General features: G+C 59.9%; 35 protein-coding genes. 16 read left to right on the forward strand and 19 right to left on the reverse strand.

Annotated features, from left to right (window positions below; genetic code table 11):
• A partial coding sequence (locus TSACC_RS00005; protein WP_169809482.1) for a POTRA domain-containing protein occupies positions 1–694 on the reverse strand: 694 nt, incomplete at its 3' end.
• 436 nt (positions 695–1,130) lie between these two features.
• Here TSACC_RS00005 and TSACC_RS00010 point away from each other — a divergent pair.
• From TSACC_RS00010 to TSACC_RS21550, 3 genes are all read left to right on the forward strand, one after another.
• Complete coding sequence (locus TSACC_RS00010; RefSeq protein WP_075077355.1) at positions 1,131–1,904, forward strand: PEP-CTERM sorting domain-containing protein; 774 nt, start codon at positions 1,131–1,133, stop codon at positions 1,902–1,904.
• A 13-nt stretch (positions 1,905–1,917) separates the two neighbouring features.
• Entirely contained in the window at positions 1,918–3,273 is a 1,356-nt protein-coding gene (locus tag TSACC_RS21545) for a hypothetical protein (protein ID WP_153811173.1), read from the forward strand.
• Between the two features lie 68 nt (positions 3,274–3,341).
• Positions 3,342–4,073 carry a hypothetical protein gene (locus TSACC_RS21550; RefSeq protein WP_153811174.1) on the forward strand — a complete coding sequence of 244 codons (732 nt, stop codon included), beginning with the start codon at positions 3,342–3,344 and terminating at the stop codon, positions 4,071–4,073.
• A 187-nt stretch (positions 4,074–4,260) separates the two neighbouring features.
• On the opposite strand, the gene TSACC_RS00020 is transcribed toward TSACC_RS21550, so the two are convergent.
• From TSACC_RS00020 to TSACC_RS00055, 8 genes are all read right to left on the reverse strand, one after another.
• On the reverse strand, positions 4,261–15,390 hold the full coding sequence (locus TSACC_RS00020) for a filamentous hemagglutinin family protein (RefSeq protein WP_075077357.1): 11,130 nt from the start codon (positions 15,388–15,390) through the stop codon (positions 4,261–4,263).
• Between the two features lie 18 nt (positions 15,391–15,408).
• Entirely contained in the window at positions 15,409–15,609 is a 201-nt protein-coding gene (locus TSACC_RS00025) for a YezD family protein (protein ID WP_075077358.1), read from the reverse strand.
• 302 nt (positions 15,610–15,911) lie between these two features.
• Complete coding sequence (locus TSACC_RS00030; RefSeq protein ID WP_075077359.1) at positions 15,912–16,112, reverse strand: YezD family protein; 201 nt, start codon at positions 16,110–16,112, stop codon at positions 15,912–15,914.
• A gap of 65 nt (positions 16,113–16,177) precedes the next feature.
• Complete coding sequence (locus TSACC_RS00035) at positions 16,178–17,182, reverse strand: HEAT repeat domain-containing protein (RefSeq protein ID WP_237763868.1); 1,005 nt, start codon at positions 17,180–17,182, stop codon at positions 16,178–16,180.
• 132 nt (positions 17,183–17,314) lie between these two features.
• Entirely contained in the window at positions 17,315–18,307 is a 993-nt protein-coding gene (locus TSACC_RS00040; RefSeq protein WP_188334913.1) for a cysteine synthase A, read from the reverse strand.
• A gap of 2 nt (positions 18,308–18,309) precedes the next feature.
• Positions 18,310–18,834: a rhodanese-like domain-containing protein gene (locus TSACC_RS00045; RefSeq protein ID WP_075077361.1), complete on the reverse strand. Its 525-nt coding sequence runs from the start codon at positions 18,832–18,834 to the stop codon at positions 18,310–18,312.
• Positions 18,835–18,841: 7 nt separating this feature from the next.
• Positions 18,842–20,638 (reverse strand): cysteine desulfurase, encoded by a 1,797-nt coding sequence (locus TSACC_RS00050; RefSeq protein ID WP_075077362.1) that lies wholly within the window; start codon positions 20,636–20,638, stop codon positions 18,842–18,844.
• The gene (locus TSACC_RS00055) at positions 20,619–21,551 is read right to left on the reverse strand and encodes a family 2A encapsulin nanocompartment shell protein (protein WP_075077363.1); all 933 of its coding nucleotides are present in this window, start codon (positions 21,549–21,551) and stop codon (positions 20,619–20,621) included. The genes TSACC_RS00050 and TSACC_RS00055 overlap by 20 nt, the downstream gene beginning before the upstream one ends.
• A gap of 289 nt (positions 21,552–21,840) precedes the next feature.
• On the opposite strand from TSACC_RS00055, the gene TSACC_RS00060 reads away from it, so the two are divergent.
• Together TSACC_RS00060 and epsC are read left to right on the forward strand one after the other, a co-directional pair.
• Complete coding sequence (locus tag TSACC_RS00060) at positions 21,841–22,380, forward strand: rhodanese-like domain-containing protein (RefSeq protein ID WP_075077364.1); 540 nt, start codon at positions 21,841–21,843, stop codon at positions 22,378–22,380.
• Positions 22,356–23,324, forward strand: a complete 969-nt coding sequence (gene epsC, locus TSACC_RS00065; RefSeq protein ID WP_084400067.1) for a serine O-acetyltransferase EpsC — start codon at positions 22,356–22,358, stop codon at positions 23,322–23,324. The genes TSACC_RS00060 and epsC overlap by 25 nt, the downstream gene beginning before the upstream one ends.
• A 407-nt stretch (positions 23,325–23,731) precedes the next feature.
• On the opposite strand, the gene TSACC_RS00070 is transcribed toward epsC, so the two are convergent.
• From TSACC_RS00070 to TSACC_RS00105, 8 genes are all read right to left on the reverse strand, one after another.
• Complete coding sequence (locus TSACC_RS00070; RefSeq protein ID WP_169809483.1) at positions 23,732–24,196, reverse strand: sigma factor-like helix-turn-helix DNA-binding protein; 465 nt, start codon at positions 24,194–24,196, stop codon at positions 23,732–23,734.
• Positions 24,197–24,605: 409 nt separating this feature from the next.
• Positions 24,606–26,009: a sugar MFS transporter gene (locus tag TSACC_RS00075; RefSeq protein WP_075077366.1), complete on the reverse strand. Its 1,404-nt coding sequence runs from the start codon at positions 26,007–26,009 to the stop codon at positions 24,606–24,608.
• Positions 26,010–26,154: 145 nt separating this feature from the next.
• Positions 26,155–27,732, reverse strand: a complete 1,578-nt coding sequence (locus TSACC_RS00080; protein WP_101927803.1) for a putative Ig domain-containing protein — start codon at positions 27,730–27,732, stop codon at positions 26,155–26,157.
• A gap of 134 nt (positions 27,733–27,866) precedes the next feature.
• The gene (locus tag TSACC_RS00085) at positions 27,867–30,002 is read right to left on the reverse strand and encodes a GH92 family glycosyl hydrolase (RefSeq protein ID WP_075077367.1); all 2,136 of its coding nucleotides are present in this window, start codon (positions 30,000–30,002) and stop codon (positions 27,867–27,869) included.
• A gap of 417 nt (positions 30,003–30,419) precedes the next feature.
• Positions 30,420–32,306 carry a beta strand repeat-containing protein gene (locus TSACC_RS00090; protein ID WP_075077368.1) on the reverse strand — a complete coding sequence of 629 codons (1,887 nt, stop codon included), beginning with the start codon at positions 32,304–32,306 and terminating at the stop codon, positions 30,420–30,422.
• 350 nt (positions 32,307–32,656) lie between these two features.
• Positions 32,657–34,048, reverse strand: coding sequence for an MFS transporter (locus TSACC_RS00095; RefSeq protein ID WP_075077369.1), 1,392 nt, complete (start codon positions 34,046–34,048; stop codon positions 32,657–32,659).
• A gap of 29 nt (positions 34,049–34,077) precedes the next feature.
• A complete protein-coding gene (locus tag TSACC_RS00100) occupies positions 34,078–36,039 on the reverse strand; it encodes a glycoside hydrolase family 5 protein (RefSeq protein WP_075077370.1) in 1,962 nt (653 codons plus the stop codon).
• 121 nt (positions 36,040–36,160) lie between these two features.
• Complete coding sequence (locus TSACC_RS00105; RefSeq protein WP_075077371.1) at positions 36,161–36,811, reverse strand: hypothetical protein; 651 nt, start codon at positions 36,809–36,811, stop codon at positions 36,161–36,163.
• Positions 36,812–36,986: 175 nt separating this feature from the next.
• Between TSACC_RS00105 and TSACC_RS00110 the strand changes: the two genes are divergently transcribed.
• From TSACC_RS00110 to TSACC_RS00140, 7 genes are all read left to right on the forward strand, one after another.
• Positions 36,987–38,195: a glycoside hydrolase family 130 protein gene (locus TSACC_RS00110; protein WP_075077372.1), complete on the forward strand. Its 1,209-nt coding sequence runs from the start codon at positions 36,987–36,989 to the stop codon at positions 38,193–38,195.
• A gap of 12 nt (positions 38,196–38,207) precedes the next feature.
• A complete protein-coding gene (locus TSACC_RS00115; protein ID WP_075077373.1) occupies positions 38,208–41,378 on the forward strand; it encodes an alpha-mannosidase in 3,171 nt (1,056 codons plus the stop codon).
• A gap of 183 nt (positions 41,379–41,561) precedes the next feature.
• A complete protein-coding gene (locus TSACC_RS00120) occupies positions 41,562–45,134 on the forward strand; it encodes a glycoside hydrolase family 2 (protein ID WP_075077374.1) in 3,573 nt (1,190 codons plus the stop codon).
• Between the two features lie 17 nt (positions 45,135–45,151).
• Positions 45,152–46,015 carry an alpha/beta hydrolase gene (locus tag TSACC_RS00125; RefSeq protein WP_075077375.1) on the forward strand — a complete coding sequence of 288 codons (864 nt, stop codon included), beginning with the start codon at positions 45,152–45,154 and terminating at the stop codon, positions 46,013–46,015.
• Positions 46,012–47,115 carry a glycoside hydrolase family 5 protein gene (locus TSACC_RS00130; protein WP_075077376.1) on the forward strand — a complete coding sequence of 368 codons (1,104 nt, stop codon included), beginning with the start codon at positions 46,012–46,014 and terminating at the stop codon, positions 47,113–47,115. Before TSACC_RS00125 ends, TSACC_RS00130 begins: the two co-directional genes overlap by 4 nt.
• Before the next feature lie 19 nt (positions 47,116–47,134).
• Entirely contained in the window at positions 47,135–48,415 is a 1,281-nt protein-coding gene (locus TSACC_RS00135) for an SGNH/GDSL hydrolase family protein (RefSeq protein WP_075077377.1), read from the forward strand.
• Between the two features lie 6 nt (positions 48,416–48,421).
• The gene (locus TSACC_RS00140) at positions 48,422–50,440 is read left to right on the forward strand and encodes a beta-L-arabinofuranosidase domain-containing protein (protein ID WP_075077378.1); all 2,019 of its coding nucleotides are present in this window, start codon (positions 48,422–48,424) and stop codon (positions 50,438–50,440) included.
• A gap of 8 nt (positions 50,441–50,448) precedes the next feature.
• Here TSACC_RS00140 and TSACC_RS00145 read toward each other — a convergent pair whose 3' ends face one another.
• Positions 50,449–51,507 (reverse strand): LacI family DNA-binding transcriptional regulator, encoded by a 1,059-nt coding sequence (locus TSACC_RS00145; protein ID WP_084400070.1) that lies wholly within the window; start codon positions 51,505–51,507, stop codon positions 50,449–50,451.
• Between the two features lie 117 nt (positions 51,508–51,624).
• On the opposite strand from TSACC_RS00145, the gene vccB reads away from it, so the two are divergent.
• Genes vccB through vccA form a run of 4 tightly spaced genes read left to right on the forward strand, consistent with a single transcriptional unit; the run spans position 51,625 to position 57,214 of the window.
• Complete coding sequence (gene vccB / locus TSACC_RS00150; RefSeq protein ID WP_075077380.1) at positions 51,625–52,098, forward strand: Verru_Chthon cassette protein B; 474 nt, start codon at positions 51,625–51,627, stop codon at positions 52,096–52,098.
• 15 nt (positions 52,099–52,113) lie between these two features.
• The gene (locus tag TSACC_RS00155; protein WP_075077381.1) at positions 52,114–53,091 is read left to right on the forward strand and encodes a hypothetical protein; all 978 of its coding nucleotides are present in this window, start codon (positions 52,114–52,116) and stop codon (positions 53,089–53,091) included.
• Complete coding sequence (gene vccD / locus TSACC_RS00160; protein ID WP_169809485.1) at positions 53,088–53,693, forward strand: Verru_Chthon cassette protein D; 606 nt, start codon at positions 53,088–53,090, stop codon at positions 53,691–53,693. The genes TSACC_RS00155 and vccD overlap by 4 nt, the downstream gene beginning before the upstream one ends.
• 38 nt (positions 53,694–53,731) lie before the next feature.
• Positions 53,732–57,214 carry a Verru_Chthon cassette protein A gene (gene vccA / locus TSACC_RS00165; protein ID WP_075077383.1) on the forward strand — a complete coding sequence of 1,161 codons (3,483 nt, stop codon included), beginning with the start codon at positions 53,732–53,734 and terminating at the stop codon, positions 57,212–57,214.
• A 105-nt stretch (positions 57,215–57,319) separates the two neighbouring features.
• On the opposite strand, the gene TSACC_RS21555 is transcribed toward vccA, so the two are convergent.
• Positions 57,320–57,496 (reverse strand): hypothetical protein, encoded by a 177-nt coding sequence (locus TSACC_RS21555; RefSeq protein WP_153811175.1) that lies wholly within the window; start codon positions 57,494–57,496, stop codon positions 57,320–57,322.
• Positions 57,497–57,671: the final 175 nt, after the last annotated feature.

The raw sequence follows: 57,671 nt of genomic DNA on the forward strand, positions 1-57,671 counted from the left end.
TCCGCTGCGGTGCGATCTGAAATCCAAACCCGATCGTGTGTCCCAGCTGCCACAGGTTGTCATACCGCAGGCTCAAATCCAGCCGCAGCGGCGTCGTGTTCGCGCTGTAGCGGTTGTTCAACTCCACGCTCCCGTGCAGCGGAAACTGATCCTTAACCGTGAGCTGAACATCATATGTTCCCGGGAGCACTCCGGGACTCAGGGAAGGTGTTACCTGCAACCCCGCGCGCCGGTTCAATGCGACAATCTCCCGCTCAACGTCAGCAAAGTTCGGAACACTTCCCTCGGCCAGAGACGGCACCCTCGCCTTGATCTTGTTGATATCGTAATAGCGCGAGCCATTAACACGGAGACGCCCGATGGGAACCTCCGCCACTTGCAAAAAGATCACCCCACGACTGGCCTTCTGCAGAGGAATCGAAACGGAGACCGTTTGAAAGCCCTCGTCCTTATACGCCTTTTCCAGAGCCGCTCTCGCCTGCTCCACATCTCCCGCCGTACGGCCGGGGCCGAGATAGGGATAGACAGTGTTTTCCACCGTTTCGCGCGGCAACTTCTTCGCGCCGACCACGCGATACTCCTGGATGTACATGGTCGGCTCATTCTCGGGCGCGGCGTCGTTTTCCTGCGTCGCCTGATCAGGCGCGGCATTCTGAGCCCGCACAGCAAAGGAGGACACGAGTGCGCAGCCCATCGTCAAAATAACGAAAGGCGAACGCCTCCATGAGGACAGTGTAGTTGGTAGTTTTGTAACCAATTGAGTGGAAATCGAGGCGCGCGTGCTTTTTCCGAAGCGTCCCTTTGAGAAACAAAACCCGGCACCAATAACGACTGTATTAATCGTGATTAAATCGCGTGGCAAGCCCTTCCTGAAAATGGAAACACATTTCACGCAACCATCTCTTTTTCAGATTTTTATAAATCGCAAAAATCCCCAAGCGAGGAGTTCGACACTTTTCCTGGCAACGAAATGACGCTACGCGGGTGTTAAAACATTCCCGATTTTTTCCTTGCGAAAATAACAGAAACCAAGCTACCAACAAATAACGACTCTTTAAGTCGTCTTACAACACCAACACTACCCTTCGCTTGAGCATACGAATCGCAGAGCGGGGTCACAGAAAATCCACATGAAATTAAGAATCCATGCGGCCGCTGTGATCGCCCTGGCGATTACCGCAGCCAGTAGCCTCACCGCCAAAGCGGCGACGGTTACAGACTATCAAAACGGAGATATCTTCCTCGGTATCCGCGCCCTCTCATCAGACACAGGACAGGGAAACTCCACCGTTTATCTTCTAAATCTTGGCAACTTCAGCGAGTTCACCAATGCAACGGCGGGAGCGAGTATTCAAGTCGCTAACCTTCTATCTGACTTAAGTGCCATTTATGGCGCTGATTGGTACCGTTCGTCCCTCCAATGGGGAATCTTTGGTGGCTTAACAGACACCGGTACAGATAGTTGGGCTTCCCTTTATGCGTCGCGCACAGTCAGTACCTCAACACCTTGGAGTGCTCTATCAGGAAATCCAGCCGAGACCACTCTGTCCAATGTCAACAAGGTAAGAAACTCCTTCAATGGCTCGTTGGCCTACGGAAGCAATCTTGATGCAACAACCCAGACCACGACTGGAGAGTACTACAAGCAGGTAACTGCTGTGGGCAACGACTTTGGTTCTGGAAGCAAGTGGACAAGCATCGAGACATCTCTCACGAACCAACTGAATCTCTTCGCCATAAATAATGGAGACTCGACGGTAGATAAAGTTGGAACGTTTGGTGTTTCCAACCAAGGCGTCCTGACCTTCACCGCAGTACCAGAACCATCGACCTATCTACTCATCGGTTTGGCAGGAACTGCCGCACTCATCTTTCGCCGCCGTCTGACCAAACAAAACGCCTAGACCTTCCCTAAAAATGAAATCATCTCTCAAAAAGTTCGCAGTAGGAGTCCTCAGCCTCACGGTTGCCACCCTGACTCAAGCCACCGAAATTATTCACATAGTCGGCTCCAACGGTGACCGACAGGCAACCCAATCAGCTATCGGTCACCTTTTGGGTGCAGAAGGAACATGGACCTTCCAGGGTGTCAACGGTTATGCAACTGGAACCGGCGGTTCAGCAACAGTCAGCGCTACTGCAACAGGCTCCAACTATGGAGTTTGGAACGGAACCTACAATAGCACACCTGTTATCATCAAGGTATCCTTTATCGGTGCGGCTGGTGCCGTTGCGGCGGTCGCCGGCAGTCTGGATGCACCGTTTGTGCAGCCTGAGGCCCCGGCAAACACCGGCAACCTTCCAGACCCAACCACTGGAGCACACGACACGGCAGTTCCTGACTTTGGATTTTCAACCAATTTCCAAGCCACAACTCCGTTCAATGGAGATTATCTGGGTCATACCTATGTCTCTCTCGACGAGACTCCTGTTGGCATATCGGCACTTCAATATGTCGCAAGTCCAGGATTCCCTGCTGGCGCTAATTTGACGACTCAGGTTGCCCAACAGCTCTACCTGGCCGGTGCCGTCCCCTTGTCCCTGATCACGGGAAACTCGGCTGACGAGAATAAAATCGTCTACGCACTGGGACGAAACTCAGATGCAGGGCAACGACTGGCTTCCTACGCTGAGTTTGGCCTCGGTGCGAATGCTACGGTGCAAGTTTGGTTCCCTACGACCAACCCGGCTCCGAATCCGATAACCGCGAATACCCCCACAGCAACACCCACTGGTCAGGTTGCCGCTGCGGGTAGCGTGCCGAAGTATGGGGGAACCGTCGAAAACATAGCTCTTTGGCCCATTCAAACCGTTAGTGGTGTCAATAGTGGCTCACTTGGAAATGGCGGATTCACAACGGGTGCCGATCTCGCTCCCTACTTGACTACGGTACTTGCTCCTGCCGCCTACAAAAAGCGCAGTTCATCTGCAGTGGGTGGATACTTCATCGGGTACGTGACACCCGGAGACTATCTCTCCCGCATCGTAAAGGATGGGATTCCCGAAGCTAACCGTGGCGTTCCCCTCAAGTGGAACGGCGTCGACTATTCAGAATCCAACCTGAAAAATGGCACCTATACTGCTTGGCTCTATAATCGTATCATCAAGCGTACTGGAGAACTTGAAGATGGATCTCTCAAGGCTCAGTTTTTCGCTTCCCTCCGAGACCAAATTTTGCAAACCGATGCAACTCAGGGCGGCGGACTCAAGATCGACGAGAATGTCCGGGTTGAGCGATATACCGATGGTGGGAACGTTTTTCCCCTTTACTAAAAACCGCTCCTAAAGCCTAAACAAAGCGCCAGTGCAGGCTTCATGCCTGCACTGGTTTTTTCGTGAATATGAAAAAGATTCCAATCCTCCTTATCGGGTCTCTCATCCTGAATGCCTCGTTGTTCCTGATCATCGGCGCGGGTGGCAAGAAACCGACGGGAACGCGCACCCATGCTGCCGGAGAATCGACTGAATCCGCACCAAGACCTCAGGAAAAGAATACCGAACTCTCCGAGACGGTCTCACCGCCTCTGGAACCTCGGGCCTCTAGTTCACCCCAGACACCCCGGCTTTCTGCCAATGAAGCAAGCGCATACACCGCCGCAAACTCCCCTGTCTCCCCTCCGGCGTCACCGTACAAAACCCGCACTGCCTCGACCGCATCAGCTCTATCGCCTGCGATATCATCTGTCCCGTCCTCCAGCACATCGTCGGGCTATGTCGCTCCCCTGCCCGATGCAGGATCATCTGCGCCCATCCAGTCATACCCTGTCGCCATCAGCATCCCCGCAGGTCCGGGCAATTCCATTACCTACCGTGGACAGCAGGCTGCGATTACCGCAGCGCGGGCGGCAACCGACTCTGAACCTGCATCCCTCGATGCGTCTGTGACTTCAGTGGCCGGGTCAGCACCGAACTCCAGCACCGCACAGACAGGAAACTCCACGGAAGCGCCCCAAAGTAGCTCAATGTCCTTTGACGATCAACTTTTCCGTACCAAATGGGGCTGGGAGGCCTACGATCAGGCTCGCAAGGCTGCTTCTCTCGCTGCGTCAGCTGCCGCCACACCTGGAAATTGACCGCTGCCGGACATCCGTCCGGGAGCTATTCGAAAGGCGCGACCAAGGGTAGCGTACTCTGGTCGGCAGCAGTCATCGAATCACGCCTGCGACTATCCTTGAAGTGTCGTTACCGTGGGCTGTGTCATTACTCGCCACCTGCGCGCAGCCAACTCCGGTTGCGCTCTCCATAAAATGCCGAGTCCTATCACAAGGCCGATGAGTTCTCTCCACTCGGCGTATTGTCTTCATCCTCCCCATCGCCGCCGCCATATCCCAGCACATCGACGCTGATGATGGACGGCGCCTCGGTAGTTTCCTGGCTTTGCTGGCGGGCCTGATCAGCAACATCTGTCGCTGCGGCATTATTGGCTGCGGTTGGATTAGAAGGAGGGGGAGCGGGCGCAGCGACGGCCGCCGGAGGTCCAGACGTAGGAACACCGGTTGTCTGCGGAGCAGCGATGTTATCGGCATTGCGCACCTCCACGGCCGCAATAGAAATCGCACCAGTGGCTCGAATGCCCGCGTCGCCGGCATCGACGGCCCCATTCGGGGCAATAAGGTCCACCTCACCAGGCTGCACCCCGGCAACGGTCGCGAGAACACCGATACCGCCGCCCGTGGCAAGGCCCGCCAGGTCAGTCTGCACATCGGCGCTTTGAGGATCGAGAATGACCCGTGTCGGCGGCGCAAAGGTCACAGTCTTCGCGGCCGATCCCGCCGCAATATCTCCCTCGGATGACCAGATGATCTGATTGCCGCCTCGCAAAGTGAATATCCGCCCGATGCCCAGCGAAACATCCCCACGGGTGAAGATTCCGATATCGCCGCCGCTTTCCGTCACGATACCCGGGGGGATGAGCGTATTCAGTGCGGTATTTGCCAGGGAGAGCTTGCCGGATGGCGAGAAGATGCTGATGTCGCCCCCCTGCTTGGTCCTAATGTCCCTCGACCGTAGCGTGATATCGCCTCGCTCTGCTGAGATTTCGCCAAACAACGACTCGATCGCAGCAAAACCGCTTTGATAAGCCGCTACGCCTTGGGTCTGGAAGTTTCGTCCGGCATCGCGCAACGCGAGATAAAGGATCTTCAAGGCAATGCGCGCCTTGGCTTCATCGGAGAGTGAGGAGATCGATGCGCCATCAAGTTCCTCTGCAATGACACTGGCATAAGCCCTGCCATTTCCCTCAGCGTACTTCGCAAGGAAATCATCGACATTCAAGGAATCCGCCAGCCCGCCAGCAGAGCCTAGTCCCGCACCGATGATCAACTGCGCGCCAGTGTAAGAAAGATAGGGATTCTTTGCATTGCCGACCGAGGTAATACCCACTCCGGTGCCATTGCTGTTATTCGCGCCAGACCCCAGGTCCAGATCACGCCCGGCAAGAACCTCCAACACGCCGGGACCAGCGATCTGAATATCCCCGGCGAGCGAAAGAGCGTTAAGATTCAGGATGTTTCCCGTGCGGCTCGCCGCGAGACGCAATGCCGTACTGGCATTGTAGAGAATAATATCCCGTCCGCTCGACACCACGCTGACATCGTCCGAGTTCACATTCTGTAAATAGAACGCCACATCGGTAATATCCCGGCCCGCCAGGATCTGAGACGCCTTGGCAGAATAATATTCCAGGCCGGAAATGTCGCCCGCCAGCGCATAGATCCGGGCAGGCTCGGAATCTCCATCGTGCAGCAGATCGGAATCGTGCAGCGCCTGCTTCGTCTGGAGCGCGCCAGTAGTGGAACCAGATTCGCGGAACAGGTTGTCGACGAACGTGAGGAACCCGCTGCCAGTCGAGCGGGCGCGGGCCTGCACGATGCCAACATCGGCGACAGCCTGGTAGGCAAAGGGTGAGGTGATGCCGGGGATGGAGGATGGGTCAGCGTCGGAGAGATTAATGCTGGCAGTACCCCAGGTGGTGGTCTTTACGCCGCCGATAAGGGTGCTTCCGTTCGCCTGAAGACCATTGATGGCCTTGGAGGCGAGCAGCGAGAGATTTCCAGATGGCGACGGCGACAGGTTGATCGAACCGACCAGATTGATATTCCCGCTGAATGAAGTGATGTCGAGGGTACCCGGCATAACGGTCGTCAAGGAACGGAATGGCGTCACGCTGGATTCATCCAATCTGAGCCACGGCTGATAGAATGATGTAGACGCCGGAGAACTCGTCAGGAGGTGAACCTTTTGGAGATAACTAAACAGTATCGGAACGGACGAGCCTGCGGTGTTGCCAGACAGGGTGATCGCCTCCCGCATCGTCACTGAGCCGCCGAGGGAAGCGATCTTCACGTAACTGTCCGCGTCATAGGTCGAGAAGTAGGTTTTGTACCAGTAGGTATTATTATACCCTCCAGGCATCAGGAAGGTATTCACCGCAGGACCCAGAAGGGCGTTGCCCCGTGCGTTGATATCGAAGCCGCCGCGACCGACAAAGAGCGTTGTGGGCAGCCAGGTCAGGGAGTCGGACACCGCGTTGCTTTGTGAGGACAGGTAGACCAGCGACGGAGAGCGGGTGGAGTTTGTGGTGATTTCGCCCCCGACATCGAGCGTCCCCGCTCCGCGCTCCACATAGTAGACGCCAGCATCGAGATTGCGGCCAGTCTTGACCACCAGGTCACCGCCCCCGAGTTCGACGAGATTGTTCGCATCGGGCGCGATGGCATTGCCAGCCGAGTCCTTGCCTGCCATGCGCGCATTCGTCGGTATCACCGCATCGACGTTGCTGATATCCCTTCCCGCCGTCATGGAGATATTGCCTCCTCCGAGAGCCCCGATTCCCTGGAAGAAATTACTGAAATCCACCCACCAAGCTGTCGAAGCGATCTCTCCAAGAGCGCTCGTTCCGAATGCTCCAGTCGCCGGGTCGACGTATCCACGACGGTAGAGCCAGTTGTTGGGAAGCTCCTTCTGCGAATCCGCCACGAGCTGGCCGCTGATCTTGGTCAGGTGCTCGATATTCTCCTGGGCATAGAGCGAGATGTTTCCTCCCGCCATGGTGAACTGCGCAGGGTAAGTCGGATTTTGCTGCACGGCTCCGAGCACGGGAGCGCCGCCATTTTCGTCCAGGATGGGAAGATCAAAGGTCCCTCCCAACGTCGGGTCGCTTACCTGGGTGCCTGCCGTGTAGATGGAGGCGAACTGGTTGAGCAGTCGGATGCTGCGTCCGGCGGATATGTCAATATCCCCCGAGCCGGTGCGAATGACCTGAAAACGCGTGGCCACGGCCGTCGACGTCAGGGCGCTCGTGCCATTGCTAAAGGTATTGGCACCATAGTCCTTGCCCAGTTGCAGGAATCCGGAACTGGCGCCCAGAGAGCCGACAGGTTGTACGCGATGGAAATCTGCCGCACTCAAGTCGGAACCGGCGGTGAAGCGATAAGACCACGACTGGGTATTGACCGGGAGCAGCGAGCTCCGCGCCAACAGCGCGGAGTTGTAAGCCGATGTGGTGAAGCCATCGCTAATCGCGTTGTAGAGCGTGATGTTCCCCGCGGCCCGAAGGGTAAGGACACCCGGTGCACGCTTGGCCCCGTACCGGAAGGTCGCGAGGTTCCAATCACTGGTCGCAGTGCTCGAGGTCGTGCCGAGTACCAGATCACCCGTGCGGTTGATGATTTCGGCTCCCGGCGCAAGAACGACGACAGGTGCGAGTGCTGAGTTGTTCGCCAAAAGGCGGTCCATCATCGCGGTGTAGTTCGCAGAGGTCGTGCCCGCCGCACCCAGGAAAGTCTGCGCGTCCGAGTTGATCGTATTCTGCACCGACGAGGTGATCGTGCCGGTTCCGGTCAGATCGTACAGCCGGTATCCCTCGACCAGGATGCTCGACGCGTCGACGATCGTGCCATTGATCGCCGCAACGGACAGGTCGGAGCGCGTGCTATTCTGCGGAGCGCGCAGATGGAGTTTGCCGCTGAATTTTCCGTAGGATGCGCTCGACGCCGTCTTGCTCGCGACGGACAGGTCGATAGTCGCTCCGGAGCGAATATCCACCGTTCCGGTGCCAACCACGCCGTTGCGCTGCGAACCGGCTTCGATGGTGACCTGCCCGCCCTTGCCCGCATTGTCAAAATCCTGCGCTGCCACGGTGAGGAGCGATCCTGATGCCAGAGTCACGCTGCCATTTGCCTCCAGCGAGATTTCACCGCCGGTTACACCCGAGGCATCGACCGTTCCTGTCACAGTGATCGACCCCTGATCGGCTGAGAGCGCAAAGTCGTGAGCGATGGCCAGACCGTCCACCAGAACATTGCCGCTGCGAACACGGAAGCTGCGGCTTTCGGTGAAACCAGCGTTATTGAGACGCGCATTGATCGTTCCCAGTGACGCGAGCGAGCCAACGTCCAGACGAAACTCGCCTGCACTCCCGCCTGCCCCGGCATAGCCACGGAGTCCCCCGCCCAAGGTGAATGAGCCCTGGGGAGTCGATATCTCCAGGCTTCCCGCATCTCCACCCCCGGCGGCTGCCGATACATCGACCGAGCTGCCCGCAAGGAGGTTGACCGAGCCTGCATCAGCCTTGAGGACGATATCGCCTGCATCCGTGTACCGGAAAACGTCGAAGAACCGTTGCTCCGTGCCGGAGACATCAAGAAGCCCGCCGACCGTGAGATCACCCGAGGTGGCGCGCAAAGTCAGCAGACCGCTGGGGAGCACAATGTCGGAGTACGCCGCTACGCTCTGCCCTTGCAGAGTGAGGGAAGCGCCCAGGCCCGACGTGAGCATGCTTCCTGTGGAGGAGGCGAAGAGCAAGAGGTTTCCACCGGCCACCAGAGACTGCGTCGACTGGCTCGCCGCAGTGATGCGCGGAGCCGTGACGATGACGTTCCCTTGCGCTGTCAGCCCTCCCGTTCCACTGAATGAAAGCCCGCCAGTGGTCGTGAGCCGCAGGTCGGAGTACTGATCTACCGCGAGTTGGTTTGACCCGATCTGAATCGTGTCGGCAATAAACTCCAGTTTGCCAGACGCCGGAGCGAGAACAGCCAAAGAAGATCTCCCGGGGCTGTTATCGAGTAATACGCTGGAAGCCGAAAACGCGACCGCTCCGCCGCCCGCGTTGAAGCCACGTATCTGGGCGGCGTGCAACTCCAGAGCGCCAGATGTCGCAAAAGAACCGGTCCCATAGATATCGATCGATGAGTAGCTCAGGAGCGAAAGCAGCTTTGCCGAGCTCAGGTCCTGAAATGCTCCCCCCGCAAGTACCAGACCCGTCGTCGATTGCAGCGTGCCCGGGTTATCAAAGAGCAGGCTGATCTGGCCGCTGTTGAGGCTGACATAGCTGGCATGGAGATCCGCATCGGGGCTCAGGCTGGTACGGCTGGTGGAGTCGAGAATGAGGCTCAACCCGCTCACCGAGGCACCTGCGGCCAGCGTCATGAGCGGCGTCGTGGAGTTTGACACACCCGAGCGCACGAGCCCTCCGCCGATGCCATTGCTTACGCGTACCAGGGTTCCGTCCCCGCTCCCTGCCACGGAACTGCTGCCAAGCAGCAACGTATCAATGGCGCCTATCGTGCCAGTCGCCAGCAAGGAGGAGCCTGCCGTGAGTTCGATCGATCCCTTTGAGACGAGAATCAGATCCGGCGCGCTCAACGACGCTCCGGCATTGTCCACCCGGATGCTGCTGGTCTTGACGCTCACCGTCGTGCCTGAGGAGCCGATTTGCCGCACACCGCCGATGAGCAGGCTCTCCGCTCCAAAGCTGCTCAGCATGGAGGAATCCAGATTCAGCGCTCCGGCAACCGCCGTTCCATTCGGTGCGATGATGTTGATCGGAGACGAGCTGGCGATATCGATCAGCCCACCCCTTCCTGTGCCCCAGCCCTGCGCCTGGACCGTTCCCGCGAATGCCATGCTCTGGGTAGCCTGAAGAATCAGCTGGCCCGCGTCATCAGGCAGGCGGGCCGTCGAACCTTCCGGCGCCAGGGCGCGCAGGAAGGATGTTGCGAAATAGGTCTCATACTCCGCTCTTTGCGCGATTACCGTCTGGGACAGCACCTCAAAGCGAGTGGACAGCGTCGACACTTTCCTCGACGTATTCAGGCCATTGTAGAGGTACCCGGATACGATGGAGGAACCGTCAGGCAAAGTCACGTTTCCAGTCGGCGTTCCGCCCTGCGGGGTAACGAGAAAAGCTCCCGGCAAAAGAGCATACCGGGCAGGCAGCAGGGTATATGATCCCGCGGCGAGGCCCGGGCTGGCGCTCAGGTACACCCGATCCCCCACGGAGAGCCTTTCATTGACGTAGCCGGGATCGTTTCCGAGCGCATCAGTCGCACCGAGCCTGTCATTAAACGCCCCGGTCGGTGAGACCGAGTCAAAGCCGGGGATGATGGCGAATGAGCCGGTCTGGCCGAGGATGTCAACCGTGCCGCCATTTCCACTCACCCATCGATAAGCGAGCAGGTCGCCACCGCCGCGAATATCGAGGGTGGCCCCCGAGGCGACACTGAGCGCCTGGCCCGCGATCGTGATGGATTTGGACGGAGCACCAATCGCCGAAATGTCGGTACCAGCGGGATCGATCCAGGAGTTTCCATCAACAGTCAGTCCGTAAGGGATCAAGACCCCCTGCCCCGAGATCGGATCGATGGCGGAGACCGAGGTTACGCTGCCTGCTCCCAGGGAAAGCGTGCGAGTGGTTGGTAGTGTGATCGAGCTGCCCGCGATGAGATTGACGGGCGCGGTATCCGTTCCATCCCAGCCGAGATTAATCGTGCCAAAGGGCGCACGCAGTACGCCATCCTGCTGAATGGTCGAGGCGTAAATGCTCAACCGCCCGCCCGCCGACAGCGGGAGCGGACGCACACCCGCTGCCTGGATGGTGACGGAACCCGGCTTGCCTCCATGATCATAGGCGGTGATCGTGAATGGAGACGCTGTCACCGGATAGATCTGTCCGGCACGCAGGAGAAGGTCCCCCGCCATGTTAAGCGTGCCGCTTCCGCGGATATCCCCATTCTCCGCGATGAGAGACGCCTTGCCGATATTCTGCAGGGACAACGTGCCGACGTCGATCAAGCCCGCCTCCACGATCAGGCTTCCCGGTCCAAACGTCGGAGCAAACTGAAAAGCCGCTCCCACGCCAAAGGGGCTGGTCATATCCTCAAGTTTCTGCGGCGTCGGGAATGCCATGCCGAGCGCCACGTAGGGAGCAGTCAATCTCACTTCCGAGTCGGCATACAATACGCCGCCATCGGCGACCGAAAGCGACTCCGCTGCATGGATAGCCACTGCCCCCTTGAACTGGACAGAACCGTTCAGTTTCAAAGAATCAAAGCCACCCTGCTGAAACTCATCGACGCTAAAATATCCCTGCCCCACGAGAGGATTTCCCGACAGATTCCGCACTGCCTGTCCCACGCGGGCATCGGCAAACCCGGCATTGTCGTTCTGGGTGACGACGAGAGTTGTGTCATAGGGAGCGGGCGTCCCGCCCGACGAGTAAAACTTTCCGGAAGAAACAATCAGTGTCCCTCCGGATGCGCTCGCCCCCCCAGCCCGACCGAGCAATGTGGCATCGGTGAAAAGCATCTGGCCGCCTGCGAGCGTGATCGTTCCGCCGTCGCTGTCGACCCTGGTACGGACAGTTGCCAGTTCGTAGAGCGATGCCGTCACCCCGCTTCGCGCGGTTAATTTGTACGCAGACTCCGGCGCGGCCTCCAGCGGATGCACATCCAGCCAGTCACTGGCTCCGGAAACGTCCAGCAAAGCACCCCGCGCCGCCACGATATTACCCGATACGGAAATCGACCCGCCCGGCAGCACCGATCCGGTCCGGCGGCCATAGGGATCAGGCGTCTGCACCATCGTCCCTGCGGCAGACAGCACGCTCTGTGGCCCGAGATAGACAGTGGTAAGGGCCATGGATTGCTCAAGAAAGAGAGGTAGCGAACTGGATGCTCCCTTGACTGTGATCGACCCGCCCGGGGCATAGACTCCTCCCAACACTGTAACCGTATCGCCGGCCAGGGATACGCTTGCTTCCGGCACAGTATGTATTTCCGCCCGCTCGCCGAGCAGGAGATCGCCGCGAATGGTCACCGTCGTCGAGCTAAATGCGTCCCGCGCTCCCACTGCGGCGAAGCTCAGGCTCACCGGTAACAAATCGTTCGCAGGCCGACCGGTCGGGATGAGGGCGAGGTGTCCTTTTCCGTCGGAGGACACCGCCACGGCTCCCTGCCGTACCGGAGCGATATAGGTATCCGGGGCTATGACCAGTCCGGGAGCGAATTTCCCATCCGGCAAAGCCTCGCCGATACCATTTAGCGTGATATGCGAGAATCCTCCCTGGCTGAAGAATGCAGGATCAATCAAAAGCGTTCGCCTGCTGTCCGTGCTTCCTCCCACCTGAATCAACGGAGCTTGAATCGTCAGCGATCCCCCCTCGCCTCCGGCATACCCTCTGAGTTCCGCACCCAAGGCAAGCTTTCCGCCCACGACCGAGAGCAGATTCGGGTCCTGCCCTCCCTTGATGGAGATAGCGCCTGCGTCCCCATCGTATTTCTTCCCGGTGGCGGAAATGCCTGCCCCGCCGGAGACATCGATCACCGCCCCCTTGGAAAGACTTACCGTGTAGCCAGAAATGTCGATGCTGCCACCATCAACCACGATGGGTACAGCCATCGCCGTCTCGGAGCCCGGCCTGTCATCAACCAGCAACCCCGCAGTGCTGATGTGCGCCGTAGCGCCGATATTGACGTTTCCGCGTCCCGCGTTGGCCAGAGGCACCACCTGAGGATCGATCGAGGCGGCTACCGCTGACGCATAGGGCGAAATATTGAGCGCCTTGAACACCAATGCCCCGCCCGGAGCCTGCACACTTCCATCGACATTGATATTGGCGGCAGTCAGAGAAATCGATCCTCCGGCTGGCGCCTGCAAAGTAACACCCTCCGGCACCGCGATCGAGCCGTCGCTATTGTCAATCGTCAGCACGCCAAATCCCTTGCTGGTCAGCAACTCAGGCGACAGCTCCACCAGCTTCAGACGGCTCGCAGACAACGCCGCTGGGTTGCCGCTGGCATCCACGGAAAACGCCCCCGCTTCGGGAAGGCTGGTTCCCTCGCGGAAGACAATCGCCGGAGGCGTCGGGTAGGTAATGAAATAGTTGGGATCGACATTCTGCTGCCCCTTGAAGGCCAGAGTGAGGCTGCTCGGGTCGGCGGCCTCGCTCGTGGATGCCGTGGGGCGGATCTGGCGCGCGCCGGCGATCGTATTGCCTAACAACTCGCCGTCCAGCGCCATCGCGGGAGCGGTGATCGTGAGCTGGCCGCCATTGGCGCCCTGGAAATAACTATCCTCCCAACGGCGTCCGCTAAGCGCGAGCGGATTGGCAAAGACTTTCCCCGGTCTCCATCTGGAATCCGCCTGGCTCGACACTCCCGTGTAGATGCCATCATAGACCCGGTCCGGGGTGGCGGCGGAGATATCAACGAGGCGTCCATTGTAAAGTACGCGCGTGGTTTGAACGAAGCCGCTCTCATAGCGCACCCAGCCGCCCGAGACATCGACGATGGAGCCCTTTTGCAGGACGATGGAGTCGCCCGCCTGAAGGTCCACCGAACCTCCCGCCGAGGTCAGTTGCCCGACGGAGCGCTCGACCAGACCAGCGAAACCCGTGGCGTCTCCGAGCGGAGTGCCCACCCAGTTGCGTCCGCCATAGGTTCCGGTCTTGCGGATGTCGATCGTAAGCAGAGTCGCCCGGAGAAGCTGATCGCGCTGGAGGGGGGAATTCGCCAGTTCCGCTCCACGCAACTGCACCGTGAGAATATTCTGGCTCAGCGGGGCAAGCACGCCAGTGGTACCCGAGACATCGATAAAGGAATCGGAATCGAGATAGATCTGCCCGCCGGAATAGACGAAACGCGATGTCGGCGGCGCATAGGCCCAGTCGCCAGCCTGCGCCGTCACCTTGGCATTCGGGGCGAGGAGCGACGAGCCTCCCTCGAAATAGATCGTCTTGCCCTGGAGGTTGACCTGCGAGCGGAGAGCGAGTTCGGTGCCGACCGCCTTTTCCGTGCTCGCAAGCTCGGGCAGGATGCGCATCGTGCTGCCCGCGCCGAGCTGGATGCTGCCGGTCTTGCGGTTGAAATACGGCAGACCCTTGCTGGCATTGGCTGCGTCGTACGCCGCATTGGCGACAGCATCGTAACTCGCGATGAGGTCGATGCGACCATTCAGCGAAACGGAGGTGCTGCTATCGATGGCGCCTAGCTGGCGGATGTCCGCCCCGACCAGAGAGGCGCTGGCCCGGGGAATCGAAATCTCGCCCGTGTTAATGACCGTTCCTCCATAGCTGCCCACACTGCCGACATAGACATCGAGGCCCCTCAGGCTCGGGTCGGAACTCGGGTGCGCCGTCAGCCCTACCTGCAACCCGGCGGCAAGTATCGTCTGGCCATCTGGAGTCGAGATGGTTCCGTCATTCCGTACGTTCGCTCCGACGAGGGCGATGCGCCCGCCAACCTTCGCGTCGGTGGTGGGAGCAGTCAGCTGCGCGCCGGCCTCGACGATCACGTCACCGTTGCGCCCATCGGCGGTCAGAGGTGCGGGTGGCGTAAACGCTGCCGTCCCCTTGGAACCAGCGGCAATCGGGAGTGCGCTGAAAAGATATTGCAGATCGGCGTTATTGAGCAATCCGCTCTGGATCAGGTTGTCATTGATCGGCAGCGACGCAGCCACGAGAGACCGCACATTGACCTGGCTGTTCCGGCCAAAGATGATGCCGTTCTGGTTCAGAACATAGACCTGTCCCTCCGCCTTGATCGATCCGAGAATCTGGGACGGCTTGGGAGATTGGGACTGCTGGCCAGATGAGTCAAAGACCTTGTTAAAAGCGATCCATTTGCTCGCCTCGCTCTTCCCCTGGCTCTGGTCAAAGCGAACCTCGGTATTCCGGCCGACATTGAATGTCTCCCAATGCAATATTGCCTGCTCCTGGTTCTGGCGGATGACGACCTGACTGCCGTTCTGCGTCGGCAGATCAGCGCCATCCCACCGCGCATTCGCTCCGGTGAGGACCTTTAGACCTCCATCGGTGAGTCCGTCGGGCACCACGACAGTGGGAGCTGTGGCACGCGCCTTTACCTGCATGGCGCGTACTGCGGCCAATGCCTGGGTGGTGCGAGCCAGTCGATCCTGCGCTTTGTCCTGAGCCGCTGCCGCAGCTTCCGCGCCGGCAGTGGAACGGGCATTCGCGCCTTGCCGGGAGCTCCCCGAGACCCCGCCGCCACGCAGGATATCTCCCGCGCGCAAGGCCAGAGGAGCAGCAAGCAGCGCAGTCCCCAGCATGAGGACGCACCACACCGATCGCTGCTTGAGCTCTGGACGCTTCACACCCAAAATCGGTCTTCCCTAGCCGTCGCTGCGACCCGACTTGTCGAGGCGTACCTTTACGCTTCGCTCGATCTGCACGACCTTGCCCTCATGCACGGTGATCTGAAGCGAACCAAATCTCAAAGCGCCTACCTGCCGCTCGACCACATCCTGCCAGGATGAGTCGACTCTCACGGCGGTGTTGGCACTTCTGGAATCCGGCAAATGTCCTCCACTCATAAATCCCTCAAAATTTGATATTTCCGTTGAATTCAACCGGATGCGGACCGGGACAAATCTGTTCCCGATTCTCGCCTGTCGAAATTTCCACCAATCTAATAACGACTTTTATTATCGTGCTTTAACGCAATGACAAGCTCTATCCCATGGTTTGCTGCCGCTAAACCGGACGCGATCGCCCAGTCTTAAATCGTACCCCTCCCGCTCAAAAGCTGCGGGCTAGAAACAAATACGGCGCTTCAGAGTAAAGTCCCTCCGGAGCGCCAGAAGCCGCGACGCAGCCCCGCGTAATGACGACAGTCTCAGCTTTTGTCGAATCGCACGCAGATATTCGCCTCGACCTTGGTCACTCTTCCCTCATGCACCGTGATGGTCACGGATCCGAAACGCATTGATTTCACCTGCTCCTCCACGACGGACAGCCAGTCGGAGGCCTGTCCCGCCGACAGGCTGTCTCGAGTGTTTGGAGATTTCGTTCGGATAAAACTGTCTGTTCCGCTCATCGTTTAACGTTTCTTTGAGAATCTGCCTTAGGGACAAGAGACTAAGCCCGTGAATGCTTCTGTCTTCATGCGGCAAGAGAAAGGAATGCCTCCTGGGCGGATCTGCGAACCTCGATATCGCCGTCTTTGAGCAAAGGCTCCAGATGGACGCGAGCTTCCGGCCCGCCCACCCTGGCTACCACAAAAGCAGCTGCCAGCCGCACTTGCGCCACAGGGTGTCTCAATCGGTTAATAATGCGGTAGTCCGCTCGCACGCTTTGCATCGCGAGGCTCAGAATTGCTTCGCGTACCACCTGCCAGGCTTCATCATCCAAAGATTCGAGCAGCGCGGCGCGGGCAGCATCGCTGCGAAACCTCCGCAAACCGCGAGCCGCCTCCAGGCGCACCTGCCAATCCTCATCGTCCAAAGCCAGGATGAGGTCTTCAAAGACAAACGCGCTGTCGTAGTCCGGGATCGACTGGACCGCCGCACGCCGGACCAGCGCCTCATCATCGCGAAGTGCCGACCGCAAAGCCGTCACCAATTCCGGTCGCCGATAAGCCGCCAGAGTCAACACGGCTTCGCGGCGCACCGCGGGCTCGCGATCACCAAGCGCACGAATCAGGTCGGGCAGCACGGATGGAGAACGATACCTGCGCAAGGCGATCACCGCCACCAGCCTCGCCTCGTCGGCGGGATGGTTCAGCCCTTCGGCGAGAAGCACTGTAGCAGCTGGGTCCTGGTAAGACCGCAAGAGCTCATGCGCGGCGGAGCTGATTTCATAGTCAGGATCTGCCGACACGTCGAACAGGGCCGGGATCACACTCACATCGCTGCTTCTCTCCAGCAATTTCAGAGTGAGACGCCGGATGTTCGGCAGTGGATGCGCAAGGTAGCTGGCGAGTTCGCCAGCGGGCAGGTTTTCACGATTCTCAAGAGCTGCTTTCAGCGATGCGCGCAGCTCTTGATCAGTATTTTCAAAATTTACAGATGCAGACATTTTTATGACGAGTTGAGTTAATGAAAGCTCAATCCGCCTCCTTCCTGCGAAGCGAGGCGGACTGGCGAATTGGCGGACGCAACTAGACATCGCCCGATTTCGCCAGCCCATTGCTCCCTTATGACATTCCTTCCTCGCATAAAAGCGACCATATTAGTCGTTATTAAATCCACAAGGTTTTTCTGAAGAAACTTTGGAACTTCCCGGCGCGGTATTCCCGATCTAGCTCACAAGGCGGAGATCAGGATCAAGCCCCTCCTGCTCCAGCCACTTCCGATCATAAATCTTGGAGAGATATTTCGCTCCGGAATCGCAGAGGATCGTGACGATCGTCTTTCCCGGACCATGCTCGCGGGCATAACGAACCGCGCCTGCGATATTGATCCCGGAGGAAAGGCCAAGAAAGAGCCCTTCCTCGCGCAAAAGCTGATGAATCGCGGAAATGGCCTCCTGGTCGGGGATGCGATACGCCTCGTCGACAGTCAGGCCCTCCAGATTGCGCGTCAACCGCGACTGGCCGATACCTTCCGCGTGGGAATCACCGTCGTTTACAGACGGATTTCCCAGCGTGAACCACGACCACATGGCCGCCCCGTACGGGTCTGCGCAAACCGCTGCGACCAGTGGGTTCTTTTCCTTCAGCGCGAGAGCTGTCCCTGCCAGGGTCCCTCCGGTGCCAACTGCCGCCACGAAGGCATCGATGGTGCCATTGGTCTGTTCCCAGATCTCAGGGCCTGTTGTGAGAAAATGCGCCTGCCGGTTGGCGAGATTGTCGAACTGATTGGCCCAATACCATCTATTTTCCTCAGCAAGACGCCGCGCGATGTGATTGTAGTTCCCGGGATCGCTGTACGGTTTCTCCGCGACGGTAAGCACCTCGGCGCCCAAAGTCCGCAAGAGCGAGATTTTCTCCGGCGATTGCGTTTCGGGGATGACAATGACGGAGCGATAGCCCCGCGCATGCCCAATAACGGTGAGACCGATGCCCGTGTTTCCTGCCGTTCCCTCCACGATCGTAGCGCCGGGAGCCAGGGCTCCGCTCTTCTCGGCATCGAGAATTATCCCCAGCGCGGCCCGATCTTTCACCGAACCACCGGGATTCATGAACTCCGCCTTGCCGAGGATCTCGCACCCCGTCGCCTCGGAAAAATGGCGGAGCCGGACCAGGGGAGTCCGGCCCACATGGCCATCGACGCCGAGGTAGCTCGAGCTCACGGTCAGGACCGCGGGGCCGCATTCCACGGCGCACGGGCGAGCAACAGCCCCATGCCGCAGAAGTCGGTGATCCCTGCAAAGATCAGCCCCGCTCCGACGAATCCAGAGAGGCCGAAGAACCAGCGATTCACAAAGAAACCCAGCAGGACGCCGATGAGCACCAGCGAGCCAGCCGCAATGCGCACCTGGCGTTCGAGGCTGATCGCCCCGGCCTTGCCCCGCTTCACGGGAAGACCGGCATCCACCCAGGCTTGCGTGCCTCCCTCCACCACCACAGGCTGATGAAAGCCCTCGGCAGCGAGTTGCTGCGCCGCCTTGGTAGCGCGTCCCCCGGCGTGACAAAGGATATACACCGGGTCTTGAGCAGGCACGTTCAAGTCAGCTCCCTTGAATTGTCCAAGAGGAAAATTCCGGGCCTGCGGCACATGGACCTCCGAGAATTCCGATCCCGTGCGCACGTCGATGAGCGGCAGGTTCGGGTTCGCGGAAAGCAGATGCTGGAGTTCCCTGGGCGTGATCGTAGGCATGGCGTTTCTATTTTCTCGGTAAACGATGCAGCACGCTTACCAGCGTGTCCACATCCTCGCGGGTATTGTAAAAGGCCAGCGAGGGTCGGACGGAGCTCTCCAGGCCGAAGTGCCGGATGGCAGGCAGCGCGCAGTGATGTCCCGCGCGAACCGCGATGCCATGGCGGTCGAGGTGTTTCGCGATGTTTTCATTCGGGATTCCCGGAATCACAAATGACAGCACACTGGCTTTGTTGGTCGCCGTACCAATGGGCTGGAGGCCAGGTATGGTGGACAATGCCGACGTCGCGTACTCCAGGAGCGAATGCTCATAGGCCGCGATCGAGGGGATGCCGACCTTGAACAGGTAATCAATGGCTGAGCCGAGCCCGACCACCCCCGCAATATCCGGCGTTCCCGCTTCGAATTTCTCCGGCGGATGCTGGAACACGGTCTTCTCAAAACGCACGTCTCGAATCATGTGTCCCCCACCCTGATACGGCGGGAGCGTTTCCAGCCACTGGGTCTTGCCATAGACCGCGCCGATGCCGGTGGGCCCGAAAACCTTGTGACCGGAGAAGACGTAGAAATCAGCATCCAGGGCCTGCACGTTCACCGGCAGATGCGGTGTCGACTGAGCGCCATCCACCAACACGGGAACGCCGCGCCCGTGAGCGATCTGGATGATCGTTTCGACAGGATTGACTGTTCCCAGCGAATTCGAAACGTGAGCCACTGAGACGATCTTGGTCTTTGGTCCCAGCAGCCGGACGAACTCATCGAGGATCAGCTCACCACGATCATTGATCGGGATAACCTTGATCACCGCCCCGGTCTGCTCGGCGAGGAGCTGCCAGGGGACGATGTTTGCATGGTGCTCAAGTTCAGTCAGGATGATCTCGTCGCCCTGCCCGATGTGCTTGCGCCCATAGGTCTGGGCTACGAGGTTGATACCCTCCGTCGTGCCGCGCACAAAGATGATCTCGTGCTTGTCCGCCGCGCCGAGGAATTCTCGAACCTTCTCCCGCCCGCTCTCAAAGGCTGCTGTGGCTCGCTCCGCCAGCGCGTAGGCCGCACGGTGGATGTTCGAGTTGTCCTTCGCGTAGAAGTGCGAGGTGGCGTCGATGACGGCCTGCGGCTTTTGCGTCGTTGCGGCATTATCGAGAAAAATCAACGGATGGCCGTTGACCTCCTGATGCAGAGCAGGAAAATCCGCCCGTACCGAAGAGACATCAAAGGCCGACAGCGGTGTCGGTGATTTCGGAGCGCCTGCCGCCGGGTGACTGCCGAGAATGTCGGACTGGTTGACGAAGTAATACGAGGGCGTCGCGTCCTCAAAGCCGGAGGGACAACCTGTGCCGGACTTACGCGCGCCATCCGGCAGGAGGCACTTGCCGCTCGGCGCACCGAAGGCAAAGTCGTCCTGTGCAAACTGCGAGGGGGTTTCCGCCACGCTTGGCTCGCTAACAGTCGGCTCATGCACGGGCGGCACCACGAAGGGCGTCGCCGGAGCATCAGCGACTTTGGGCGTCACCTCCCCTCCCGGCAAAGTGATCGCCGATGGCGACGGCGGAACCACGGCTGCCGGGCTCGCCACACTCAACGGCTCGGCCGCAGGCAACGAGGGAGCCGCCGAAGGTTCCGGAAACCTCGTGGTCACCGGCTCCTCATGTACGGACGGAAACCCCGAGGGCGAACCCGTCGGCGGCGTACGCCCCGCGAAAAACTCCGCCGCGAGTTTCTTGATGATCGCCGTTTCCGGACTTTCGCTCTCCGGCTTGGAAAAACCGGAGGCGCTCTCCGAATCAAGCCGTGGGATAGACATACTCGTGGTAGTTGTTTACGGCGACATTATCGAGACGAGCGATGGCGTCTTCCGTAAGTACAGCCACGGAGAAGTAGCGGGTCACAAGGTGCGAAGCGATCGAGTTGTCGCTCGTGCCGCTGTAGCGCACGGAAAGTCCGGGCTCCACCTCGCCAGTGACGCCGACCTTTTGCAGGCCCACGACGCCTTGCTCGGCCTCACCCACGCGGAGAAGGAGGATGCTGGTCTTGTTGTCCTTCACTTCAAGTTTGTTCGACGGAATCAGCGGCACTCCGCGCCAGGTGATAAACGGCGAACCGAAAAGATGCACCACCACGGGGGGCACGCCCCGGCGCGTCGCTTCACGCCCAAAGGCAGCGATGGCGAGCGGATGAGCGAGAAAGAAGGCCGGCTTTTTCCAGACGCGGGTGAGGAGTTCGTCGAGATCGTCCGGTGTCGGGGCACCCTTGCGCGTTTCGATCGTCTGGCTCGGGGAGACTTCCTTCAGCAGCCCAAACTGCGGGTTGTTGATGATTTCCGATTCCTCTTTCTCACGCACGGCCTCAACCGTGAGACGCACCTGCTCGCGGAGCTGGTCGATCTGGTTGCTGTAAAGATCCGTAATGCGCGTGTGCGTGTGCAGCACCGTCTGGATGGCGCTCAGGTGATATTCCCGCGGGTCCACCTCATAATCGATGAACGTGGTCGGGAGCTTCGGCTCGCCGAGGTCAACGGTGAGCAACTCGGGCTGAAATTTACCCTCTTTCTGGGCTACGCGGTTTACACGATAGACGCCGCCGTCCACATTGACGAAAGGCAGGAGTTTGTGCAGCCACCTCGGGGTGATGTGATCCCATTGGGGGACTGTTACGGTTGCGGTGGCGAGATTACGCGCCGCGGCGGCGCTAAGGCTGTGATTAGCTGGCTGAGTCATGATTTGCGGAGCAATTCGGTGGATGGATGTGCTCGCGTGGCTGCCGATCCTGACTCGCCTTTTCAGGTAGATTTCAGGTCCGCCATGCGACTATGCAGGCTTCCCATCCCGGTGCTTCCGCTGCGGCAGTCAGCCTTCCGGTGGTGTCTTGCGACGATTGCGTATCCTGCAAAATGGCACGGTCATGTCAAGGGCATTAAACCCCGCTGTCCTCCCGCCGGAAACCACGACAAGCCTGATGGAACTTAATGCTGGAATAAACACGACCACTTTGATAGTTATTCATCAAATGAGCACAGTTCTACCGACCGCCGTGCTTTCACCGAGGGAGGTCCACGACCAGATCCAGACCGAAAACCCGCTCGTAGTGGACGTGCGGGAACCTGCCGAATATGCCGCAGGTCGCATCCCATCGGCCCAGATCATTCCACTCAGCGAACTTCGCCAGGTTTCCCAGCAGTGGAAGCGCGAGACGCCGATCATCCTTTATTGCCAAAACGGAGCCCGTAGCGAGCAGGCTCGCATCTTTATGGCCCTTCGCGGCTTCACCAACCACCGAAGCATGAAAGGCGGCTATCTCGCCTGGAAAAACGCTGGCTACCCGGTGGAGGCATCCGAGCGCGCTCCATGGTCATTTGATCGGCAAGCCAAGGTCGCCATCGGCCTCGCACTCGCGGGGTTCACCGCCGCTGGCCTGGCGATCAGCCCGGCGTTTCTTGCTGTAGATTTCGCCATCGCCGCCGCCCTGATTACGTTTGCATTGACCGCTCCTCGCTGGCCAGCCCAGCTCCTTTCCCGACTTCCATGGAACCGAGTACACCATTCCTGAGACAGGAGGCCGATCTCGGCTCCGCTCCCACCCTGCCCTTTCACCCCGTGGTACCAGCGTTGCTGGCGTCTTATGAAAACGTAGGCGGTCTGAATAACCGCGACGCGCACAACATGCCGTCAAAGCGCGCGGTCGCGCTCGTCTGCGAGGACCTGCTGCAACTCCTCTTCCCCGGCTTTCACGACGAGGATGCCGTGCACAACAGCTCCCTCCTCGATCTCACCAATGAGCGCGTGCATCGTGTGGTGCACCGCCTGGAGGATCAGGTACGCAAGGGCGTTCGCGTCGGCAACCCCAAGAAGCCCACGGGCCGCACACCGGCCATCATCGAAGGTTTCTTCAAGGCCATCCCCGAGGTGAGAGAACTCTTGCGGACAGACATCGAGTCCGCTTACGAAGGCGATCCCTCCGCCCTCAGCCGGGAAGAAATCCTCCTCTCCTTCCCCGGCATCGAGGCCATCGCGATCCAGCGCCTGGCCCATCTGCTTTTCAAGGCTCGCGTACCACTCGTCCCCCGGCTGATGACGGAATGGGCCCATGGCCGCACCGGCATCGACATCCACCCTGGCGCCTCGATCGGCTCTCACTTTTTCATCGACCACGGAACCGGCGTGGTCATTGGCGAGACCTGCACCATTGGCAATCACGTCAAGCTCTACCACGGAGTAACCCTCGGCGCGCGGAGCTTCGCCAAGGACGGCGAAGGACACATCATAAAGGGCGGCAAACGCCACCCCGACGTTCACGACAACGTCACGATCTACCCCAACTCCACCATCCTCGGAGGCGAAACCGTCATTGGAGCCAACTCCACCATCGGAGCCAACGTCTTCCTGCTGCAAAGCGTCCCCGCCAACTCCCTCGTCATCTACGAGGAAAAGCAGCTAAGCATCCTCGATAAACTCGCCCGCCGCATTCCGCATGCGCTTGAGTGGTCAATCTGAGGGAGCCTTCCGCAGGCTCCTTGACTACGAGAATCCTCATCTTCAGCGAGTTCGTGTCCCTCAAGATGAACGACGTCATTAACGCCAAGGAAAGACATCGATCATCGCGGAACCCGTGCCAGCACTGCATAACTAATACCGCGCATTCTTGTTCCAGCGTTGAAGGCATCATAGATGACTAGGAGGTCGAAGCTGCGCTTAGAGATCTGATTTTTTCCTTTAAGAAAGCGATACACCCTCAACAAGAAAACCCGTCATTAAAAATCGCTCAACTTCAGTTCTAAATTATTTCGCGTTTGGGATCAGGCCAGAATGCCGGTCTCCATATGGCGTAGCAATCCCCTTATTCCGCCTCTTCCGGAACAAACGAAGTAATTACTGATCCATCACGGCTGGCCCAGGGTCACTCACCGGACAACCACTTCCACGGCATCTTTTAGGATGCTTAGCCGAGCAGAAACTCGGGAGAGCTGCTGAGATACAGCGCCTGGGGAAATGCCAAGCTTCTCTGCAATTTTCCGGTGAGTCAGCCCCTCCTTCAGAACGAGTGTCGCGATTATTTCGCTTTTCGCCGTGATCAGCCGCTTTCGCACCCCGAGATCAAGTGCAGCCAACGCGATGGCGCAGCTCTCTTCAAAAGAAAATTGGTTCGCACGCGACCAGAAATGCTCGGTTGATCCGATATCGCTAGCATCAACATCCGGGCAAAGTATCGCAACTTCTCTGCATCTCTCCCGAGCGAGTCGGCGAGTGGCATAGCCAATGCAGATTCTCGCCGAGACCCTGAGATGCCCTGCGATCGCCTCGATATTGCCTTCTGCGGTGGCGGCTTTCAAACGTTTGTTTCTCATGAGAAACTTGCCGAGCAACATCAGGCAAGCCTCCGGAGCTACATCTCTTTCCATCCCCGCAAGCAGCCCATGTATCGGCGGAAGCGAGGCCTCGCATACTTCAAAAAGCAATGCAGCGAACGACTCCGAGTTCCCCCATTCCCCCATTCCCCCGTTCTTGAAGCTGCAAGCCAGGCTTCAGCCAGATTTTGGTATGATGATATAGTTTTCACACCAGACCCGATTCTTTCCCGCAGGCGAAACGCGCGGCGAAAGCCGCCGATTTGTCCGAGAATCCGTCCGGAGAAAAATTCAGCAGTCTCAGCGAAGAAACTCACCTACCCGGATGCACCGGGTAAGTTTCTTTTAGCCATCGGGCCTGCGAGTCACACTCTGATACGAGACCGCATTCAGGCCCAGACCGCCGAGCGAGCCGCACGGAATTATCTTACTATGCCACCTGATTGCGTCCAATCCTGCACCCGTAGAAGCCATAAAAGGCGACGTATGCAAAGGCCAGCGCTGGCACGATGAAGGAATATTGAATCCCCACATGATCCGCCATGGCCCCCTGCAGGGGAGGCAGTATCGCTCCTCCCGATATTCCCATGATCAGGAGCGACGAAGCCTGGCTTTTCAGGGCGCCAAGGCCCTCGATCGCGAGAGAGAAGATGTTTGACCACATGATGGAACAAAACAGGCCGACCGAAAGGACGCACCATTTTGCCAACTCTCCCGATCCCAGCATCGCGACGACCAACAGCCCGATAATCACGATGGCGAAAAGGGCCAGCATCCGCCGGGCGTTCCTGGCGGAGATCAAAAATGCGCAAAGGAGCCCGAGGAGAAAAATGCAAAAATGCAGGGCAACTGCGATCCCCGCGGCCAGGGCAACCACGCTCAACGCCAGGAGCGGGACGCTAACCATGAGGATCTGCCTCGTCCGGCTGCTGAGCTCGCTCAGAGCGGCCGCCCCCATGAACCGCCCGATCATCAGCCCGCCCCAGTAGAATGCGAGAAAGCGGGTCGCCGCCTCGCTGGAGATGCCGCCCAGCCCGGGTGTGCCGAGGAAGTTGACGATCGCGCTGCCCACCGCCACCTCGCCACCGACGTACATGAAGATCGCCAGCATCCCGAGCACGGTGTGGGGCACCTTCAGCGCTCCGAGGCCGCGCGAGATCGTGTCCGTGCTTTTGAACTCCGGCAATCTGGCGCACTTGAAGAAAATCGCCAGCAGCACAAAGACTGCCGAAAAGCAGAGATACGGGATCCTGGTGGATTCCGCGCCATGCTGATTCGGATGAGTGAATACATTAAATATCAACCATCCGCCGATGATCGGACCAATGGTCGTTCCGAAGGAATTCACGCCCTGCGACAGATTCAGCCTGCTGGAAGCCGTTCTTTCCGGACCGAGGATGGCCACATAGGGATTTGCCGCGATCTGCAGAAGCGCGAAGCCCAGCCCGACGATAAAGAGGGCGAAAAGGAAGAACGGGTAGGATCGCAGCGACGCCGCCGGGTAGAAAAGAGCGCTCCCCAGCGCCGCGAGTAAAAGGCCCACGATCACGCCGCATTTGTATCCTATGCGGTTGATCGGATCTCCAAACGCTACAGAAATGACATAATAGGCCAGCGACCCGACGGTGTACGCCCCGAAAAAGGCAAACTGCACCAGCATCGCCTGAAAATAGGAAAGCTCAAAGGCCTCCTTAAAGCGGGGGATAAGAAGATCATTCCATACGGTCATGAACCCCCACATGAAAAACAGTGTCGTCATGACCGCAAACGGGCCGACGAGGAAGGGACGCTCTGCCGCCTTATCCGAGGAGGGATTTACGAGAGGAATTGCCATACATTTATCTTGGAAACGCCGCCGCCCCGCCGCTGGCCCGGGGAATCTCGCCGGGGGAAACGTCCCGGTTGAATTCCAGGAGGCGGAGCCTCGCCGACAAGCGGACAGTCGCGAAAAGAGGGTATGAATATCGCGGGGCGGGAAATTATTTCTGCGGGATGAGTCTTAACAGGACGACCCCATGCGAGGCGACGGAGGTTTCGAATTTCCCTTCAAAGACACCGAGGTCCTTTTGACGCCAGAGATCGCGGACAAGCAGCTTTCCCTGGGGCAGCGGAATATCCACAAACTGCACGGCTACGGGCTGCTCCTCTTTGCCGAGATTAAAGAGGCCCACCGCCACGGAGCCATCCTCGAGCGGCTTTGCGTAAACCACCCGGTCACCTTCGTTGCGAATCTGCACGGCTTGACGCCCGAGGGGGTCCTGATTGATGTCGAGGACCTCATCGTTCGTAAGCAGACCGAGGGTAAAATCGTCCGCCTGCGCGAGATCGCATCCGATCAAGAGGGGCGCGGAAAGCAGGCACCAGAGCGAGACCTCGGTGTACTGTTCGTCGGGAGTGAGCTTGGTCAGATGCAGCTTTGGCCCCCAGCCTACGTGACCCACCACCAGCATGTCCGGGTCATTCCAGTGCCCGGGGCCGGCGTACCCCGCCCAGCGGTCCTGCGAAAAGCCGATCTTCACGAGGCTCTCCCAGTTGTCCTGGATATCGACCGTCGTGCGCCAGGCTTTGGCGTAATGCGCTAGTTCCGGCGCACTCCCATAGGGTGCGTTATTGGAAAGACTGTAAAAGATGTCGCGCCCGCTCCGGCGCAACGCATCCGACATCTCCTTCACATGCGGGATATCGTTGGGCACCCAGTCGTATTTCAGATAGTCGATCCCCCACTCCGCCCATTGAGCCACGTCTTTATCCACGAAGGAATATGCGCCGTGCTTTCGAATGGCTTTCCGCCTTCCGTCGTACTGCGCCGGGTCTCTGGAAATGCGGTAAAACTCATTGTGATCGCCTTCCTTCACCCAATCGTAAGTGCCATCCGGGTTATCCGAATACCCGCCGATGTGGCCTTCATAGCTAATGATCCAGGGTGTGGAGTAGATGCCAAACTTGAGCCCCATCTTGTGAATTTCATCCCCGAGCGCCTTCATGTCGGGAAATTTCGAGTTGGGCTGGATGGCGTTATGAGGCCCTCCGCGTACACCCTGCCAGCCGTCGTCGATATTGATGTAGGTCCAGCCGTGATCACGCAGCCCCTTGGCGACCATGGCCCGTGCGGAACTCAGCACCTTTTCCTGGCTCACCTCACCGCCCCAGCAGTTCCAGCTATTCCATCCCATCGGCGGGGTCAGCGCAATCCTGTCACCCACGACGATGCGAAATGGTTTCTCGACCGAGCCGAGATCGTTGCTGGCGCGCAGAACGACCTTCACTTCGCCGGGCTGCGTCAGCTTTCCGGAGATCAATCCCGTCGCCGGGTCCAGCTTCACCCCATCCGGCAGCCCATCAGCGGAGAAGGTGATCGGTCGCTTTCCGGTGGCGGGAATGGCGTAGAGAAACGGCGAGCCGGGACGCACTCCGAAGATCTTCGGCCCGTTGATCCTCGGCTTATCCGAAACGGGAGGGGTTAAGATGAGCGCCTTCGATGAAGCGGGGGTTTGTCCATGGAGGAGGCCATAGCTTAAGGAAACCAGGGCAATCGTGACAAGGATGCGGAATTTCACGGGAAAGTAATACGAGAGGGGGTTGGGAAAAAACTGAACGACCTTCAGGTTTGGGCCAATCTCAAATCAATGCACCGCGTTGCGTACTGACTCGTCCAGTCGTGGCGTCATTGACGATGAGGACGATGAACTGCTCACTCCTGCCCCCATTTGCCGGGGGAATCTCCCATGACAAAATCCAGGCGTCCTCCCTTCGCGATATCACTGTGTCTGATCCGGGCGGACCGCAGAGGGGTTCCGTTCAGAGACGCACTTTGAATGTAGATATTCCTGGGCCCGACGTTTTCCGCCGAGATCACGAGCTTCTTTCCATCGGGTAGCCGCCAGGTGGTCTTTGGCACGCTCGGGCCATGTAAATAATAGATATCCTGCCCGGCTATGGGAAAGAATCCGGAAACCAGAAAGAGATACATCGAGCTCATCGCCCCCTGGTCATCGTCGCCCGGGAGTTCATCGGCCTTGTACCGCTTCTTGAATACATCGGCCCAGTACGACGAAAGATCCGGGCGTCCCGCCGCGGCGAAGAGCCAGGGCGTCATGAAGGAGGGCTCATTGCTGAAGTCGATCAGGCCCGACCTGAAGGCAAACTCCAGGCGCTCGACGAATTTTTCCCTGCCGCCCATCGTAGAGATCAACTCATCCATGGCAAACGTCGGCGCGTAGGCCATCTCCCAGCTCGTGGCTTCGTAGAAATCCACGTTGTAGTTTTTCCTCAACCCTGCGGCGGTAAACTCGCTATCGCTCTTGCGGCTGCGTGGGAACCCCGTATAGCCGGTGTCCCCGGCCTTCTGGTCCCAGACGTTCTTCCAATTCTCCGCCCGCTTCCGATACCGCTCGGCGTCGGCCGTTTCACCCAGACCCGCCGCCACCTCGGAAACGCTGAAGTCGTTGATGGCGAACCCCAGGGTGCCGGAACCCGATTTCATCCGGTGGCAGTACGGCGCCGTCTCACCCTCGGGGACATAGCCCAGACGGCGATAGGACTCCATGCGACCGCTCACATCGGCATGGTGTTTCAGCAGGGCATACGCGGCCTGCCAGTCGACACCCGGCACCTTTTTGACAAAAGCATCCGCGATGACGTTATCCACCTCGTCGCCGCCCTGCCCGGTGCGATACTCCACCCCGGCCACGAAGGCCGGAGCGACATAGCCATCCGTATTATGTTTATGACGCGCTATGAAGGAATTAACGACCCCGCGGGATGTCTGAGGGTCAATGATATTGAGCAGGGGGAAGAGCGTCTTCCAGCTATCCCACAGCGTGTAGTGATCGTCCCAATACGGCTCGCTGGTGTCCCAATGATCGCCGGTACGATCGCGGGGCTGCACAAAGGAATGCCACAATGCGGTGTAGAATTTCCGCTGCTCCGCGCTCGATGCCCCCTGCACCTCGATCGCGCCGAGCTTCTCCACCCATGCTGCCCGGGCCTGATCATCCAGCGGCTTCATCTCCCAGGAGGGAATCTCCTCCTCCAGCCACTTCCGCGCCTGATCCACCGACTTGAAGGAGACCGCGATCCGGACGGATATTGACTCGTCCTTCGTTGTCTGGAATCCGAAATAGCCTCCCAATGGCTTGCCATCGCTGGAGGCCTGAGACACGCCTGCCTTGATCGCGTCGCCCACGGTCACCCCGCTGCGAGCGGGCTTCCGGCTGAACTGGGCATGGAAGTAAATCTTGTGCAACCCCGGCACCCAGTTTCCGTCAAAGTCCCCTCCTCCGCTCATCGTGGCCTTTTCCGGATCGATGACGATGGAGCCATTGCGCAGGGCCGTGCCGCCGCCGACTTTGCGAGCGACATCGAGGAGGATATTTGCGTCCTCCGACGCCGGGAAGGTGAACTTGTACAGGGCGCTGTGATAGGACGGGACGACCGCACAGTCGATGCCGTACCTGGAGAGCCGGACATCATAGCGATAGGCTTTTGCCACCTCCCCTTCCTTGGCGGAAGCATGATCGGCCTCCCTGACCTGCAAACCGATCTGCGGCGAAAGGAGGAATTGTCCATACGAGGCGATGCCGCCGGTGCCCTGGGTATGCAATTGGGAAAACCCGACGATGTGCTCCTTTCTGTTATAGCCGCTCGGCTTCGGCGCCAGAGTATCCGGACTCGGATAGATCGAGGCGTGCGGCAGACAGGGGCCGGGCATGCAGGAACCAACTCCCGTGCCGATCGTGGGATCGACCAGGTCGACCGGAGCGACGTCAGCTCCCCCTCCGTCCCCGAGAGGTGCAGCCAATGCGGCCTGTGAGGCAAACGCGTACATACAAGCCCCGAAAATCCGGCGGCAATATCGTGTGGGAGGCATTTTCTCGATCATATCACAATCCCTGTCTCTGAAATATCATTTATAAGCACATCCGATGCTCCAGCCCGGAGAGGCCGCTCGTGGTTGCGAATCGGTGATCCCATCCTGGTCACGGGAGAGATGCTGGCAGGCACCGCGCGGACAGCGATTGAGCACTTTTCATTTCCAGAATGAGGCTCACTTAGCTCTCTGGGGTGCCGCACATCATAGTCACCCCGTCGCGGGAGAAAACCGATTCATCATGCACCTCGTTGCTCGCAGGTAGCGTTTATGCCGCTGACTTTGCGGGATTCCATGGCGGGCCTATCAAAAAAAGAACGGCCCCGGGGCTGAATGCCACCGGGGCCGTAAGGTCTGCCAGTCTGATGCCTTAGCCTAGCTGCGGCGGCGCAGGAAGATCGTGCAGCAGAGGCCAGCCGCCACGAGTGTCCAGGTGGCCGGTTCCGGGACGGCGGTGAAGGTCAGCGACGAACCCGTCAGGTTGAACGTGCCTTCCTGACCGGTGGTCGAGAAGTCGCTTGCGCTGAAGCCCGAGCTGGAGCCGAACGTGATCAGCGTATAAGTCTGGCCATAGGAAAAGCCCCCCGAGAAGTCGAAGGTGTACGCACCGCTGCCCACCTTGGTCAGTGCGCCGGTCAGCGCCAGAAGGTCGGAGGTGTTATCCGTCGCGCTCAGGTTGAACACCATGCTCGCGCCGCCATTCCATGCCAGGGACGCTGCCGACAGCGTGCCGATGCCGCCATTGCCGGGGCTGATCGAGCCCGCCGTGAGGGTGATGTTCGAGGCCAGGCCGGAACCTGCCAGCCTGGCGCTCGCACCGTTTACCTTGACGCTGCTGCTGCTCGCGATGTTCCCTCCCGAAGCCAGCAACAAGGTACCGGATGAAATGGTGGTCGCGCCCGTATAGGTGCTATGGCCGCCGAGCGTGAGAGTGCCGGTGCCGATCTTGGTCAGCGATCCCGATCCAGTCAGCGCGCCATCATAGGTCGTGTCGCTATTGTTATTGCCCACACTCAGAGCGACTGCCGCGGAACTGGTGGCGATATTCTGAAGGCTCAGATCGCGAGTACCGGAGAGGCCGCCCACGGTGGCCGAGGTGATCGTGGTGGCGCTGGTTACGCCGAATCCCACGGTGCCCGTATCGCCGGAGGCGAGATTCAGCGTGCTATTCTGGAGAGCGAGCGAGTTCGTTCCCGAGGCAGCACCGAGCAGCAGGGAGCCTTTGTAGACGCGAGTCTGTCCGGTGAACGTATTGTTGCCGGTGAGTTTCACGATACCGGCGGTATCGGTGCTCACTCCGGAATATTTTACGTTTCCATTAATCTGAAGATTTCCCGAGCCGGAGACAACCCCGCCGAGAACAACCCCAGCGGTGTCCGCCGTCGTCATCTGGCTAACAACCGTGAGATCCTGATTCAATGTAATCGCTCCCCCGAAATTCTGGGTACCTGTCGTCAGAGTCGAGCCAAGAACCGTCGTTCCGCCTGTGCCGGAAGCAACCGTGATAGCCTGTCCCACGCTCGCCACGGTCCGTGATGTCACAAACGAGACACTTCCACCACCTGTGCTTCCCAGCGTAATCCCACTCGCACTGCCGAAGGCAGTCGTCGAGGTCCAAGTCAGGGCTCCGGAGGCCAGAGTAATGGCACCCGTATAGCTTCCCTTGCCGGTGGTGCCACCTTGAAAGGCAACCATTCCGTAGTTGAGATCATTAAGAGCGTTATTCACCGTTATGCTCTTCGTACCAACGAGCCTTTGGTTGATCTGAATGGCATAGCTATCACCAGAAGCACTAGCTGTGCTATTGGCATTGGATTGCTTGATCACGAGATCGTCATCCAAAAACATGGCACCTCCAGCATTTTGAAGTACGATTCGGCTTCCAGCCGCAGTCGATGCGTTTTCGATCGTGGCCACTCCTGCGCCGGAACCATCCTGATCGAAGCGCCAATCGTATGGGACGGGAGGGGTGCCGCTAAGTTGTGACAATGACACAGTCAGTACCGTACTTGTCGAACCCGTGAGGGAAAGCGTTCCCAGGGTCACAGAGGACAAATCCTGTGTGATCGTAACTGAGGCTCCTCCATTTCGAGAAGCGACCGCGCCGACGCCATTAGGAGCAGTCCCGGTGTTCCAGTTCGTTCCGAGGCTCCAGTTCCCGCTTCCAGCCGTGTAGAGATCTGCATACAGCGGTACAGTAGCGGGCAAGAGCAGCGTGGAAACCGCGGCTAATAGTTTGTAGGGAAAGACGGTGGTTTTCATGGGAGTACTTTGAATCGGTGATGAGATTTCCTATCTCGTCCCCCTGATCTCAAACCCTTTTGAGCGCACCCCGTTGCACCACGCGCAAAATTGCCGAAAACCCTCAAAATCGGGGCTCATTGACACCGGAGCCACCGAGGGACCGAGCCCGCGATTCCTGGCCGAAACCGGGGCTTGAACCCTCCGTTGCCAAGGTGACGATGATGCCGCCTTCTTCCCGGACGAGGAATATTAACCGCCGGAACAGCGCCTTTAAACAACACCCGGGATTCTGATTTTCAGCGCCTCAGAGTTGGCAAACAAGAGTTGCAAAAATCCGGGATGCAGCGGTTTTTCAGAATCCGGCGCGCCTAGGCAGGCATGGGAGGCACATAGCCATCCTTGCCGCCATGGCGGTGCCATTCGCGCAGGACGATGAGCATGGGAGGGATGGCGCAAAGCGCAATCAACACGGTCCAGAGAAACGCGACGCGGTAATTGCTGTGGAGAAAATCCATGAGCAGGCCCATGAGGAGATTTCCCACGATCAGCGCGCCGCAGCCGAAGACATTCAGACCGCTGGAAAACTGCCCGAACTTCTCCGAAGGAAAGAGTTTCATCGCACTCGCTCTCTGGCAGAGGCCCCAGGCGACCATCGGCATCGCCGAGGTCACAGAGAAGATGAAAAAGCTCATCCAGCCGCCAACGAAGAAAAAAGCTGAGAGATTTGCGACCACGATAAGCGCCATCGCAGACACCGCCACATGCATGGGCGAAAAGCGGTCGCAGAGCCAGCCGATAGGATAGAAAAAGACCAAGGATATGCCGGAGGTCCAGGCAAACAAGTGGCCGAGCTGTCCCATATCGAACCCGAGGCTCTCCCGGGCAAACAGTGTGATGAAGTTGTTCGCACAGGCCGTGGCAGCGATCATCAAAAGGCAGGCGATGAAGAAGCAGCGATAGATCCGGAGCTGGAGACACTCGCGGAAGTAGAGGACAAAGGTCCGCCCGAGTCCCGGCGCATCCTCCTGCCGGACCGGCGGCGGGTACTCTCCCTCCCGGACCTTGCGACACATCAGAAAGAAAGCGATGAGGTAAAAGATGCCGACGGTCAGAAAAATCGTCTGTCGATTCTCCAGCAGGTGCGGAAAGACAAACCAGAGAAATAGGGTTCCGCTGATTGCGGTCACCATACTGAACCACGCCAGAAAACGCGACATCACACTCAACGGCACGACGTCGCGGATCAGCCAGTTATAGCCATTCACGAGCACCATGTTGAAGAAGTGAAATCCCACCACCAGCACGCACAGGAGGCCCAGCGTCAGGTTTTCCGGCGTGAGGGTGGAGGGCAGCATATGGTGCAGACTCGAGTGGAGCAGCCGCCCGAGATCGGGCGCAAAACCGACGCCGATCAACGCCGCGACGGTGAGAGGGGCAAACACATAAAGGAGCGGGATACGACGGCCGACCGGCGTGCGCAGGTTGTCACACCAGCGGCTGATGACCGGGAGGAAAAGGACATTGACCAATCCCGCAAAGCTGCCGGTCATGATGCCGATCAGGGTATTTGAGGCATTGAGCTCCTTGAGGAAGATCGGCATGAACCGCGCAAAGATCGCCTCAAAGAACTGGAAGGCAAAATCCCCCCAGAGCAGCCAGAGCGACAGAACGAGCAGCCCGTTCTTTGAGTAGACCAAAGTCCCGGCTCGATACAGGCCGTCAGCGGGTGCGGGCGGAACGGTGGACGGAGGAGCTTGCATCGGTATCGACTCGTACCCGCCGCGATCCTTCAGTTCCCCGCCGCCTCGGGAAAGGCGCTGCCCATGATCCGGGCGGTGGGAGCCCAGAGCTCGACATAGGGAATGTAGTAGCCGGGATTTTCCATTTTGGCGTCCCACGTCTTGCCATCGGGATTTTTCACCGCGAGGGTCGGGAATCCCGAGGCCCGCGTGCGGTCGTAATAGATGGCCCAGGTCATCCAGCCGATGCGATCGAAGGCAAACAGGGCGAGCATGCCGGCCTGCGTCTCCCGGTGAACCCGCTCGGGCTTGCCGCCGCCGCCAAACTCCGTACACATGACGGGCACATTGTATTTGGCCTGAAAGTCCCGCAGGTGCTGCTGCACCTTCCAGGGGGCGTCATCCTGAGGGTAATCGTGAAAGGAAAAGACGGCGTTGTTGTACGGCTCGTCGATCTTGTTGGCGACATCGCGCCAGGTCGCCTCCAGCGCCCTCGCATGACTCCAGTGGTGCGAACCCACCATGACGATGTGCTTCTGGTCGACCTTGCGAATGGCCTCGATGCACTTGCGATACCATTTCTGCGCGGTCTCCGGGCTGCACACGGGTTCGTTGCATAGCTCGTAGGCGAGGATGTAGGGTTCGTCTTTGTAGTGCTCCGCCACCTCGACCCAGCGCTGCACCCATCTCTGAAACTTCTCCTCGGTCCATCCGTCGGATTTCTGCTCGCCTCGGGCGGTTTCCTCATTGATCTCGTTTTTGAAGTAATTGTGATCATCGAGGATGACATAGAGCTGATGGCGTTTGGCCGCAGTGAGCACGGGATCAATGAATGCCGTGATGTCCTCAAAGGTCAGCGGCTTGTCAGGCGCTCCATTGAAGTTCAAGGTGTAGAAGGCCAGACGCAAGGTATTCAGGCCCATGGATTGCGCATAGGCCGCCACCTCCTCGTCGTATCCTCTCAGGAGGACATTTTTCCCATATCCTGCACCGACGGGGTAAAAGGGCCGCACACCTCCTTTGCTAAGTGGCGACGTGACGATATCCCGCCCCTTGACGGACAGCCAGACATGGCTGGTGTCCTTGAGAAAACCAAAGACCTCCCGGGGAATGGACTGGTCCTGGATCGATCCGCCTCCATTAACCAGGGCTTGCAGAGTGCTCGACTTACCCGGCGCCACAGGAGGATTTTCCCACACATAGCTGTACGCACCATTTACCGCATGGACCTGCCGAGTCTCCGCCTTACCGGAAGCGTCGGTGATCTTCAGATCGACCACCGCATCAGGTGCTGCGGTCTTTCCCTGAATCTCGAGTTTGATCGTGTTGTCAGATTCTGCGTTGCGAATTTCCACCGAGACGTTCCGCATGCGCACCAGGGAGACTTTTCCTAATTCGAACGCTCCTTTGGAGGTGCCGAAAATCTGGAAGCGCTCCAGAAGATCCTCGGAGGTAATATCCGGCGTCCCATCCTCGCTCCTGATGCGCTTCGTCCACTCCGCAGTCGGAGAGTCCTTGGCATTCAGCACGGTCATTTTATGGAACGGGAGGCGAATACGCTTCCAGCCATCTTCGAGACTTTCCGCTGCCGAAGCGGGAACGGTCTGCGACCTCACGGTTTTCTGGGTTTCCGGCTTCACGTACATGCTCAGGGTCTGAAGCACGACATAGAAGCCGTCGGGCGCCGACTGCCCGGCGACAGGCCGGAAGACGATATCCACAAACAGAGCGGGATCGCTGAGATAGGGAAGCGGGTCGAGCCGCAGGGGACCGAGCATGCACCGGGCCGACATCCCGCCATCCGGCTGGGTGAAAGTCACACTGATGGCCCGCGTGGCCGGGTCTGTCCTGACCTCGCCGCCCTTCATCTTCGAGTTCATCGTGAAGCGCCCCTTCTCGAAAAGAACTCTCTCATCGGACGCCACCCCGGGAGCGGCGGTCTGCCCGACAGCCTGGAGCGATGATAAACAAACCGCGGCAAAAACAAGTTGGGTGAGGCGGGGAAACTTCATGAAGTCAAATATTGGAAGAGTTTAGTCTTTGAGAGAACCGTATCGCCCAGGCACGAGAGACCCATCGGCATTGCTCAAAGCATTGCCGACACATGTCTCAAAACTGCCTGACGCGTCTGCGCTACCTGGCCTCGGAAATACGAAGCCCGTTCAGGAAAGGTGCGCTATCCTTGTTAGTCACCTTGATGAGTACTTTTCCCTTCGCATCAGCCTGCACACCGAGCGTCGCCTGATACTGATCCAGAGGAGTCGAGTTCGTAATTTCCACCTCGCCATTCCACTCCGCCTCCGCCATGTCCGCAGGCTCACCGGTGGTGATATCCGTGAACTGCTCGTGTCCCGAGGCGGTCTTGCTGAAAGCGAAGAAATCGACATTATATTTCTTCCCCGACCTCAGGCCCGTGATCGTTATGAAGAGGGGTTTTTTGTCTACACTAATAATGTTATCCCCATAAAGAGCGACCGCACCTCCATCGGTCGCTTCGGAAGCTTCTTTCGAGGCCCGGGCGGTCATGCGTCCGGTGTCCTCCTCCGACTTGCCCGTCGTGATGGTCACGGTGACCGGGCCGGAGTAAAACGAATCATTGACCGGATACGAGACAGCGATCGGCCCCATGACCTCGGCGACCGTGACATCGAAAGGCTGAAAACCCGCCGCGGTCGCCGATGGCGTGCGGCCCCCGGCATTGAAATCTACAGAGAGTAAAGGGTCCGCGGCGGACAGACTGCCGAGACTCATAAGAACAGCGAGGAAGGGGAACAGAAATTTCATGGCGATAAGTTGATCAAGTGATCACGGCGGAGTCTATCCCATCGCTCGGGCAGATCAAACACCGTAACGCGCACCCCGTTGCGTCCGAGCAACGAGGTGCGTTCCCGGTACATTGTGTTTTCAGAGGGCTTCTGGCACTCCTCGGGCCTCATCGGGAAACACCCGGTCCTGCATCATGGCCCCTGCTAAACGAACCGCTACATCCTCCTTTGCCTCGCGTGTCCGCGAGGTCCGCTCCGCTCACGAAAAACTGCTCCGCCGTCGCAATCCCGTCGACTTTTCCTGGGACAACGGCGTGTACGAGCGTTTCCAGAATCCCGTGCTCACCGCTGCCCACGCGCCCATCGAATGGCGGTATGATTTTGATCGAGCGACGAATCCCTTTTTCATGGAGCGCCTCGGGATCAATGCCACGCTGAACCCCGGCGCGTTTCTCTGGAAGGGCAAGGTCTGCCTCGTCGTGCGGGTGGAGGGGTATGATCGCAAGAGCTTCTTTGCCATCGCGGAATCGCCCAATGGCATTGACCAGTTCCGCTTCTGTCCGGAGCCGCTCGATCTGCCGGAGGTCAAGCCGGAGACGAATGTCTATGACATGCGCATTACCTTTCACGAGGATGGCTGGATCTATGGCGTGTTTTGCTCCGAGTCGCGCGCGAAGAAAGCCGCTGCCGCCGACCTGTCCTCGGCGGATGCCCAGGCGGGCATGGTGCGGACGAGGGATTTTAAAAAGTGGGAGCGGCTTCCCAACCTGAAGACTCCGTCGAGCCAGCAGCGCAATGTCGTGCTGCACCCGGAGTTTGTGAAAGGTCAGTACGCTTTCTACACCCGCCCGATGGATGGCTTCATCGATGTGGGCTCGGGCGGCGGCATCGGCTGGACGCTCTGCCGCGACATCACCTCGGGCAAGACCGGCAAGGAGGAGATCATCGACGAACGCGCCTATCATACGATCAAGGAGGTGAAGAACGGCCAGGGACCGCCGCCACTGAAGACGAGGCACGGCTGGCTCCACCTCGCCCACGGCGTGCGCGGTTGCGCCTCGGGCTTGCGCTATGTGCTCTATGCCTTCATGACCTCGCTGGACGATCCGAAGAAGATCATCGCGCAGCCCGGCGGGCATTTCCTCGCCCCGTACGAGGGCGAGCGCATCGGCGATGTCTCCAATGTCACCTTCACCAATGGCTGGGTCGAGTTGCCCGACGGCACGGTGCTCATCTACTACGGCGGCTCCGACACGCGCTGCTATGTGGCGCGCACCACGGTGGACAAACTCGTCGACTGGTGCCTGAACACCCCGGAGGACGGCCTGACCACGCGCCGTTGCCTCGATCAGCGGCTCGCCCTCATCCGGCGCAACCAGCAGATCCTCGCGGGAAAGAAATAGCGCTTTTCCCTCATGATCATCGGAACGCAGCTCGTCAAAAAAGTCCGCCGCATGGTGGATACCTATGCGCATCTGATCTTTGAACAGATGCGCGTGCTGCCGGTGCAGGCGCTGGAAACCCGGGAGCACCTGCGCAGCGTGCCCGATGCCCAGGCGGGATGGCGGGAGGTCGAGCCGGGCTTCCTCTGGGGAAAAGCCTGGGAGTCCGCATGGTTCCGCAGCAGCCTGCACATCGACGACTCGCTCGCCGGTGAAACTCTCTACCTCCGCGCGTGCACGGGTGCGCTCGAAACCCTCCTGTGGGTCAACGGCGAACCGCGGGGCATCTACAATCACCCGGTCGAGGCCGCCGCGCTCGGAGGGCATCACACCCTGCTGCTGACTGCTCCGCGAGAGATGGGCGCGACGGTCGAGATCGCCCTGGAGAGCTACGCCGGACATCCGATCCCCGGCACGCAGCCCTTTGCCCTGGAGAACAAACGCCGCCAGGGGATCAAGGAACCGACCTTCCAGCGGACCTATGAATCCCTCACTGTGATGAAGCGTCGCGATAAGGTGAAGGATTTCGTCTTCGATCTCCTCGCGCTCTGCCAGCTTTGGGAGCGCCTGCCGGAGGAAAGTTTCCGCCGGGGCGCGGTGGCGCGGGGATTGGCGGCGATCTTTGACCTGGCGCCTCAGTTCCCCGATGAACAGGCTGTCGGCGACTGGCTGCCGGCATTAAGCCAGGCGCGTGAAACCATGCGCCCGCTGCTGGAGGCGCGCAATGGCTCCTCAGCTCCGAGCGCCGCGCTCATCGGCCATTCGCACATGGATACCGCGTGGCTGTGGCCCATCGACGAAACGATCCGCAAATGCGCCCGCACGTATTCCAATGCCCTTTCGCTCATGGAGCAGTACCCCGAGTACAGCTTCATCCAGAGCACGCCGCTGCATGCGGAGTGGATGCGGCAATACTACCCGGCGATCTTTGAAAAGATCGTCCAACGCGTCGCCGAGGGGCGCTGGGAGCCAAATGGCGGCATGTGGATCGAGTGCGACTGCAACCTGACGGGCGGCGAGTCCATGATCCGCCAGTTCCTCAAGGGGCAGGCCTTCACCCGGCAGCACTTCAACTATCGCGCCGACACCTTCTGGCTGCCGGATACCTTTGGCTACAGCGCCGCCATCCCGCAAATCCTGCACGGCTGCGGCATCCGCTATTTCCTGACGACCAAGCTCACCTGGAACGAGTCCAATACCTTCCCCTACGACACCTTCTGGTGGCACGGCCTCGACGGGTCTCGCGTATTGACTCATTTCAACGACATTCACTGCTGGCCCGACCCGGCGACGCTGATCAACAAGATCGAGGGCGGCGGGCCAAAGGATTTCCGCTCGGTGGAAAATTACGTCCTGCACAAGGATGTCAACGACCGTCGCCTGATCTCCTACGGCTTCGGCGATGGCGGCGGCGGGCCGCAGTTCGAAATGATCGAGATGGCCCGGCGCTGTGTCGACCTGGAGGGTTGTCCGAAAGCTGGGCACACCACGGTCAGTCAATTCATGACGGAGCTGGAGGCGACATCCCGCAACGTGCCGGCCTACCACGGTGAATTGTACTTCGAGGGACATCGCGGCTCGCTCACCCAGATGGCCGCGATCAAGCGGAGCAACCGCAAGGCGGAGCTCGCCCTCCGCGACGCGGAGTTTCTCGCGACATTGGCCGGACTCCGCGCCCTCCCCTCGCCCCGGCAGGAGATCGCCGCGCTCTACGACACACTGCTCATCAATCAATTTCACGACATCCTGCCCGGCACCTCGATTCCCGAGGTCCATACCCGGGCCATCCGCGAACTGACCGAGGTCGTCGCCGGAGCCGAGAGCGTCTGCACCACCTTGCTCGGGCATCCCGAGGGGGATGCCGTCACGGTATGGAATACGCTGAGCTGGGAGCGCTCCGGGGTCCTGACTCTTCCCGATCCCGGCCAGGGCCTGATTCCTGCCGATGGCTCGCTGCGCTGCCAGCGTGTCACGGATCTGCAAAACCGCCCGCTCCTCCTGGTCGAAGGCTGGAGCGTGCCTGCACTGAGCGGCTCGACGCTTTCCCTCACCCCTGGCGTCTCCACCTCAGGCTCCGCCTTCCGGTGGACATCCCCCATCCTGGAAACTCCTCTGCTGCGGGTCGAGTTTGATGAGGCGGGATTCCTCCGATCGCTCCGCGACCGGAAGGCAGACCGCGAGATTTCCGCCCACGGTCTTGCGCTGAATACCTTCCTCTGCGGCGAGGACGTCCCGGAATCGTGGGACAACTGGAACATCGATGCCGACCAGCGCCGAAAGATGGCGCCCCAGCGGGAGTTGATCTCGCGGGCGGTCGTGGCCGACGGGATGCTGCAATTCCGCCTCCGGAGCACCTATCGCATCGGGAAGCAGTCAACACTCCGGCAGGACGTGATCTTCTTTGCGGATTCCACCCGCATCGAGTTTGAAACCGAGGTCGACTGGCAGGAGCGCCACCAGCTTTTGAAAGTCGCGTTTCCCGTGAATATCGTCGCCTCGTCGGCCCGCCACGAGATTCAGTTTGGCCATATCGAGCGAACCACGCGTCCGCGAAATTCCTACGAGCAGGCGATGTTCGAAGTCTGCAATCACAAGTGGTCCGATGTCTCGGAGAGCCGCTATGGGGTCGCGCTCCTGAATGATGGCAAGTACGGCGTTTCGGTCGAGGGCGCGGAGATACGGCTCACTCTACTCAAAAGCGGCTGCCTGCCGGACCCCAGGGCCGACCACGGCCTGCATCGGTTCACCTATGCACTCGTGCCGCATGCAGGGGGCTTCCGCGCGGACAGCGTCGTTCGTCCCGCCTACGAGCTGAATGTTCCGCTGCGGATCGGAGGCGCAGCGGACGTGAGCGCCGGGCCTCTTCTGGAGGTCGAAGATTCCAACATCATCGTGGAAGCCGTCAAGCCCGCCGAGGATGGAAATGGCTTTATCGTGCGTCTCTATGAGTGCGAACGAGCCTCCGGCCAAACGGCCATCCGGTTTTCAAGACAACCCGCCGAGGTGCTGCGCACCAACATGCTGGAGGAGGCTATAGGCACGCTTTCTTCAGAAAATTGCTTAATAGCGCTGCCCTATCGGGCTTTCGAGATCATCACCCTTCGTGTCCTTATGCATCAACAGGCAACGTCGGTCTCCGACTGACGGCACGAGACGTGATTGCCCGCCCCGTCGATTCTTCTGATCGACGTTCGTGCTCCTTAACGAATCAGCGTCGCAGTGTGGCAGTCAGATCAAATCACACTTTAGCAACGAGGTGCGTAACGCCCTTATTGTGGGAGAGACGTCCTCTTTCGAAACTTACGGTTGCCAGCCGCAGCCGCACTTATGAATCTCTCCGACGCCTCCCCTTCCCAGACTCAACGCGAGCACGATCTACCCAGGAGCCTGCCGGGCCGGTGGATTCTGTGTGATCGCGCCCGAGTGGAAAGCACTGAGGACTCGGTGATCATCGCCGGAGGGTTTTTCCGCCAGACGGAGACACACGGCGATGGGGAGTTGCGGTTCATCCTAAGAGCCCCCGAGGGAGCGGCAGAGGTGCAGGCGTGGGTGGGCTTTCGCTGCCGCGACCGGCACTCGCGCTATACCGTGGCTCTGCGGGGTGGAAATAATAACCACCTCCATCTGGCCCGACTCGCCCCCGATGGCGGAGCAAGATTTCTGGGAATCGCGCCGCTCGATTTCGCCCCGGTCGTCGGCAAGTGGTATGAGCTCCGCGTGGTGCTGGACGGATTGCGCATCCAGGTCTATCTCGATGGCGAGGAAAGCCCGCGCCTCGATGTGGTGGATGATGACAAAGGCTGGACCTGCGGCTCAGCCGTACTCGGCGGCGGATATCTCCCCACGGAAATCACACACTTCTCGATCAAGCCAGGAGTCAAGGCCAGGGCGATGGCCGCTGCCCCCAAGGCGACAAACAGGCTGACGCCGGGATTCCGCCACGCGGACTATCACCCGCTCACGGTCAGCTCGCTCCATTCCGTCCGCGAGGAAATCTCGCTGGATGGATATTGGCTCTTCCGCCCCGTCAAGCCCGGCAGTTCGCTGGAGGAAGCCCGCGCCGTTTCCTGTGATGAAACGAACTGGCACACCATCGATGTCCCGAATCTCTGGACGCCCTTTCTCTCCTGGTTGCACGGCGAAACCACCTTTCACGAACTCGAAGGCGTGTCGTCCAGCAAAGGGATCAATGACAAGGTGTGGCTGGAGGAGATGGCTCGCGTGGAGGGTTACGGGTTCGATTGGAAGACAACCCAGGAAGCCTGGTATCGTCACCACCTGGTGCTGCCGGAAGACATCGCCGGACGGCGCTTTGAGTTGCGATTCGGCGCGGTGGCCAAGAGCTGCGCGGTGTGGATCAATGGCTGCTTCGCGGGTTCCCACGTCGGCATGTTTGGAGAGGTCCGGATCGACGCCAGCACGCACCTGCACGCGGGCGAGAATGTCATCGCGGTGCAGGTCCTGCGCAACCCGGAGAATCTTTCCGTCAAGGACGACCGCATCGTGGGCATCGCAGAGTCCGTCGAGGTGACGGTCGACATGACGTCTTCGCTGCCCAAGGACATCATCTGTCACGATCCCGCCGGCATCTGGCAGCCGGTGACGCTGATCGTGACGCGCGATATCAAGGTCAGCGAGGTCTTCGTCCAGCCCGCCCTCGACACCGCTCGCATCGCGGTCTCCCTGGATGTCCCGGAGGAAATCGCGACGGGCCTGCTGCGCGTGAGTTACGCCGTACGCCATCTCGAGACCGGAGACATCCTGATCATGGACGACTCTGTCGCCGAGGCCAGTGCGGCCGAGCTGGCGACTTTGGAATTCGATCTCCCGACCGTGTCCCCGCTGCACTGGCATCCGGATGCGCCGCATCTCTACGAGGTGGAAATCCAGCTGCACCGAGACGGGGAGATGCTCGATCATCACACGACGACCTTCGGCTTTCGCACCTTTGAAACACGGGGCAACCGCTTTTACCTAAACGGACAACCGTACTGGCTGCGCGGGGCGAATCACTTCCCGCACGGGCTGCGTCCCAACGACCGCGAGGTGGCCCGAAACTTTATCGCGCTGGCCCGCGAGGGAAACATCCGCACCACGCGCTTTCACGTCGCCCCGCTGACCAAGGCCTGGGCCGAGGAGGCCGACCGCCAGGGGCTGCTGGTTTCATTCGAGGGCATCTGGCCGTGGCTCATGCTCAACGGCGCTCCGCCGAGCCCGGCGCTGCTCGATGCCTGGTACGATGACTTTTCCTCGCTGGTTCGCAAATATCGCAACCACCCGTCCCTCATCCTCTGGACGATCAACAACGAGATGAAGTTTTATCTCTTCGACAAGACGGACAAGGCAATGCTCCGGCGGAAATGGGAGATCGTCACCCGCATGATCCAGACCGTGCGGCAGCTCGATCCCTCGCGGCCCATCGTGGCAGACTCCGGCTATGTCCGCCGCCAGTACCAGGAGGGCTACGACACCGTGGTCAGGCCGGGCGGCTTTGACGATGGCGATGTCGATGACGTGCACCAGTACTACAGCTGGTATCACCCGTCCTACACGACGGCGTGCCATGGGGAGTTTGCCGAGGGAATTGCCTCACCCGATCGCCCCTTCATCAGCCAGGAGCTCTCGTCCGGTTACGCGCGCAATGACGACGGTCTGCCCGTGCGCTTCTATCTCTACAAGCACGGCACGCCCCTCGCCCTCATCGGCGATCTGGCGTACGAGCACAATGATCCCGCGCATTTCCTCAACCGGCTGGCCTTTACGACCAAGGAGACGATCGAGGCGATCCGCCGCACGAATCGCGACCTGGCGGCGGGTGCGCTGAACTTCTCCTACCTCACCTGGTTCAAAGACGTTCACACCACCTCGCCCGCACCATGGGCGCCGTACCACGCGCTGAAGCTCGCCCTTCAGCCTGTGCTGGTCAGCGTGGAACTTGCCGGGCTGCATTTCTTCTGCGGGGACACGCTTCGCCGCACGGTCGTCCTGATCAACGATGCCGCCGACGCCTCCGACCTCGCCGCTGGCACCCTCATCTGGGAGATCGTCGATCCATCCGGACGCGTACTCTCGACGGGAACGCAGGCGACCCCGCGAATGGACTATTACTCCAACACCCGCATCCCCGTGGATTTCGTCATGCCGCGCAGTGTCGAGGGTCGTTGCGAGGCCGACCTGCGCCTGCGTCTCGTGATCGATGGCCGCACGGTGACGGAAAATCGCTACGGCATTCTGGTGGCCACCCGCCAGTGGGCCGCGCTATCGCTGGCTGGTCGAAAGTCTCCGGCTGACCACATGGGATGGACGCCTCATCGGGACTCGACGGTTTCCCCGGGCGCCACTCCCTACCTGATCGTTCGCGGAGATGACGAGGGCGTCGCGCAGCATCTCCCCGCCTTGCGCTCCTATGTCGAGCGAGGCGGTCGCCTGCTCTTCCTGAATGCCGGGAAGCTCCTTCCCATCATGCTGCCGGGCATCGTGAAATCCTACCGGAAGGTGCGCGGTGAGATCGTCCATGCCTTCCTGCCGGAGTCTCCGGTCTTTGATGGCATCGAGAGCCGCGACCTCGCCTGGTTTTACTCGGATGGCTCAACGCCCGCGCTCGCCTGCGAAGGCGTCTTCCGGCTGGATCGGGATCATCCGAGAACAACGATCCTCGCGCAGTTCTGCGATTATCATAACTATTTGAACAACCCCGAGGACATCATGGAATACACCGGCACTCCGCTCTGGGAATGCCAGCTCGGGTCAGGGCTCATCGTCGCGAGCGAGATGAATCCCGCCGCGGTGGCCAACGACCCGATCGCCGCCCGCCTCGAGGCCAACCTCTTCGCCTATATTGCGGACGTGGGGAATGTGGAACAGCGTCACACCACGCAAGAGGGAACCGTGACGACCTGATTCCGCGCGCCTCGACGATGTATCGCCTCCTCCTCCTCACACTCCTGATGTCCATCGCACCGGTCGGCCTGGCACAGTCCACACCTGCGCCCTTGATCGTGCCGGTGTGGCCGGGCAAACCGCCGGGAGAAATCTCCGCAGAGCCCGAAGCCGACCTGCCTGCGCGCAATGACGACGTCCAGAGGACGACCAATGTCAGCGCGCCGACCATCACGGTTTATCCGGCGGCAAAGACGACTCGCCCGAGCCCCGCCGTACTCATCTGCCCGGGTGGCGGATACAGCTATCTCGCGATCAACAAGGAGGGGACGGAGATCGCGGCCTGGCTCCATTCGCTGGGCGTGACCGGTGTCGTGCTCAAATACCGCGTCCCGAATAACAAAGCCGGCGCCCTGCAGGATGCGCAGCGCGCCATGGCCCTCATCCGCTCGCACGCCGCAGAATGGAACATCGACCCCGAGCGGCTCGGCATCATGGGATTCTCCGCCGGGGGAAACCTCGCCGCCGCCACCGCGGCCCAGGGAGCCGAAAAGACCTACGCGGCCATCGATGAGGTCGACCGACAGAGCTCCGCGGTGGATTTCGCCGCGTTGATCTACCCGGCCTATCTGACGGACAAGACCGGCGCACTCGCCGGGCAATTCTCCAATCTCTCGACTTATCCTCCGACCTTCATCGCTGTCACGCAGGATGACAAACTCTGCGCTCCCGGCTGCCTGAGGTTTTTCGAGGCGCTGAATCAGGCTGGCGTACGGACCGATCTTCATATCTTTTCCGAGGGAGGACATGCCTGGGCGCTGCGTCAGAAATCCCTCCCTGTGAAGGCGTGGCCCGACCTCTGCGCCGCCTGGCTGAGCAACCTCCCCTCTCCCGCCCGATGAATATCCCCCGCGCCCTTCTCCTTACGTCGATCTGGACGGCCTCGCTGTCTGCCGAACTCCTGCCCACCGCATGGGCAGAGGATGACTGGGCATGGATTCGCGCCAGGGGAGCGCAGTTCGTCACCTCGCCCTCCAGCGAGGGCGGAGAGCGTCCCTTCATCCCGGTGGGTATTGGCTACTGCCGGGATGTGATCATCAAGGCGCAGGACGAAGAGGTCATGAAATTCTGCAGGAGTCATGATCTGAATACCGTCCGGCTCGCCTTCTATACCCGCTTCTTTAATAACAAAGGCGACCGCCCCATCGACATTGAGGAGCATATCCGCACCTTCATCGATCCGGTCGTGCAGGCCGCGAAAAAAGAGGGGCTCCATGTGATCCTCGATGGCCACGAATATCTCAGCGCGGCGATCGACGAGGCCACGGCACGGCAGAAGCAAAAGTCCCGCCTGTGGAACGAAGACGAGATCCAGCAATGGACCGACGCCTGGAAAAAAGTCGCGGCGCATTACAAAGATGAGCCTTTCGTGCTGGGTTACGAGATCATGAACGAGCCTCACGACATCGATCCCGCCGATGCCCGGCGCATTCTCACCCGCTGCCTCAAGGCCATCCGCGAGGTCGATCAAAAGCACATCGTTTTCCTCAGCAACTGCGACTGGAGCCACGCCCGGGCCATGGAAAAGACCTGGGGCGACGTCGCGTCAACCGTGGACGCGCCGTATCACAACGTCGCCTTCACCTTCCACGAGTACCCGGAGGACAACAACCCCTGGGAGGTCGCAAAAGATGTCACCGCCTTCCGCAATAAACATGGCGTGCCGGTCCTCTGCACGGAATTCGGCGCGACCCAGTGGAACAAGAGCGAAACCGTCTGCCGGAAATTCCAGGCCGGAATGCTGGCGTTTTTTGCGAAGGAAGATGTCGGGTGGATGGTGTGGGCGCTCAAGACGCTCACCGACAATCCCCGCAACCCTTACAACCAGGTTGACAAAACCGGCCTCGGCCCGCCGCCTTCCCATGATTCCTGTCAATACAGCGACCTCTGGGCTCCCGTAGCCCGCATCATGGCCAGCCCCGCGCCCCAACCCGCCAGGTAACCAGCATTTGCCTTTTCCTATGAAACCCCGTCTCCTGCCCATCCTTCGATCCGCGAAAACACACCTCCTTCTTACGGCACTCGGCCTCGTGGCATCCCTGCCCGCCTCCGCTCGCGGGGAAATGCTGAAGGCCGGGGATTTCGTCGCGGTCTGTGGCGACTCCATCACGGCGCAGTGTCTCTATTCCCAATATATCGAGGATTACCTGGTGCTCTGCCGCCCCGCCGCCGGGCTGCAGGTGCAGCAGTTTGGCTGGGGTGGAGAACGAGCCCCGGGGTTCCTGGGCCGGATGGAGAATGATGTCCTCGTCTTCAGGCCCAATGTCGTGACCCTCTGCTACGGGATGAACGACGGCAGCTATACCGCGGGCAAAGGCAGTATCTACGACACCTACCGCGCCGCAATGACCGACATCGTGACCGGGCTGAAGAAAGCGGGCGTGCGCGATATCGTGATCGGCACCCCGGGCGCAGTCGATACCGACACCTTCATGAAGCTCGACCCCGCCGTCTATAACAATACGCTGAAGGAACTCGGCAATGTCGGCAAGGAAGTCGCCGCCAGGGAGGGCGTGGGCTTCGCCGACGTCCACTCGCTGATGATCGACGCGATGGCCCGGGCGAAGGCGAAGTATGGCAAGGATTACAACGTGGCTGGCGGCGACGGCGTGCACCCCAATCGCAACGGCCATCTCATCATGGCTTATGCCTTTCTCAAGGCGCTGGGCTGCGACGGCGACATCGGCACCATAACGTTCGACCAGAAGGCTGGAAAGGCCGAGGCCACGGAGGGCCACAAGGTCGTCTCCTTCGGCAAGGATTTCGTCGAGGTCGAGTCGTCGCGCTATCCGTTTTGCTTCTCCGGCGACCCCTCCAAGCCGGACAGCAACCTGGGAATGACGGAATTCATCCCCTTTAACAATGACCTGAACCGCTTTAAACTCGTGGTGAAGAACCCGACCGGGAAAAGCGTGAAGATCACCTGGGGCAAAAACTCGAAGACCTTTTCCGCCGAGCAGGCCGCCGAGGGCATCAACCTCGCCGCCGAGTTCCCGGAGAATCCCTTCAGCCAGCCATTCGCCGATGCCGAGGCCAGGATCCGGCAAAAGCAGGTCGACGAAGGCATTCTCTCCAAAGAGTTGCTGCACTCCCTCCCGCAGTGGTCGAAGAGCCTGCCCGACGAGAAGCCGACCTTCCAGAAGCTCCCGGAGAAAATCGTCGGCGCTGCCGCAACCCTGCGGAAACAATCTTCCGAGCTCGCCGTCCCCGTGAAACATCGCATCATCGTGGAATCCCTCTAGGCCCAGATGATACCTCCGAGAACTAACCCCGGTTTACTCAGAAATCCCGCGATCTGGCTGGCCCTGCCGGCAGCGGTCTTCCTCGTGCTTCCCGCCCTCTGCGACCCACACCGCACGGAGTATGTCAAAGCTCCGGTCTTCACCCCGCTCCCGCTCGGCGCGGTCAAGCCGACGGGGTGGATGAAAGACTGGTGCCAGGAGGCGGTCAATGGAATCCCGGGGCATGCCGACCAGCTCGACCCGGCTTTCGAAAAGGGCTGGCTGGATGCCTCGATCAAGGCAAACAGCCAGGGGATGCAGCCGGGAGACCGCCCAAATGGCTACGCCCTGGAGCAAGCCGGGTACTGGCTCGATGGCGCCACCCGCCTCGCCCACCTGCTCGGTGACAAGGAGCTCCTGGCGAAATGCCGCCTGCGTTATGACGCCATCCTGAAACGCGTGGAAGCAACCGGCGTCCCCATGGATGGCAGCCCCGCGATGTGGAACGAGGGTGAGAAATGGGCCCACTGGCCGATGGCAGTGGTGGGTCGGGCCCTCCTCGCGGAATATTCCGCCACCGATGACCCTCGCTACCTGCACGCGATCGAAAAAATCTACGCCGACTATGCGCGCTTCAACGCGGCCACGAATGACAAAGGGAAAACCTTTTCCCTCATCGCCCATCCCGGTCGCCAGCCTAATAACGCCGAGATCATGCTGGAGGCGTATCGCCTCGGCGGTCGGAGCGAGCTGAGGGACGACGCCCTCGCCATCATCCGGGCCCAGGAAAGCGAGATCGATGAACGCCTCGCCTGGCATGAAGAGGGGCTGGCCACGGGAAAGACAGATCGCCGCTTCTATGGCGTCAAATACGGCCACGCCGTGACCTTCAACGAGTCGACCAAAATCCCGGCCATCGGCTACCAGTACTCCGGCGATGACCGGTGGCTGAAGTTCTCCGAGGCGAGCTACGACGACATGGAGCAAAACGAAATGCTCCCCTACGGCCTGACCAGCGCGCATGAGCAACTCGGCGGCATCGGCCCCTTCTCCACCACGGAAATGTGCAACGCGATCGACTACATGTGGTCATCGCTCTGGCTGCTCCGCATCACGGGCAAACCGACTTACGGAGATCGGATCGAGCGCGATTTCTTCAATGCCGGACCGGGCGGCATCGCCCCGGACTTCCATCGTCACGTGTATTTCCTCAGCCCCAATAGAATCGACGCCGAGCATCCGAAGAAGATGTCCGTGGGAGGCAGCCCCGACTATGCGCCGAAGCAATTCCCGCTCTGCTGTACGGGCAACATCGCCCGGCTGCTGCCCAATTACATCATGCACCAGTGGATGACCACGGATGACCAGGGGCTCGCGGCGGTGCTTTACGGTCCGAACACCGTCACCACCATCGTGCGCGGCGCCGAGGTTTCCATCACGTCGCGTACAGACTACCCGTTCTCCGATAAAATCTCGCTCGAGATCACGCCGAGGAGCCCCGTGGAGTTCCCCCTCTACCTGCGCGTGCCAGCGTGGTGCGAAAATCCCAGGCTCGAGATCAACGGCAAGACCGTCGCGGTGACTGTCGACAAGGGATTCCTCAAGGTCAGCCGTCACTGGGCGGCAGGAGATGTGGTCAACCTGCAGCTCCCCTCACAGCCCAAGGTTCACGTCGGCCAATGCGCGAACGGGGCCCCGTTCTCCTTCGCCACCTACGGGCCGCTGCTTTTCGCCCTGAATATTCCCACCAGGGACGGCGATCTGAACCAGCCCGCGCCGGGCTTCGACTTTCAGTATGCCCTCATCCCCGGCGCCGTGCCGGAGGTAACGCACCGGCCCATGCCCAGCCCGTGGACCTGGGCCACGCCGCCCCTGAGCCTGCGGGTAAAGGCAATACCCGCGCCGTTTGGAAAGGACTTCTCCCTGCCTGCGCAGCCCGTGGCGATCGGAGAGAGCAAGATTCAGGACATCGAGCTTATTCCCTTTGGATCGACGGCCTTCCGGGTCAGCATGTTCCGCGTGGCCGGGGGAGGCGTGAAAAAGTAACCGCACGCCTATCTCGATAACCGGCGGGTGGTCCAGCCTGCGGCCCACTCGCCCTCGACAAACGTCGCCCGGGGATAGGGCGGCACCCCGCGCTGGTTCAGGGTGAGCTGCTCGGCGATGATCTGCACCCCCGCCGCACCGACCAGCTCGCTATGCTGGTCAACGCCTGACCAGTCACTCTCGGCTCCGTGCCTGCTCAGGGTGGCGAGTCCGACATCCCCGGGGATGTCGAGGCCCGCGTCGACCAGCCAGCCGCGGACATCCTTGGTGAGGCACACCACCACCTCCGGCTTGTTTTTGTGAAACCACTTCATGAACTTGACCGAATTCCAGTCGGTAAGATCCTCCGGGGCAAAATGAGGGAGCCGGTCGCACGCAGGCTGGGCTCCGGAATAGAGCCGGTAGGCGGCCTCGAAGGTCCCCTGCGCGTAACGGTTTGCCCGCTCCGGCAGCGCGAGCCCGATGCGCCGGTACCCCAGACGATGCAATTTCCTCAGGACGAGACTGACGTTGTAATAGTGATTCGCCGCTGCGTACGAGAACCTCGGGCGCACATGCACAAACCCGAGGGTGGCGATGGAAAACCGCGTCCAGTCCAGGCGCAGGCGGATAAAGGGATTCTCAAAAGGCGCGACCAGCACCCCATCCACGCCTCGTGCCACGAGGATGTCATTGCACCTCCGGCTGTCCAGGGACTGATCGATCAGGGAAATCGGATCCAGCTCAAAACCGAGATGAAAGGCTCGCTCCCTGGCCGACTCATAGATCTTCCGATAGGAAAGCACCTTTTGATACCAATGCTCCAGCGAGTAAGGCGTGAGAAAGGCGATGATCGCCTGGGAGCGCGTGCCGTGCGCACCGCGCACTCGTTGCATATTGGCGGTGACGTAGGGATTCTCGCGGTAACCCATTTCCTCCGCGACCCGGAGGATGTGGAGGCGCGTGGCCTCGGGAATGGAGGGGTGATTCTTCAAGGCGCGGCTCACCGTCGATCGGGCGACACCGGCCTTGGCCGCCACGGCATTCTGGGTGGGAGACGGCAACTGCCTGCTAGCTGGGGGTTTCATACGCTGCAATCCCGATGGAAGGTCAAAATGAGCGGTTTGACAAGCTCGCGCAACGAGGTGCACCGCTTTCAATTTGTCTCCCGTGGGATCGTGGCCTAATCTCCTAACGTCCTGCCCATGAAATCTCCCTCCCCAGTTGATCTTCGGCCATCGAATGGCGGCTTTAGCCTGGTGGAAATCGTGCTGGCCATAGGCATCACCTCGTTTGCTCTCATCGCCACGCTGGGCCTCCTGCCCGTCGGGCTCAATACCCTCCGCGAATCCAGCACGCAAACCGCCGTGGCAAACATCTCCCAATATGTCCGCGGTGAGCTCCAGCAGATTTCCTTTAATCCCTCCACCGCCTTTAACATTCAGAACCTCAACTCGGTCACGTATTATTTTACCAGAGACGGCGTAAAGACGGATGCTAACAGCGGATACTATCTGGCGAAATTTGACCTGAACAACGGCTCCGTCGGAGGCAATACCTTCGACTCCACCTCCGCACAGAATATCAAGGTGACGCTTTCTTATCCGGCGACTGCGGCGGTCGCCGCGCGGAAGACCTTCATCTTCTCGCTGTTTGCCGCCCGGCAATCGAACCAATAAGTCACTCCCCGCCGTATGGTCAGAGCATCGCTAGGGCTGTCACCTCGCATCCGCCCCGGGAAGGGCTTCACCATCCTGGAGATGCTGGTGGCGACGACGGTGCTCGTGCTGTTGCTTACGCTCATCATGAGCGTCCTGAATCAAACGACATCGACGATCCGCCAGTCGACAGCCCAGGCCGATACCTTCACGGCGGCACGTTCCGCCTTTGACCTCGTCATCCGGCATCTGTCTCAGGCCATCCTCAATCCCTACTGGGACTATGACAGCCCGACATCGCCGACGCGATACCTGCGGCAATCCGACCTGCACTTTGTCGTGCGCCAGAACACGCAGGGCACAAGCTCTGGCCAGGAGGTCTTCTTTCAAGCTCCGGATGGCTTTTCCCTATCTCCCTCCTATCAATCCGCCGCCGGGCTCCTGAATGCCTGCGGCTACCGGGTGGTCTACGGGAGTGACGATGGCTTTCGCGCAGGGGCGGCTTCCGCGCCGAGATGGCGCTACCGGCTGATGCAAAGCCTGCAACCCGCCGAGAGTCTCCAGGTCTTTGACAACAAGGACGTCTCCAACCCGCAATGGATCCAGTCGGCCGTGAAAACAGAGCTCCCCGTGGCCGAGAACATCGTCGCCATGATCGTCTGGCCCCGCCTCGCCGCCGGGGATGATCCCAATGGAGCGAGCCTGACATCGAACTATCAGTACAACTCCCGCGATAACGCCACGGACAAGCCGCAGCCTTCCACCGCCAACCAACTCCCGCCCACCGTACAGATCACCCTCATCGCCATCAGCGAAGCATCGGCTGCGCGGCTGGACACACGATCATCCTCTGCGCCTGCGGAGATCCAGAGCGCTCTGGCGGGGAAGTTCACCCAGGTCTCGCAATATCAGCACGATCTCGACGACGTCGCGCAAAAGCTGGCCGCCCAAAACATCTCCTTTCAGATCTTTAACCTCTCCGTCGTCATGAAGGAGTCGAAATGGAGCCCATGATCCATCATCGCCGCGGCTTTTCCCTCATCGAACTGCTGGTCGTGATAGCCATCATGGGCATCCTCATGGCGCTGACCGTGCCAGCCGTTTCCTCGCTGATAGAGAATACGAATGTCACCCGCGCCGCCCAGCTCGTAGAGAGTCAGCTCCAGCTCGCCCGGCAGCTGGCATCGTCAAAGAATCGCCCGGTCGAGGTGCGGTTCATCAAGGTTCCCGCCCAATCCGCCAACGGGATCAGCGCGATTCAGCTCTGGCAGATGGACCCTCCCGGTGGAGCCGGCGCCGCGCAGGCGCGCCCGCTGACCCGCGCGGAAATGCTCCCCACGGCACTCTGTATTTCCGAAGACACCGCGACGGCGTCTCGCCTTTTCGCCACGTGTGGGCTGACCAATGCCATGCCGACGGGCACTCCCCTGTCCGGGAATTCCTACGCCGCCTTTCAGGTCTTTCCCTCCGGCCTGCTCTCGCCCTACGTGGAGATGGCTAAGGCCTACGTGACGGTGCTGCCGACGCGAAATGGCAAGGACACGTCTCTGCCGCGCAACTACGCCACCATCCAGATCAACCCCATGACAGGAACTCCCAGCACCTACCGGCCATGATGACGCACCCGGCATTAGCAAGATCCCGGCACCGCGGCATGGCCCTGATCATCGTGCTAGCCATGGTGGCGCTCATCGCCGCCCTAGCTATCGGCTTTCTCAACCGCGCGGGCTCCAACCGCAGCGCAGCCGCGAGCTATGGGGCCACAGCGACCACCCGGCAGATCGCGGATACCACCGTCAACATCGTCCAGGGCCAGATCAATCAGGCGACCAAGCTGGCCTCCGGCTCCGTGTGGGCGTCCCAGCCCGGCGCCATCCGCACCTTCAGGTCCGACGGGACGCTGGATACGATTTACCGGCTCTACTCCTCCTCCTCGCTCAAGGCTGCCAGCTACGCAGCTCTCGCGAGCGATGTCCCCGCGACCAACTGGAGCTCCAACCCCGCGATCTGGGTCGATCTCAATGCCCCGGCGGTCCGCGCAGGCACATCGTCGCTGAGCTACCCGATCCTCGATACCCGGTCTCCCACCAGCTCCGGCCTCCTCACCCTCGATGGGTTCGCCCTGGATAGCCCGCCCGGGGCCTCCAGCAACCAGCCTGCCCCCATGCCCGTGCGCTGGCTCTATGTCCTCCGCAATGGCGAGATCATTTCCCCGGACGATGGCGGCACGGGACAAATCGCCACCTTTTCCAACTCCAGCGTAAAGCCCGGCGCGGACAACCCCATCGTGGGACGCACCGCATTCTGGACCGATGACGAAAGCTGCAAGATCAACATCAATACCGCCGCCGACGGAACCTTCTGGGATACGCCCCATGTCAATGCCAGCGATGAACGGCAGATGGCAAAAAGCCAGCCGATGGCTCGGGAATACCAGCGCTACCCGGGGCATCCTGCCACCACATCGCTCAAGGCCGTCCTCACCGCGCTGGGCGTGGATCCGGCCCCCTACCCCTCGGCGATGGGAAGCACATCGAAACTCTTCAAGCTCTTCCCGCGCTACAATGATGACTACGGCTCGAAGCAAGGCACCGCCACGACGTCCGACACCTCCACCCCGGAAACGGCTAAAACCGATCATCTCTACTCCAGCGTCGGAGAGATGCTCTTCAGCCCCACTCGCAACAGCTCAAACCTGACCCTGGCCCAGATCGAGACCGGCAAATTCTTCCTCACCGCCACGAGCCGCTCTCCCGAGCTCAATCTCTTCGGCCAGCCCCGCATCGCCACCTGGCCGGTGTCGGAGAATGGGAGCGACAATTATCGCACCCCCATCGACCGGCTCATCGCCTTTGCCTCCACCATCAACGGCAAGCCGTATTATTTCACCCGGCTCAACCCTCGTAGTCCGAGCGCTGACCTTTCGCTCAACCGCAATCAGCAACTGCTGAACTACCTCGACCGCTCCACGCAGCGCAATGTGCCGGGAGTCGGAAAGAGCTTTGTCGACAAATATGGTCAGACCGAGACCCGCCAGATCCTCACCGAGATCTTTGACTACATCCGGTGCATGAATCTCCGGGATTCCACCCTGAGTAGTAACTACCAGTACGCAGTCCGTTCACCCAACGCCGCATCCAATCAGAACTTTGGCACTGGCGAGGTGACCCCCAGTATTTCCACTGCCTGGAACACGCAGGGCTTTGGCCGCTTTTATCGTATCACCGAGGTGGCGCTGGTCTTCGTCGCTGTGGGAGAGGGAGCCAATGGCTCGACAGGCGCCACCCCGGTCTACGAAGACCAAGCGGCCTCAGTCGGCTATAAGGGGCCTACTAATAATTACATACCGCCATCGGGTACACGCGCCGTCCAGGCCTTTCTGGTGATCAACTTCTTCGATCCCAATCTCGGCTGGAGCGCTCATTATCCAGACGCAAAAGTCACCGTATCCGGCCTCGATTCCTTCACCCTGAACGGCAACTCGATGGGGATGCCCAAGAGCGCCTCGGTCCAGCTGGCTTTCAACACGCCTCCGACACATTCCCGCGCCTATGGCGGTCCGCTCGACTGGCGCGCCCTCATCCGCAATCTCGGCACCGCCTATCCTTCGAAGTTTCCGCTCTACAGCAACATCCTGGAAATCCCCGTCGCGTCTGGGTCAATGAACTTCTCCGGCGGAGCGCTCACCCTCCAGCTGTACGATGGCGTGTCCAATCTCGTCTCGACCTACAAAATCAACTTTCCCGGCTCCACCGCGCTGCCCGTACCCGGCCTGCCGGTGTATCGCAAGTTTGGAGTAGTCAATTTAAACAGGGAAGCTTCGACAGATCCCATTGAGGATCGATTCGAAAAGCGGATAGCTCAAGCGGACCTGTACGCCTCTGCCGCGATCGATCCCAAGGACGTCGTCGTGAGCGTCGTCCCCTCCCAAGCATTCGGGGACTATCGCCTGCTGGCGAGAACCGATGTGCCGGATTCCGTATTCGTGCCCCACCCGTCCTCCGGAAGCCCTCAAGGGTTCGGGCTCGACACTCCGGTAAAGGACTTCAATGGATACGTGCGCGGCACCCTCTATGATCCCGCCCAGCAACTAAAGCGCAAGCCGTTCGTTCCCGCCACCGTCCAGGGTGCGTTTGTGGGAGCAACCTCGAACACTCCGGGGGATTGGGACAATGGGTTTGGGAGCCTGCTGGATGGTCCCTTTATTAACAAACCAGACGAAGGAACCATCTATAAGGCTGCGACGCAGGTCCCGTACTTCGACACGGACTACGGAGAACAAGCCATCGGCGCGTCGTTCTTCTCCGCCAATCGCCAGGTGCCATCACCCGTGATGTTCGGGTCTCTGCCCACGGGAGTCATCGCGCAGAGCCCCTGGCAGACGCTGCTGTTCCGGCCGGGTCCGACCGGACACCCCGGCTCGAATGATCCCCGGGATCACTACCTGCTCGATCTTTTCTGGATGCCGATCGCCGAGCCCTATGCCATCAGCGAACCATTCTCGACCGCAGGGAAAGTCAATATGAATTACCAGATCCTGCCGTTTACCTATATCACGCGGAATACAGCCCTTCGCGCAGTGCTGGCGCCGGAGAAGGTCGCTCAGATTCCCAAGTTCGCCGGCGTCTACCAGCGGACAATATCCAGTCCGGCGCGTTCGTCCCTGAACCTCAGCGATACCAATGGAACCCTGCGCCAATTCAAAGACCGCTTCTCCCAGGGCGACATCTTTCGCTCGGCCACGGAGATCTGCGACATTTTCCTGGTCCCGTCCGGTGCCTCGTGGACCTCGGACTCCGCTGCACGAACGGAGTGGTATGGTGACAAGTATGCCCTGGTGGGAGACAACCTCCGCGAGCGGCCGTATGCGACGATTTATCCCCGCATCACGACAAAGTCGAACACCTTCCGGGTTTACTACACCACCCAGTCGCTGAACAATCGCTCACCCGATCCCGCGGTCTGGAACGAATCCCTCGGCGTGATCACCGGGGAATATCGCGGATCGACCACCATCGAGCGCTACCTCAACCCGGCGGATACCAATCTGCCGGATGCCGCGACCGATGCGTCTGATCCTTCTCTGGAGAGCTACTATCGCTGGCGTGTGGTCGAGCAAACAGGCTTCGTTCCCTGAGTCGGGTTCATTCAGGACCTGCCAAGGCTGAAATGCCGCCTCGGGCGGCCCCTTCTCCTATCAGCAATTCTTCAAACATGTCTCGCACCAAGATCGGGTCTTTCGTCACATGAGGTCGAAGACCGCATAGACGCACTTCTCGCCGAGATGCGACCAGAGGCTCAAGGCGCGGGCCTTGGTCATGTGTGGTGCTGGGACTTCATGAGCGACTATGCGCAGCGAGGCGACAAGCTGCGTGTCTTTACCCCTGATCGAAGAATACACCCGGGAATGCCACCGCATCGATGCATCACAGAACATCAACAATCCGAAAACCCTCTCACGTCATCCGAACCTAAATGTGGGACCCAAGCGTTAGGTAAGGTCAGCCATATTTAAAAATTTGCGCGGACTCGTCGATTGCTTCAGCTGGAGAGTTAATCTGAGGACTCGGTATTGATGTCTAGGCTAGTTGTTT

This window comes from Terrimicrobium sacchariphilum (assembly GCF_001613545.1).
Classification (GTDB): Bacteria; Verrucomicrobiota; Verrucomicrobiia; order Chthoniobacterales; family Terrimicrobiaceae; genus Terrimicrobium; species Terrimicrobium sacchariphilum.

Coding starts and splice junctions, on each gene's coding strand:
- TSACC_RS21545 (WP_153811173.1), top strand. CDS start 1,918: ATGAAATCATCTCTCAAAAAGTTCGCAGTAGGAGTCCTCAGCCTCACG.
- TSACC_RS21555 (WP_153811175.1), bottom strand. CDS start 57,496: ATGCGGTGGCATTCCCGGGTGTATTCTTCGATCAGGGGTAAAGACACG.
- TSACC_RS00145 (WP_084400070.1), bottom strand. CDS start 51,507: ATGAAACCCCCAGCTAGCAGGCAGTTGCCGTCTCCCACCCAGAATGCC.
- TSACC_RS00085 (WP_075077367.1), bottom strand. CDS start 30,002: ATGTACGCGTTTGCCTCACAGGCCGCATTGGCTGCACCTCTCGGGGAC.
- TSACC_RS00010 (WP_075077355.1), top strand. CDS start 1,131: ATGAAATTAAGAATCCATGCGGCCGCTGTGATCGCCCTGGCGATTACC.
- TSACC_RS21550 (WP_153811174.1), top strand. CDS start 3,342: ATGAAAAAGATTCCAATCCTCCTTATCGGGTCTCTCATCCTGAATGCC.
- TSACC_RS00035 (WP_237763868.1), bottom strand. CDS start 17,182: ATGTCTAGTTGCGTCCGCCAATTCGCCAGTCCGCCTCGCTTCGCAGGA.
- TSACC_RS00100 (WP_075077370.1), bottom strand. CDS start 36,039: ATGAAGTTTCCCCGCCTCACCCAACTTGTTTTTGCCGCGGTTTGTTTA.
- vccD (WP_169809485.1), top strand. CDS start 53,088: ATGATCCATCATCGCCGCGGCTTTTCCCTCATCGAACTGCTGGTCGTG.
- TSACC_RS00095 (WP_075077369.1), bottom strand. CDS start 34,048: ATGCAAGCTCCTCCGTCCACCGTTCCGCCCGCACCCGCTGACGGCCTG.
- vccA (WP_075077383.1), top strand. CDS start 53,732: ATGGCCCTGATCATCGTGCTAGCCATGGTGGCGCTCATCGCCGCCCTA.
- TSACC_RS00025 (WP_075077358.1), bottom strand. CDS start 15,609: ATGAGTGGAGGACATTTGCCGGATTCCAGAAGTGCCAACACCGCCGTG.
- TSACC_RS00030 (WP_075077359.1), bottom strand. CDS start 16,112: ATGAGCGGAACAGACAGTTTTATCCGAACGAAATCTCCAAACACTCGA.
- TSACC_RS00055 (WP_075077363.1), bottom strand. CDS start 21,551: ATGACTCAGCCAGCTAATCACAGCCTTAGCGCCGCCGCGGCGCGTAAT.
- TSACC_RS00110 (WP_075077372.1), top strand. CDS start 36,987: ATGGCCCCTGCTAAACGAACCGCTACATCCTCCTTTGCCTCGCGTGTC.
- TSACC_RS00105 (WP_075077371.1), bottom strand. CDS start 36,811: ATGAAATTTCTGTTCCCCTTCCTCGCTGTTCTTATGAGTCTCGGCAGT.
- epsC (WP_084400067.1), top strand. CDS start 22,356: ATGGAACCGAGTACACCATTCCTGAGACAGGAGGCCGATCTCGGCTCC.
- TSACC_RS00120 (WP_075077374.1), top strand. CDS start 41,562: ATGAATCTCTCCGACGCCTCCCCTTCCCAGACTCAACGCGAGCACGAT.
- TSACC_RS00070 (WP_169809483.1), bottom strand. CDS start 24,196: ATGTTGCTCGGCAAGTTTCTCATGAGAAACAAACGTTTGAAAGCCGCC.
- TSACC_RS00130 (WP_075077376.1), top strand. CDS start 46,012: ATGAATATCCCCCGCGCCCTTCTCCTTACGTCGATCTGGACGGCCTCG.
- TSACC_RS00140 (WP_075077378.1), top strand. CDS start 48,422: ATGATACCTCCGAGAACTAACCCCGGTTTACTCAGAAATCCCGCGATC.
- TSACC_RS00045 (WP_075077361.1), bottom strand. CDS start 18,834: ATGCCTACGATCACGCCCAGGGAACTCCAGCATCTGCTTTCCGCGAAC.
- vccB (WP_075077380.1), top strand. CDS start 51,625: ATGAAATCTCCCTCCCCAGTTGATCTTCGGCCATCGAATGGCGGCTTT.
- TSACC_RS00090 (WP_075077368.1), bottom strand. CDS start 32,306: ATGAAAACCACCGTCTTTCCCTACAAACTATTAGCCGCGGTTTCCACG.
- TSACC_RS00060 (WP_075077364.1), top strand. CDS start 21,841: ATGAGCACAGTTCTACCGACCGCCGTGCTTTCACCGAGGGAGGTCCAC.
- TSACC_RS00050 (WP_075077362.1), bottom strand. CDS start 20,638: ATGTCTATCCCACGGCTTGATTCGGAGAGCGCCTCCGGTTTTTCCAAG.
- TSACC_RS00115 (WP_075077373.1), top strand. CDS start 38,208: ATGATCATCGGAACGCAGCTCGTCAAAAAAGTCCGCCGCATGGTGGAT.
- TSACC_RS00155 (WP_075077381.1), top strand. CDS start 52,114: ATGGTCAGAGCATCGCTAGGGCTGTCACCTCGCATCCGCCCCGGGAAG.
- TSACC_RS00125 (WP_075077375.1), top strand. CDS start 45,152: ATGTATCGCCTCCTCCTCCTCACACTCCTGATGTCCATCGCACCGGTC.
- TSACC_RS00135 (WP_075077377.1), top strand. CDS start 47,135: ATGAAACCCCGTCTCCTGCCCATCCTTCGATCCGCGAAAACACACCTC.
- TSACC_RS00075 (WP_075077366.1), bottom strand. CDS start 26,009: ATGGCAATTCCTCTCGTAAATCCCTCCTCGGATAAGGCGGCAGAGCGT.